The organism is Kitasatospora sp. NPDC001540, assembly GCF_042894345.1.
Taxonomy (GTDB): Bacteria; Actinomycetota; Actinomycetes; order Streptomycetales; family Streptomycetaceae; genus Kitasatospora; species Kitasatospora phosalacinea_C.
Genome location: NZ_JBIAVO010000047.1, coordinates 1 through 57,519, shown reverse-complemented (window position 1 = coordinate 57,519; position 57,519 = coordinate 1). Strand labels below are relative to the sequence as shown.

At 75.1% G+C, this 57,519-nt stretch carries 47 protein-coding genes (1 of these 47 only partly in view); 27 read left to right on the top strand and 20 right to left on the bottom strand.

The window, feature by feature from the left end:
• Together ACFY00_RS34560 and ACFY00_RS34555 are read left to right on the top strand one after the other, a co-directional pair.
• Positions 1–2,778 carry part of the coding region annotated (locus ACFY00_RS34560; RefSeq protein ID WP_388037268.1) for a type I polyketide synthase on the top strand (this coding region is incomplete at its 5' end). 350 nt of the annotated region lie to the left of the window's left edge, so 2,778 of the 3,128 annotated nt are shown.
• 42 nt (positions 2,779–2,820) lie between these two features.
• Complete coding sequence (locus ACFY00_RS34555) at positions 2,821–8,370, top strand: type I polyketide synthase (RefSeq protein ID WP_388037265.1); 5,550 nt, start codon at positions 2,821–2,823, stop codon at positions 8,368–8,370.
• Between the two features lie 85 nt (positions 8,371–8,455).
• Here the strand turns inward: ACFY00_RS34555 and ACFY00_RS34550 are convergent, their stop codons facing one another.
• Both ACFY00_RS34550 and ACFY00_RS34545 read right to left on the bottom strand, forming a co-directional pair.
• The gene (locus ACFY00_RS34550; protein WP_388037263.1) at positions 8,456–11,581 is read right to left on the bottom strand and encodes an AAA family ATPase; all 3,126 of its coding nucleotides are present in this window, start codon (positions 11,579–11,581) and stop codon (positions 8,456–8,458) included.
• Positions 11,582–12,964: 1,383 nt separating this feature from the next.
• Entirely contained in the window at positions 12,965–14,086 is a 1,122-nt protein-coding gene (locus ACFY00_RS34545) for an LLM class flavin-dependent oxidoreductase (protein ID WP_388037261.1), read from the bottom strand.
• A gap of 647 nt (positions 14,087–14,733) precedes the next feature.
• On the opposite strand from ACFY00_RS34545, the gene ACFY00_RS34540 reads away from it, so the two are divergent.
• Together ACFY00_RS34540 and ACFY00_RS34535 are read left to right on the top strand one after the other, a co-directional pair.
• Positions 14,734–15,567 (top strand): lytic polysaccharide monooxygenase, encoded by an 834-nt coding sequence (locus ACFY00_RS34540; protein ID WP_388037258.1) that lies wholly within the window; start codon positions 14,734–14,736, stop codon positions 15,565–15,567.
• 242 nt (positions 15,568–15,809) lie between these two features.
• Entirely contained in the window at positions 15,810–17,420 is a 1,611-nt protein-coding gene (locus tag ACFY00_RS34535) for an SMI1/KNR4 family protein (RefSeq protein ID WP_388037255.1), read from the top strand.
• A gap of 42 nt (positions 17,421–17,462) precedes the next feature.
• Here ACFY00_RS34535 and ACFY00_RS34530 read toward each other — a convergent pair whose 3' ends face one another.
• Entirely contained in the window at positions 17,463–18,350 is an 888-nt protein-coding gene (locus tag ACFY00_RS34530; protein WP_388037252.1) for a LysR family transcriptional regulator, read from the bottom strand.
• A 106-nt stretch (positions 18,351–18,456) separates the two neighbouring features.
• On the opposite strand from ACFY00_RS34530, the gene ACFY00_RS34525 reads away from it, so the two are divergent.
• The 6 genes from ACFY00_RS34525 (at position 18,457) to ACFY00_RS34500 (ending at position 24,034) form a co-directional block, all read left to right on the top strand.
• Complete coding sequence (locus ACFY00_RS34525; protein ID WP_388037250.1) at positions 18,457–19,224, top strand: hypothetical protein; 768 nt, start codon at positions 18,457–18,459, stop codon at positions 19,222–19,224.
• 75 nt (positions 19,225–19,299) lie between these two features.
• A complete protein-coding gene (locus ACFY00_RS34520) occupies positions 19,300–20,409 on the top strand; it encodes a PIG-L family deacetylase (protein ID WP_388037248.1) in 1,110 nt (369 codons plus the stop codon).
• Entirely contained in the window at positions 20,384–21,499 is a 1,116-nt protein-coding gene (locus ACFY00_RS34515) for an ATP-grasp domain-containing protein (protein WP_388037245.1), read from the top strand. The genes ACFY00_RS34520 and ACFY00_RS34515 overlap by 26 nt, the downstream gene beginning before the upstream one ends.
• Positions 21,496–22,254 carry a PHP domain-containing protein gene (locus tag ACFY00_RS34510; protein WP_388037243.1) on the top strand — a complete coding sequence of 253 codons (759 nt, stop codon included), beginning with the start codon at positions 21,496–21,498 and terminating at the stop codon, positions 22,252–22,254. Before ACFY00_RS34515 ends, ACFY00_RS34510 begins: the two co-directional genes overlap by 4 nt.
• On the top strand, positions 22,251–23,729 hold the full coding sequence (locus tag ACFY00_RS34505) for a glycosyltransferase (RefSeq protein WP_388037240.1): 1,479 nt from the start codon (positions 22,251–22,253) through the stop codon (positions 23,727–23,729). The genes ACFY00_RS34510 and ACFY00_RS34505 overlap by 4 nt, the downstream gene beginning before the upstream one ends.
• Positions 23,726–24,034: a hypothetical protein gene (locus tag ACFY00_RS34500; RefSeq protein WP_388037237.1), complete on the top strand. Its 309-nt coding sequence runs from the start codon at positions 23,726–23,728 to the stop codon at positions 24,032–24,034. The genes ACFY00_RS34505 and ACFY00_RS34500 overlap by 4 nt, the downstream gene beginning before the upstream one ends.
• Positions 24,035–24,076: 42 nt before the next feature.
• Here the strand turns inward: ACFY00_RS34500 and ACFY00_RS34495 are convergent, their stop codons facing one another.
• The 5 genes from ACFY00_RS34495 to ACFY00_RS34475 all read right to left on the bottom strand — a co-directional run bounded on the left by ACFY00_RS34495 (position 24,077) and on the right by ACFY00_RS34475 (position 29,036).
• Positions 24,077–25,627 carry a cytochrome P450 gene (locus ACFY00_RS34495; protein WP_388037234.1) on the bottom strand — a complete coding sequence of 517 codons (1,551 nt, stop codon included), beginning with the start codon at positions 25,625–25,627 and terminating at the stop codon, positions 24,077–24,079.
• Between the two features lie 39 nt (positions 25,628–25,666).
• The gene (locus tag ACFY00_RS34490; RefSeq protein WP_285737799.1) at positions 25,667–26,308 is read right to left on the bottom strand and encodes an ATP/GTP-binding protein; all 642 of its coding nucleotides are present in this window, start codon (positions 26,306–26,308) and stop codon (positions 25,667–25,669) included.
• Entirely contained in the window at positions 26,289–26,642 is a 354-nt protein-coding gene (locus ACFY00_RS34485) for a DUF742 domain-containing protein (protein WP_376051072.1), read from the bottom strand. The genes ACFY00_RS34490 and ACFY00_RS34485 overlap by 20 nt, the downstream gene beginning before the upstream one ends.
• A 238-nt stretch (positions 26,643–26,880) precedes the next feature.
• Entirely contained in the window at positions 26,881–27,288 is a 408-nt protein-coding gene (locus tag ACFY00_RS34480) for a roadblock/LC7 domain-containing protein (RefSeq protein ID WP_081951833.1), read from the bottom strand.
• Entirely contained in the window at positions 27,285–29,036 is a 1,752-nt protein-coding gene (locus ACFY00_RS34475) for an ATP-binding protein (protein WP_388037229.1), read from the bottom strand. Before ACFY00_RS34475 ends, ACFY00_RS34480 begins: the two co-directional genes overlap by 4 nt.
• Before the next feature lie 427 nt (positions 29,037–29,463).
• On the opposite strand from ACFY00_RS34475, the gene ACFY00_RS34470 reads away from it, so the two are divergent.
• Positions 29,464–31,023 carry a CehA/McbA family metallohydrolase gene (locus ACFY00_RS34470; protein ID WP_388037227.1) on the top strand — a complete coding sequence of 520 codons (1,560 nt, stop codon included), beginning with the start codon at positions 29,464–29,466 and terminating at the stop codon, positions 31,021–31,023.
• A gap of 118 nt (positions 31,024–31,141) precedes the next feature.
• On the opposite strand, the gene tyrS is transcribed toward ACFY00_RS34470, so the two are convergent.
• Complete coding sequence (tyrS, locus tag ACFY00_RS34465) at positions 31,142–32,551, bottom strand: tyrosine--tRNA ligase (RefSeq protein WP_388037224.1); 1,410 nt, start codon at positions 32,549–32,551, stop codon at positions 31,142–31,144.
• Positions 32,552–33,126: 575 nt separating this feature from the next.
• On the opposite strand from tyrS, the gene ACFY00_RS34460 reads away from it, so the two are divergent.
• Positions 33,127–33,795, top strand: coding sequence for a DUF5995 family protein (locus ACFY00_RS34460; RefSeq protein ID WP_388037221.1), 669 nt, complete (start codon positions 33,127–33,129; stop codon positions 33,793–33,795).
• Here ACFY00_RS34460 and ACFY00_RS34455 read toward each other — a convergent pair.
• The 3 genes from ACFY00_RS34455 to ACFY00_RS34445 form a co-directional block, all read right to left on the bottom strand.
• A complete protein-coding gene (locus ACFY00_RS34455; protein WP_388037218.1) occupies positions 33,782–34,219 on the bottom strand; it encodes a hypothetical protein in 438 nt (145 codons plus the stop codon). The two genes, ACFY00_RS34460 and ACFY00_RS34455, sit on opposite strands and share 14 nt — an antisense overlap.
• 233 nt (positions 34,220–34,452) lie before the next feature.
• Positions 34,453–35,892: a GuaB1 family IMP dehydrogenase-related protein gene (locus ACFY00_RS34450; RefSeq protein WP_388037216.1), complete on the bottom strand. Its 1,440-nt coding sequence runs from the start codon at positions 35,890–35,892 to the stop codon at positions 34,453–34,455.
• 182 nt (positions 35,893–36,074) lie between these two features.
• Positions 36,075–36,665 (bottom strand): TetR/AcrR family transcriptional regulator, encoded by a 591-nt coding sequence (locus ACFY00_RS34445; protein ID WP_388037213.1) that lies wholly within the window; start codon positions 36,663–36,665, stop codon positions 36,075–36,077.
• A gap of 144 nt (positions 36,666–36,809) precedes the next feature.
• Between ACFY00_RS34445 and ACFY00_RS34440 the strand changes: the two genes are divergently transcribed.
• Positions 36,810–37,892, top strand: coding sequence for a Gfo/Idh/MocA family protein (locus ACFY00_RS34440; protein WP_388037210.1), 1,083 nt, complete (start codon positions 36,810–36,812; stop codon positions 37,890–37,892).
• A 158-nt stretch (positions 37,893–38,050) separates the two neighbouring features.
• Here ACFY00_RS34440 and ACFY00_RS34435 read toward each other — a convergent pair whose 3' ends face one another.
• Complete coding sequence (locus ACFY00_RS34435) at positions 38,051–38,908, bottom strand: lytic transglycosylase (RefSeq protein ID WP_388037204.1); 858 nt, start codon at positions 38,906–38,908, stop codon at positions 38,051–38,053.
• A 707-nt stretch (positions 38,909–39,615) separates the two neighbouring features.
• Between ACFY00_RS34435 and ACFY00_RS34430 the strand changes: the two genes are divergently transcribed.
• The 3 genes from ACFY00_RS34430 (at position 39,616) to ACFY00_RS34420 (ending at position 42,663) form a co-directional block, all read left to right on the top strand.
• Entirely contained in the window at positions 39,616–40,557 is a 942-nt protein-coding gene (locus ACFY00_RS34430) for an AEC family transporter (protein WP_388037201.1), read from the top strand.
• 109 nt (positions 40,558–40,666) lie between these two features.
• Positions 40,667–42,166, top strand: a complete 1,500-nt coding sequence (locus tag ACFY00_RS34425) for an SDR family NAD(P)-dependent oxidoreductase (protein ID WP_388037199.1) — start codon at positions 40,667–40,669, stop codon at positions 42,164–42,166.
• Complete coding sequence (locus tag ACFY00_RS34420; RefSeq protein ID WP_388037196.1) at positions 42,163–42,663, top strand: NUDIX hydrolase; 501 nt, start codon at positions 42,163–42,165, stop codon at positions 42,661–42,663. Before ACFY00_RS34425 ends, ACFY00_RS34420 begins: the two co-directional genes overlap by 4 nt.
• Before the next feature lie 88 nt (positions 42,664–42,751).
• On the opposite strand, the gene ACFY00_RS34415 is transcribed toward ACFY00_RS34420, so the two are convergent.
• Positions 42,752–43,498 (bottom strand): DUF6348 family protein, encoded by a 747-nt coding sequence (locus tag ACFY00_RS34415; protein WP_388037194.1) that lies wholly within the window; start codon positions 43,496–43,498, stop codon positions 42,752–42,754.
• A gap of 242 nt (positions 43,499–43,740) precedes the next feature.
• Between ACFY00_RS34415 and ACFY00_RS34410 the strand changes: the two genes are divergently transcribed.
• Positions 43,741–45,399, top strand: a complete 1,659-nt coding sequence (locus ACFY00_RS34410) for a hypothetical protein (protein WP_388037191.1) — start codon at positions 43,741–43,743, stop codon at positions 45,397–45,399.
• Between the two features lie 186 nt (positions 45,400–45,585).
• Positions 45,586–46,110, top strand: a complete 525-nt coding sequence (locus tag ACFY00_RS34405) for a hypothetical protein (RefSeq protein ID WP_388037189.1) — start codon at positions 45,586–45,588, stop codon at positions 46,108–46,110.
• 212 nt (positions 46,111–46,322) lie between these two features.
• Here the strand turns inward: ACFY00_RS34405 and ACFY00_RS34400 are convergent, their stop codons facing one another.
• Positions 46,323–47,330: a patatin family protein gene (locus ACFY00_RS34400; protein WP_388037186.1), complete on the bottom strand. Its 1,008-nt coding sequence runs from the start codon at positions 47,328–47,330 to the stop codon at positions 46,323–46,325.
• 348 nt (positions 47,331–47,678) lie between these two features.
• On the opposite strand from ACFY00_RS34400, the gene ACFY00_RS34395 reads away from it, so the two are divergent.
• On the top strand, positions 47,679–48,296 hold the full coding sequence (locus ACFY00_RS34395; protein WP_388037183.1) for an O-methyltransferase: 618 nt from the start codon (positions 47,679–47,681) through the stop codon (positions 48,294–48,296).
• 104 nt (positions 48,297–48,400) lie between these two features.
• Here ACFY00_RS34395 and ACFY00_RS34390 read toward each other — a convergent pair whose 3' ends face one another.
• Positions 48,401–48,919, bottom strand: coding sequence for a MarR family winged helix-turn-helix transcriptional regulator (locus ACFY00_RS34390; protein ID WP_388037181.1), 519 nt, complete (start codon positions 48,917–48,919; stop codon positions 48,401–48,403).
• Positions 48,920–49,105: 186 nt separating this feature from the next.
• Between ACFY00_RS34390 and ACFY00_RS34385 the strand changes: the two genes are divergently transcribed.
• The 4 genes from ACFY00_RS34385 to ACFY00_RS34370 all read left to right on the top strand — a co-directional run bounded on the left by ACFY00_RS34385 (position 49,106) and on the right by ACFY00_RS34370 (position 52,558).
• Positions 49,106–49,762 (top strand): FMN-dependent NADH-azoreductase, encoded by a 657-nt coding sequence (locus tag ACFY00_RS34385; RefSeq protein ID WP_388037179.1) that lies wholly within the window; start codon positions 49,106–49,108, stop codon positions 49,760–49,762.
• Between the two features lie 75 nt (positions 49,763–49,837).
• Positions 49,838–50,626 carry an SDR family NAD(P)-dependent oxidoreductase gene (locus tag ACFY00_RS34380; protein ID WP_388037176.1) on the top strand — a complete coding sequence of 263 codons (789 nt, stop codon included), beginning with the start codon at positions 49,838–49,840 and terminating at the stop codon, positions 50,624–50,626.
• 581 nt (positions 50,627–51,207) lie between these two features.
• A complete protein-coding gene (locus ACFY00_RS34375) occupies positions 51,208–51,852 on the top strand; it encodes an ATP-dependent Clp protease proteolytic subunit (protein ID WP_388037173.1) in 645 nt (214 codons plus the stop codon).
• 469 nt (positions 51,853–52,321) lie between these two features.
• The gene (locus tag ACFY00_RS34370; protein ID WP_388037171.1) at positions 52,322–52,558 is read left to right on the top strand and encodes a hypothetical protein; all 237 of its coding nucleotides are present in this window, start codon (positions 52,322–52,324) and stop codon (positions 52,556–52,558) included.
• Positions 52,559–52,764: 206 nt separating this feature from the next.
• Here ACFY00_RS34370 and ACFY00_RS34365 read toward each other — a convergent pair whose 3' ends face one another.
• The gene (locus ACFY00_RS34365) at positions 52,765–54,024 is read right to left on the bottom strand and encodes a lipase (RefSeq protein ID WP_388037168.1); all 1,260 of its coding nucleotides are present in this window, start codon (positions 54,022–54,024) and stop codon (positions 52,765–52,767) included.
• 508 nt (positions 54,025–54,532) lie between these two features.
• Here ACFY00_RS34365 and ACFY00_RS34360 point away from each other — a divergent pair.
• Positions 54,533–54,799, top strand: coding sequence for a DUF6959 family protein (locus ACFY00_RS34360; protein ID WP_388037165.1), 267 nt, complete (start codon positions 54,533–54,535; stop codon positions 54,797–54,799).
• A 241-nt stretch (positions 54,800–55,040) separates the two neighbouring features.
• The gene (locus ACFY00_RS34355; protein ID WP_388037163.1) at positions 55,041–55,247 is read left to right on the top strand and encodes a hypothetical protein; all 207 of its coding nucleotides are present in this window, start codon (positions 55,041–55,043) and stop codon (positions 55,245–55,247) included.
• On the opposite strand, the gene ACFY00_RS34350 is transcribed toward ACFY00_RS34355, so the two are convergent.
• The 3 genes from ACFY00_RS34350 to ACFY00_RS34340 form a co-directional block, all read right to left on the bottom strand.
• Entirely contained in the window at positions 55,216–55,452 is a 237-nt protein-coding gene (locus ACFY00_RS34350) for a hypothetical protein (protein WP_388037160.1), read from the bottom strand. The two genes, ACFY00_RS34355 and ACFY00_RS34350, sit on opposite strands and share 32 nt — an antisense overlap.
• Positions 55,453–55,537: 85 nt before the next feature.
• Positions 55,538–55,744, bottom strand: a complete 207-nt coding sequence (locus tag ACFY00_RS34345; protein ID WP_388037157.1) for a DUF397 domain-containing protein — start codon at positions 55,742–55,744, stop codon at positions 55,538–55,540.
• The gene (locus ACFY00_RS34340; RefSeq protein ID WP_388037154.1) at positions 55,741–56,592 is read right to left on the bottom strand and encodes a helix-turn-helix domain-containing protein; all 852 of its coding nucleotides are present in this window, start codon (positions 56,590–56,592) and stop codon (positions 55,741–55,743) included. Before ACFY00_RS34340 ends, ACFY00_RS34345 begins: the two co-directional genes overlap by 4 nt.
• Before the next feature lie 254 nt (positions 56,593–56,846).
• Between ACFY00_RS34340 and ACFY00_RS34335 the strand changes: the two genes are divergently transcribed.
• Together ACFY00_RS34335 and ACFY00_RS34330 are read left to right on the top strand one after the other, a co-directional pair.
• The gene (locus tag ACFY00_RS34335; RefSeq protein ID WP_388037151.1) at positions 56,847–57,017 is read left to right on the top strand and encodes a hypothetical protein; all 171 of its coding nucleotides are present in this window, start codon (positions 56,847–56,849) and stop codon (positions 57,015–57,017) included.
• A 253-nt stretch (positions 57,018–57,270) separates the two neighbouring features.
• Positions 57,271–57,438 carry a hypothetical protein gene (locus ACFY00_RS34330; protein ID WP_388037149.1) on the top strand — a complete coding sequence of 56 codons (168 nt, stop codon included), beginning with the start codon at positions 57,271–57,273 and terminating at the stop codon, positions 57,436–57,438.
• Positions 57,439–57,519 lie beyond the last annotated feature (81 nt).

Genomic DNA, 57,519 nt, shown 5'->3' with positions numbered 1-57,519 from the left:
GTGTCGTTGGACGCGTTCCCGTGGCTGGTCGACCACGTGGTGTCGGGTCAGGTGCTGCTGCCGGGTACCGCGTTCGCCGATCTGGCGTTGACGGCGGGTGCGCGGGTGGGCTGCGGCCAGGTGGAGGAGTTGGTGCTGGAGGCCCCGCTGGTGTTCGGCGCGGACGTTCCGGGCCGGGTCTCCTCGGCGCGGGCCGTGCAGGTGCGGGTGGGCGCGGCCGAGGAGGACGGCGGCCGGGAGGTCGCGGTGTACTCGCGGGCGGCCGACGCGCCGTCCTCGGACGAGTGGCTGCGGCACGCGAGCGGTCGGCTCGCGGCGGCCGGGGTCGACGGGTTCACGGACCTGGCGGTGTGGCCGCCGCAGGGCGCGCAGGAGCTGGACGTCTCCGAGGTGTACCCGGTGCTGGCCGCGTCGGGGCTCCGCTACGGCCCGGTGTTCCGGGGGCTGCGGGCGGCGTGGCGGCGCGGCGAGGAGCTGTTCGCGGAGGTGTCGCTGCCGGAGGGCGCGCGGGCGGAGGGGTTCGCCGTGCATCCGGCGCTGCTCGACTCGGCGCTGCACGCGGGTGCGCTGCGCGACGCCGAGGCGGCGGACGGGCCGCCGATGGTGCCGTTCTCGTGGGGCGGGATGGCCCTGCACGCCGGGGGCGCGGGTGCGCTGCGGGTGCGGGTGCGTCCGGCCGGGGGCGGTGCGGTGAGCGTGCACTGCGCGGACGGCACCGGGTCGCCGGTGTTCTCGGCGCAGTCGCTGTCGGTGCGCCCGGCACCGCAGCCGGTGCGGGAGTCCGCGGACGATTCGCTGCTGGTCCTGAACTGGGTCCCGGCCGGGGCGGCGCCGACCGGGCGCGCGGGCCGCGGCTGGGCGGTGGTCGGCGCGGACGCCGTGGGCCTGGCGGCGGCGCTGGAGCGGTCGGGCGCGGGCGCGGTGCACGCCGATCTGCCGTCCCTGCGGGCCGCGTTGGCGGCCGGGGCGCCGTCGCCGGAGCTGGTCGTGGTGCCGTGCCTGCCCGCCGCGGGCGACGGGTCGGGCATCGCGGGGGTGCACGCGGCGGTGCACCGGATGCTGGCCCTGGTGCAGGGCTGGCTGGACGAGGAGCTGCTGGACGGTTCGCGGCTGGTCGTGGTGACCAGGGGGGCGATGGCGACCGGGCCGGACGACCCGGCGGTCACCGACCTGGCGGCCGCGGCCGTCTGGGGCCTGGTCCGCACGGCCGAGGTGGAGAACCCGGGCCGGGCGATGCTCGTCGACCTGGCCGGTGGCGAGGACGCGCAGGCGCTGGCCGCCGCGTTCGCGCTGGACGAGCACCAGGTCGCGCTGCGCGGCGACCGGGTGCTGGTGCCCCGGCTGGCCCGGGCCGCGGACGACCCGACGGCGTGGCCGGCCCCGGCGGCCGGGCCGGAGCTGTCCTCCGGAACGGTGCTGCTGACCGGCGGCACCGGCGTGCTGGGCGGCCTGATCGCCCGTCACCTGGTCACCGGGCACGGCGTCGACAGCCTGCTGCTGGTCAGCCGGCGCGGCGCCGACGGGCCGGGTGCGGCCGAACTGGCCGAGGAGCTGGCCGAATTGGGGGCCCGGGTCGTCTTCGCGGCGGCCGACGCCGCCGATCCGGCCGCGCTGGCGGGGCTGCTGGCCGCGGTGCCCGCGGACCGGCCGCTGACCGGCGTGGTGCACTGCGCGGGCGTCCTGGACGACGGCGTGCTGGGGTCGCTGACCCCGGAGCGGATGGACACCGTGCTGCGTCCGAAGGCCGACGTGGCCTGGCACCTGCACGAGTTGACGAAGGACCTGGACCTGGCGGCGTTCGTGCTGTTCTCCTCGGCGGCCGGCACCTGGGGCGCGCCGGGGCAGGCCAACTACGCCTCGTCGAACTCCTTCCTGGACGCGCTGGCCACGCACCGGCGGGCCGCCGGCCTGGCCGGGCAGTCGCTGGCCTGGGGCATGTGGGCCGAGCGCGGGATGTCCGGCGAGCTGCCGCAGACCGACCTGATCCGGATGGCCCGGGCCGGGGTGCTGGGCCTGTCGACCGAGGACGGCCTCGCCCTGTTCGACACGGCACTGGAGCTGGGCACGCCGGTCCTGGTGCCGATCAGCCTGGACCGGGGGGCGCTGCGGGCGCAGGGCGAGGAGCTGCCCGCGATCCTGAACGACCTGGCCGGTCCGCCGTCCGGGGGCGGGGCGGCCCGTCCGGCGGCGGCCGCGTCCCACGACGGTCCGGCGGTGCTCGCGGCCCGGCTGGCGGGCCTGGACGCGGGCGGTGCGCAGCGCGTGTTCGAGGACCTGGTGCGCGGCCTGGCCGCGACCGTGCTCGGGCACCAGGGGGCGGCCGCGATCGGTCCGCGCCAGCCGTTCCAGGACATGGGCTTCGACTCGCTGACCACGGTGGAGCTGCGCAACCGGCTGGCCTCGGCCAGCGGCCTGCGGCTCCCGGCGACGGTGGTCTTCGACTACCCGAACCCGGTGGAGCTGGCCGCCCACCTGCGCGAGCGCTTCGGGCCCGCCCCGGACGCGGCCGGTCCGTCCGCCGCCGATCCGGACGAACTCGCGGCGCTGCGCCGGGCGTTCGGCTCCATCCCGGTGGAGCGGCTGCGCGCGGCCGGGGTGTACGAGGCGCTGCTCGGCCTGGTCGGGCCGGACGGCGCCCCGGCGCCCGCCGCCTCCCCCGCTGCTGCTGCCGCCGTCGCCGTCGCGTCCCCGGACGACGACGAGGACGAGGACGACCTCGACGACCTGGACACCCAGAGCCTGATCGACCTCGCGCTCAGCGACGGCACCTCCCGCTGACCGCCCCCCGATCGTCCCCCTTGAAGATTGCGAGGCCCGCACGTGACCGGCTCCACCGAACGTCTGGAAGAGGCGCTGCGGGCGTCCCTCAAGGAGGCCAAGCGGCTGCGGCGGCAGAACCAGCAGTTGGCCGCCGCCGCGGCCGAGCCGCTCGCGGTGGTCGGCGTCGGCTGCCGCTACCCGGGCGGGGTCGACGGCGCCGAGGCGCTGTGGGAGCTGGTGGACGGCGGCGTCGACGCGGTCGGCGAGTTCCCGGCCGACCGCGGCTGGGACGTCGAGGCGATCTACCACCCCGAGCCCGGGCAGCCGGGCCGGACGTACGCGAAGTCCGGCGGGTTCGTGGCGGACGCGGCGAGCTTCGACGCCGGGTTCTTCGGCATCTCCCCCCGGGAGGCGCTGGCGATGGACCCGCAGCAGCGGCTGTTCCTGCAGTGCTCCTGGGAGGCGCTGGAGGACGCGGGCATCGACCCGGTCGGCCTGCGCGGCAGCGCCACCGGCGTGTTCGCGGGGTGCAGCTTCTCCGACTACGGGGTGCGCGGCGCCGACGCGGGCGACGCGGGCGGCCACCTGCTGACCAGCACCGAGCTGAGCGTGGTCTCCGGCCGGGTCTCCTACGCGCTGGGCCTGGAGGGCCCGTCGCTGACGGTGGACACCGCCTGCTCGTCCTCGCTGGTGGGCCTGCACCTGGCCGGGCAGGCGCTGCGCCGCGGCGAGTGCGCCCTGGCCCTGGTCGGCGGGGTGACGGTGATGGCGACGCCGGAGGCGTTCGTCGAGTTCTCCCGGCAGCGCGGCCTGGCCGCGGACGGGCGCTGCAAGTCGTACGCGGCGTCGGCCGACGGGGTGGGCTGGGCCGAGGGCGCCGGGGTGCTGGTGGTGGAGCGGCTGTCGGACGCGGTCCGCAACGGGCGCCGGATCCTGGGCCTGGTGCGCGGCACGGCAGTGAACTCCGACGGCGCCTCCAGCGGCTTCACCGCGCCCAACGGGCCGTCCCAGCAGCGGGTGATCCGGGCGGCGCTGGCCGACGCCGGACTGTCCGCGGCGGACGTCGACGCGGTGGACGGCCACGGCACCGGCACCCGGCTCGGCGACCCGATCGAGGCGCAGGCCCTGCTGGCCACGTACGGGCAGGAGCGGCCGGAGGACGGGCGGCCGCTGTGGCTCGGGTCGGTGAAGTCGAACATGGGGCACGCCCAGGCCGCGGCGGGGGTCGCGGGCGTGGTCAAGATGCTGCTGGCGATGCGGCACGGGGTGCTGCCGCGCAGCCTGCACAGCGACGCGCCGTCCCCGCAGGTGGACTGGGCGGCGGGCCGGGTCGAGCTGCTGCGGGAGCCGGTGCCGTGGCCCGCCGGGGAGCGGGTGCGCCGGGCGGGGGTGTCCTCGTTCGGGATCAGCGGGACCAACGCGCACGTGGTGCTGGAGGAGTTCCGGGCCGAGCAGCCCGCGCGGGAGGTCACGCCCCCGGCCGGGCCGCTGCTGTGGCCGGTGTCGGCGCACAGCGCCGAGGCGCTGCCGGTGCAGGCCGCCCGGCTGCGCGCGGCGCTGCTGCGGCCCGGCGCGGCGGCCGAGCCGCTGGACGTCGGGTTCTCGCTGGCCACCGGCCGGGCCGCGCTGGAGCACCGCGCGGTGGTGCTGGGCGCGGACCGCGGCGCACTGCTGGACGGCCTGGCGGCGCTCGCCGAGGGACGCCCGTCCCCGGCGGTGCCGGTCGGCGTGGTGCGGCCCGGCGCGGCGACGGCGTTCCTGTTCACCGGGCAGGGCGCGCAGCGGGCCGGGATGGGCGCGGGGGCGGCGGCCTTCCCGGCGTTCGCGGCCGCCTTCGACGAGGTGTGCGCCGCCCTGGACCGGCACCTGGAGCGGCCGCTGCGCGAGGTGCTCGCGGCGGGCGGCGCGGAGCTGGACGCGACGGGCCTGGCCCAGCCCGCGCTGTTCGCCGTCGAGGTGGCGCTGTTCCGCCTCGCCGAGTCCTGGGGCCTGCGCCCGGACTTCGTCGCCGGGCACTCGATCGGCGAGCTGGCCGCGGCGCACGCGGCCGGCATCTGGTCGCTGGAGGACGCCTGCGCCCTGGTCGCGGCCCGCGGCCGCCTGATGCAGGCGCTGCCGTCCGGCGGCGCGATGGTCGCGATCGCCGCCGCGGAGGCGGACGTCCGCGCCGTGCTCGTCCCCGGCGCGGACATCGCCGCCGTCAACGGGCCGCGCGCCGTGGTCGTTTCGGGCGAGGCCGAGGCCGTCGCCAAGGTCGCGGCAGGCTTCGAACGCACCAAGGCGCTGACCGTCTCGCACGCCTTCCACTCGGCGCTGATGGAGCCGGTGCTCGCCGAGTTCCGGCAGGTCGCCCGCGGCCTGGAGTACCGGCCCGCCCGGATCCCGGTGGTGTCGACCCTGACCGGCGCCCTGGTCGGGCCCGGCGAGCTCCAGGACCCGGAGTACTGGGTGCGGCACGCCCGCGAGGCGGTGCGCTTCGCCGACGCCGTCGCCGCGCTGCGCGAACAGGGCGCGACCCGCTTCGTGGAGCTGGGCCCGGACGCCGTGCTGACCGCCCTGGTCGGCCAGTGCCTGGACGCCGACCCGGCGGCCGCCGAGGTGCTGGCCGTGCCGCTGCTGCGCCGGGGCCGCCCCGAGGAGGCCACCATCGCCGCGGCCCTCGCCGCCCTGCACGCCCACGGCGCGCCGCTCGACTGGGCCGCCTACTACGCGGGCAGCGGCGCCCGCCGGGCCGAACTGCCCACGTACGGGTTCGAGCGGCGCGCGTACTGGCTGGAACGGCCCGCGAAGGACGCCCGGGCGGCGGCCGGGGCGGGGCAGGGCGCGGCCGCCCACCCGCTGCTGGGGGCGGTGGTGGAGCTGCCCGGCACCGGCGGGGTCGTGCTGACCGGCCGGATCTCCCCGTCCTCCCCGCCCTGGCTGGCCGACCACGCCGTGCACGGCGCCGTCCTGCTGCCCGGCACCGGGTTCGTCGAGCTGGCCGTCCGGGCGGGCGACGAGGTCGGCTGCCCGCTGCTGGAGGAGCTCACCCTCGAGGCCCCGCTGCCGCTGGACGCCCCCGGCGGCACCGACCTGCGGGTGACCGTCGGCGGCCCGGACGGGTCCGGGCGCCGCGCCGTCACCGTGCACTCCCGCCCGGCGGCGGACGCGGACGCGCCCTGGACCGGGCACGCGACCGGCACCCTCGCCGCCGCCCCGGCCGACCCGGCGACCGCTCCCCCGCTGCCCGCCTGGCCCCCCGCCGGGGCCACCGCCCTCGACCTCTCCGACGCCTACCCAGCCCTCGCCGCCCGGGGCTACGGCTACGGCCCGGCCTTCCGCGCCCTCACCGCCGCCTGGAGCGACGGCGACGACCTGTACGCCGAGGTCGCCCTGCCCGACCCGGCCCGGGCGGAGGCCGACGCCTACGGCCTGCACCCCGCCCTGCTGGACGCCGTCCTGCACGCCGTGGCCCACACCGGGCCGCAGACCGACGGCGGCATGGTCCCGTTCTCCTGGACGGGCGTGCGCCTGCACGCGGCGGGCGCCGCCGCGCTGCGGGTGCGGGTCTCCTTCCGCGGCCCCGACGCGGCGTCCCTCACCGCCACCGACCCGGACGGCCGGGCCGTGCTGAGCGTCGCCGAACTCGCCTTCCGCGCCCTGCCCGCCCCCGCCGACCGGGCCACCGGCGCCGACCGGCTGTTCCGCCTCGACTGGGTGCCGCTGGCCGCCCCGGCAGGCGGCGCGCCCGCCGCCTGCACCGTGCTGGGCCCCGACCGGCTCGGGCTCGGCCCGGCGCTGACGGCGGCCGGGCACACCGTGTCGACCGGGCCCGGGGCCCGGGGGCCGCTGACCCTCGTGCCGTGCTGGGCGCCGCCGCAGGAGCAGGGCCCGGCCGCCGCCCGGGCCGCCGCGCAGCGGGTGCTCGCCCTCGTCCAGGAGTGGGCCGCCGAACCGGGCCCGGCCGGGCACCGGGTCGCCGTGGTGACCCGGGGCGCGGTCGCCGCCGCCCCCGGGGAGGGCGTCACGGACCTGGTGCACGCCCCGCTGTGGGGCCTGCTGCGCACCGTCCAGCAGGAGTACCCGGGCCGCTTCGTGCTGCTGGACCTGGAGGGCGGCCCCGCGGACGCCCCGCCCGCCCTGCCGCCCGGCCTGCTCGACGCGCTGCGCGGCGACGAGCCCGGCCTCGCGGTGCGCGGCGGCGCACTGCTGGTGCCGCGGCTGGTGCGGGCCCGGCCCGAACCGGCGCCGCGGCCCGGCCTGGACCCGTCCGGCACCGTCCTGGTCACCGGCGGCACCGGTGCGCTCGGGGCCGCACTGGCCCGGCACCTGGTCACCGGCCACGGCGTCCGGCACCTGCTGCTGACCGGCCGCCGCGGCCCGGACGCCCCCGGCGCGGCCGAACTGACCGCCGAACTGGCCGGGTTGGGCGCCGAGGCGACGGTCGCCGCCTGCGATGCGGCCGACCGGGAGGCGCTGCGGCGGCTGCTCGACGCCGTTCCCGCCGACCGGCCACTGACCGGCGTGGTGCACGCCGCGGGCGTGGTCGACGACGGCGTGATCGGCTCGCTCACCCCGGAGCGGCTGGCGGCCGTGCTGCGCCCGAAGGTCGACGCGGCCTGGCACCTGCACGAGCTGACCCGCGACCGCGACCTGGCCGCGTTCGTGCTGTTCTCCTCCGTCAGCGGCACCCTCGGCGCCGCCGGGCAGGGCAGTTACGCCGCGGCCAACGCCTTCCTGGACGCGCTGGCCGCCCACCGGGCCGCCGACGGCCTGGCCGCGCACAGCCTGGCCTGGGGGCTGTGGGCGGACGCGGCGGCGGGCGGCGGCATGGGCGCCGCGCTGCGCGAGGCCGACCGGGCCCGGCTGGCCCGGGGCGGCGTGCTGGAGCTGGCCGTCGACGAGGGCCTGGGCCTGTTCGACGCGGCGGTCCGCGGCGCCGAACCGGTCCTGGTGCCGGCCCGGCTCGACCTCCCGGCGTTCGCCGCCGAGGCGGCCCGCACCGGCGAGGTGCCGCCGCCGCTGCGCGCCCTGGTCCGCGGGCCGGTGCGCCCGCGGGCGGCGGCCGGGGCCGCGGCGGGTGGCGACGGCGCGGACGGGTCGGCCCCGGCGAGCGGCGGGTGGGCGCGGATCGGCGCCCTGGTCGGGGCCGAACGGCAGGACGCCCTGGTCGAGTTGGTGCGGGGCCTCACCGCGGCGGTGCTCGGGCACGACCGCCCCGGGGCCGTCGACCCGGAGAAGGGCTTCCTGGAGCTCGGCCTCGACTCGCTGACCGCGATCGAGCTGCGCAACCGGCTGGAGGCCGTCACCGGCAACCGGCTGCCCGCCACCGTGGTCTTCGACTACCCGGCGGTCTCCGCCCTGGCGGCCCGGCTCGGCGAGGACCTGCCCCGGGCGGGCTCCGCGCTGGCCGACCACCTGGCGGCCGTCCGGGCCCTGCTGGAGTCCGGGGCCCTCACCGGCCCGGAGCGCGCCGAGGCCACCGCCGCGCTGCGCGCCCTGGCCGCCGCGGCGGCCGGCACCGACGCGGGCGCGGGCGCCCCGTTCGACCCGGCGCCCGCCGAGGACCTGGACGCGGTCACCGCCGAGGAGTTGTTCGGCATCCTCGACGAGGAGCTGGAGGCCTCCTGACCGACCGCCGCGCCACGCGGTGCGCCCCCGGCCGGACCTTGGGTCCCGGCGGCCGGGGGCGCACGGACAGGGGAGGGTGCGGGGGTCAGACGGTGAGCGAGGCCGGCAGGTCGCTGCGGCCCCGGATGCCGAGCTTCTTGTAGATCCGGGTGAGGTGCTGCTCGACGGTGCTGACGGTGATGAACAGGGCGTTGCTGATCTGCCGGTTGGTCCAGCCGAGCACGGCCAGCCGGGCCACCCGCAGCTCGGCCTCGCTCAGCGCCGCCGAGTCGGTCTGCTCGCCCTCCGGCTCGGCCGTGACGTCGGAGATCAGCGCCGAGGCCTGCAGCCTGCGGCGGGTGTCGTCGAGGTCGACGTCGGGCGCCGCGGCGGGCTGCGGCTGCTGCGGGGCGGACAGGCCGAGCAGTTTCAGCGCCCGCGCCAGTTCGAGCCGGTCCCCGCCCGCGGTGAGGCACTCCACGGCCTGGCTGGCGGGCTCCTGGTGCCCGTCCCCCGCCCCGGCCCGGGCCAGCACGAGCAGCGCGGCGCCGCGCGAGCAGGCGTCCGACTCGGCGGAGAGTTCGAGCTGCTGCCGGGCCAGCCGCAGGGCCAGCGCGGTGTCGCCCATCTTCAGGTAGGCCTCGGCCAGGTCGCTGCGCCAGGGCACCAGCACCGGCAGGTCGAGGTCCCGGCGGATCATCATCCGGCGGCAGTCGTGGATGTCGGTGATCGCGGCCAACGGCCGTTCCGCGGCCAGGTGGTAGCGGGCCCGGGCCCGCAGGTAGCGCAGGCCGCAGACGGTGTTGAAGACGGAGTCCGGGACGGGGTGGCGCAGCGTCTCCTCGACCTTGTCGAAGTCCCCGGTCGCGGTGTGCGCGGTGAGCAGGGTGGTCAGCGGGTAGCCGACCGGCACCCCCCAGCTCTGCATCCGCAGCGAGGACTCGGCCAGCGCGACCGCGGTGGGGACGTCCCCGCGCCGCAGGCTGATCCCGGACCAGACGCCGTCGATCATCGCCTGCCAGGTGACCGCGCCGTGGGCGACCGCCCGGCTGCTCAGCACCGCGCACCACTGCTCGGCGAGTTCGGCCTTGCCGCCGTGGTCGAGGGCGGTGATCGCGGTGAGCAGCGCCTCGAAGGTGAGGTCGGAGAGCCGGCAGTTGCGCAGGATCTGCTTGGCGCTGGCGTTGGCCGGGCCACCGTACGACCAGATCCCGGACAGGGTGCGGGCGGTGCCGATCCACGGGTCGAGGTCGGCGGGGTCGGCGCGGTCGGCGTCGTCGCCGCGCTGCCCGCGGGGCGGCCCGAAGTACCACTGGTGGGCGAGCATCAGCACGGCCTCGGTCTGCGGGTCGAGCGCCTCGGGGCCGCTGCGCAGCGCCTCCAGGGCCTCCTTGAACCCGGCCTCGTCGCCGTTCCACAGCGCCATCCGGGCCAGCATCGCCTGCTCGATCCGGCCCGCGTCGGAGGGGACGGCCGACGCGGAGCCCGAACCGGTGCCGGTGGCGCCGTAGGAGGCGGACGGGGCGGCGGCGGACGGGGCGGTGCTGCCGCGGGCGCCCGCGGCGGCCGCCCGGGCGGCCCGCTCCGCGCGCTCCTCCGCGGCGGCCCGGCGCAGCGCCGCCAGGTAGGACTGGGTGATCAGCGGGTTGATCCGGAAGGTGCCGCTGGCGAGCCGGCTGAGCACCTCGCGGCGCTGCTCGTGCCCGGCGGCCAGGTCGAGGGCGAGTTTCAGGCAGCGGTGGGAGAAGTCGAGCTCGTCGCCGAGCACCGCGTGGTCGGCCGCCGCGCACAGCACCGGGAACGCCCAGTCGCCGGGCGCGTCGGCCGAGGCGACCAGGTGCCGGGCGATCTCGCCGACCGGTGCCGCCCGCCGGTACTTCAGCTCGGCGACCCGCACGTGCAGGTCGGAGAGCACCTCCGGGGCGAGGCAGCCGAGGGCGGCGGCCGCGGCCGCGGGGTGGCGGAAGGCGCCGTCGGCGAGCAGTCCGGCGCCGGTCAGGGTGTCGAGGACCTCGGCCGCGGAGTCGGCCTCCAGCCCGGCGAGTTCGGCGACGGCGTCCGGGGAGCCGTACCGGTCGAGCACCGCCAGGATTCCGGCGACCATCGGCAGCAGCGGGTCGCGCCGGTCGAGGAGGAGGGAGACGGCGTGCGCGTAGCTCGCGCCCGGCAGGGCGTCGGGGTCGTCCCCGTCGAGGTCGGTGCAGTCGTCGACGAGTGCCTCGACCAACAGCGGGTTGCCGCCGCTGAGTTCGCGGATCCGGGCGGGCAGGTCGACGCGGCGGCGGCCGGAGCCGGTCCCGACGGCGTACACCACGGCCTCGGTCGAACCGCCGTCCGGGCCGCCGTCCGGGCCGCTGTCACGGCTGCTCCCGGGACGGGTGCCCTGGGCGGGAACGAGATCACCGGGGCCGCGGTCGCCGAGGCCGCGGTCACCGGGGCCGTACGGGGCGCCGGAGCCGTACGGAGCGGCGGTCTGCACGGGCTTGAGCACGGGGGCCGCCGGGGCCGGGGCGCCGCCGAGGGCGGTGTGCACCCAGGCGCGGATGGAGGACTCGGCCAGCGGGGCGAGCCGGATGTGGTGCTGCGGGTGGAGGCCGGTGCCGACCCACTGGGTGCGGGAGCCGCCGGTCGGCCGGTCGGGACCGGTGAGGACCATCAGCAGCCTGGTCGACTTGATCCGCCGTTGGAGCTGCACCAGGATCTGCAGCGAGAGCCGGTCGGCGAAGTTCAGGTCGTCGACCAGGACGACCGTGTGCCGCTCCTCCGCCAGCTCCAGCAGGACCTGGCGCACGCCGCGGACCACCGAGGCGTGGTCGATCGCGCTGTGCAGTCCCTGCCAGTCCTCCAGCCGTCGGCCGGCCGGGCCGTGGAGCGCGGCCACCTGCTGCGCCGCCTCCGCCGACAGCCTGGAGGAGGCGAGTAACTGCTCGATCACGCCGAAGGTGTACTGCTCGTCGGCGGCCCCCGTGGCGTACAGCGTCAGAGCGCCCGACTGGGCGGCCGCGTGGCCGAATTCGTGCAATAACTGGGTCTTGCCGCTGGCGATGCCGCCGCTGACCAGAACGACCTGCCCGGGCCCGGCGGCGGTGCCGGGCAACAGGTCCTTGAGGAATTCCAGGCCCTGCTCGGGTTCGAAGGACCAGGCGGCCCGTCCGTTCGCGGGGCCTGGAACAAGGCGCAGCCCGCGCTCTCGCAGGAGTCTGGAATACTCGCCCGTATTGATCGAAAGCATGATCCTACTCATTGGGTTCAGAGAGTGTCTGCCAATGGATGGGTGGGAAACCCGGTGCCGTCCGGCGCCCCCGCGCCGGTTCCCCAGGAGCGTTCCGCCGCTCGCTCCGACCCTCGGCCGGCCCTGCGGGCCCGGCGTCGACGCGGTCCCCTGTGGTCGGGGGTCCCGGCGCCGACGCGGCCCGGGTAATCGGTGGCCCGGTCCCGCCGGGCGCAGCACCGGGGCCGGGCCCGCCCCGGTCCGCGCGGGGCGCGGGAGGTGACCGGTCGTCAGCCGGTTCCCCCAAGCCCGGGCAAAGTCCCCGTGGGGTCCGACGGGGCCGCCCCGGACCGTCCGGTCGGCGCCGGGACCCCCGGCCACACCCGCCCGCCCGTCCACGCCGCCACTGCCGCCGTCGCCGCCGTCGCCGCACGACAGCCCCACGGCAGGCCGAGGACGGTGCCGCTCCGCCCCCGGTGCTGGATCGCCTCTTCCCGTCACGCTCTCCCCCGAGATACCTGCACTTGCATCTGCACCCGCATGTGCACTTGCACTTGCACTGCCGCACCGCATCGGCAGCTTATCCGTCCCGTACGGGCGAAGTGGTGCAGAACACCCGATCGACCGACGAAGCGGCCCTCGCAGTCCAGCACCCGACTGCATCGAAGCCGCGTCAACGACGTGTCGGCGACGTATCGAAGGTGTGTCGGAGCTGTGCCCGGGACCGCGCCCGGAGCCGCGCCCGGCGGGCCCGCGCAAGGGGGCGCCGGCCCGGTCGGGCCGACGGGAACGGGGAGTTCAGTCCGTCCCGCCGGCCGACCGGGCCGGCGACGGTAGTGGGGAGGGGGCCGCGCACCGGCCCGGGCGCGCCGCCCGCGGAACGTTCCACCGGGGGGCCGCGCCGGAGGCCGTCGCCGCCGCTGCGATGCACCGTTCAGGCACTGCAAGTCCCCCACTGCAGCTAGGAGTTCAGGATGAGTGGTACTCGGCGAGGCCGACGGTGCCGTTCCGTGTTCTCACTTCGGTGGGACGACTGCGGGCAGAACAGGTGCGAGGTACGGGGTTTTGCTACCGGCCGGTCGGGCCGCCGCGCGCCGAGGGCTGCGCTGGATCCCGGTTTCCCGGCCACCCGCTCCGGCAACGGAGCAGTGCCGCAGGCAGGCCCAACGTACCACTCAAGGTCATCTCTCTTCCATGCCCGTGTCGACAAATTGCGGGCCGGAAATGGACATTCGAAGGACCGCGGCCGACTTCGGGAAAAGGACGCACACGCACCCGGCGATCCCCCTCCCGGCCGCCCCCGCCCCACCCGGCGGAATTGATCAACGGGATTCCCGTCGCGGTTTCACCCCCGCCTCTCCGACTCCCTTACCGCCCCTCCCGGTTCCGCCCGCGGAAAGCCGCTCAGCCCGCCGCGCGGTCGGCGAGCAGGGCCCGCACCCTCGGGACGACCTCCTCGCCGACCCGGTACGCCTCCTCCAGGTGCGGGTAGCCGGAGAGGACGAACTCCTCGACGCCCAGCGCCCGGTACTCGGCGAGCCGGGCCGCGACCTCGTCGTGCGAACCGACCAGGGCGGTGCCCGCGCCCTCCCGGACCAGGCCGATGCCCGCCCACAGGTTCGGGGCCACCAGCAGCTCGCGGGCCGCGGCGGTGCCGCCGCCGTGCAGGGCCGTCATCCGGGCCTGGCCGGTGGAGTCCATGGCCGCGAACCGGGCCTGGCTGGCCCGGACGGCCGCCGGGTCGATGCCCGCCAGGATCCGGTCCGCCTCGGCCCAGGCCTGCCCGGCGGTGTCCCGGCTGATCACGTGCAGCCGCAGCCCGTAGCGCAGGGTGCGGCCCTGCCCGGCGGCGATCGCGCGCAGCCGCTCGATCCGCTCGCCGATCGCCGCGGGCGGTTCGCCCCACAGCAGTTGGACGTCGGCGCGGCGGGCGGCGACCTGTTCGGCGGCGGGCGAGGCGCCGCCGAAGTACAGCGGGACGGGGTGCTCGACCGCCGGGTCGACCAGCTGGGCGTCCGTCAGGTGCAGGTGCGCGCCGCGGTGGTCGACCCGCCTGCCCTCCAGCAGGTCGCGCAGCACGGCCATCACCTCGTCGGTGCGGGCGTAGCGCTCGTCGTGCGCCAAGTGGTCGCCGTAGGCCCGCTGTTCGGCCGGGTCGCCGCCGGTGACCACGTTCAGCCGCAGCCGTCCCCCGGCGAACCGCCGGAAGGCGTCGGCCTGCTGGGCGAGCAGGGTCGGGCTGGCGAACCCGGCCCGGAAGGCGACCAGGAAGCCGATCCGGCTGGTGTGCTGGGTCAGCGCGGAGGCGAGGATCCACGGGTCCGCGCAGCCGAGGCCGACCGGCGCGAGCAGCGCGCCGAACCCGGCCTGCTCGGCGGCCCGGGCCACCTGCGCCAGGTAGCCGACGTCGGCGGGCCTGCGGGTCGCGGCGCCGGTGCGGCCCTGCACGGCGGTGACGCCGCCCGGGTCGCGGCCGTCGCCGCCGGTGGGCAGGAACCAGTGGAACACGGGGGCGCGGTCGGACACGGGGGCTCCTCTTCTCCGGACGGGGAGGCCGGGGCGGGACGGGGAACGGGACGCCCGCCCGGGCGGTCGTACGGCCGGTGCGGGACGGGCCCGGCGGCGCGGACGTACCGGCGGCACCGCCTGCGGACGTACCGGCGGGCGGACGCGGGGCGCGGTGCCCGTACGGGCGGGGGGAGGGGGCGGCGGCGCTCAGCCGCGGCGACAGGCCGCGGAGCACACCCTGAGCAGGTCGATGTGACCCCGGGTGGTGAGCAGGACGCGCTGCGGCATGCGCCGGAAGCTACCACGTCCCGGCCGGTCGGGGCCGGGGGCGGTCCGCATCGTGGGCGCCGCGTCCACCGGCCGTCGGATTCGCCGACCCGGTCACCGTCACGCACATTTCGACGCAGGTCCGGTGACGTACGGTCAGATCCTCGGCGAACTGCGTCCGACCGAGACGGACATTTCGTTCAACCACTTGACCGCGACCGGTACATCGCTATCGTCTCCCTCAAGTATCCGGTCTAGACCTATGGCCGTCTCCCGACCTGTCGCACCGGTCGTACGGAGGAGTACCGCTCGTGTCCGCCCCACCGCGCCACGGCGGCCTCCGACGTGCCCGGACGGCCCGGGCGGACCTGAACCCCCACATCAGGAAGGCACCCCACATGCAGACCAAGAGGAAGGTGACCACCGTCGTCGGCGCGCTGGTCGCCCCGCTGCTCGGCCTGACCATGACCGCGGGCACCGCCAGTGCCCACGGCTGGGTCACCAACCCGGCGAGCCGCCAGGACCAGTGCGCCAACAACGTGGTCAGCTGCGGCCAGATCAAGTACGAGCCGCAGAGCGTCGAGGGCCCCAAGGGCCTGACCAGCTGCTCCGGCGGCCACGCCGAGTACGCCGAGCTCGACAACGACAACCTGGGCTGGAAGGTCACCAACGTGTCCTCCGTCCAGACCTTCACCTGGCACTTCACCGCCCGGCACTCCACCTCGAACTGGCAGTACTACATCGGCAGCAAGCTGATCGCCACGTTCCCGGGCAACAACGCCCAGCCGCCGGCCGACCTGAGCCAGACCGTGAACTTCGGCAGCTTCACCGGCCGCCAGAAGGTCCTCGCGGTGTGGAACGTCTCGGACACCGCGAACGCGTTCTACTCCTGCATCGACGTCAACATCGGCGGCACCGGCGGGACCACGGGCGGCACGACCGGCGGGACCACGGGTGGCACCACGGGCGGGACGACCGGCGGCACCACCGGCGGCACGACCGGCGGCACCACGGGCGGCACGACCGGCGGCACCACCGGCGGCACGACCGGCGGGACCACCGGCGGCACCGGCAGCTGCACCGCCGCCGCCTGGAACTCGACCGCCGCCTACAGCGGCGGCACCACCGTCTCCTACGGCGGCCACAACTGGCGCGCCAAGTGGTGGACCCAGGGCGAGCAGCCCGGCACCACCGGCCAGTGGGGCGTCTGGGACGACCTCGGCGCCTGCTGACGCGCCCCTGACCCACCCCTGAACCACCCGCGAGCCGACCGACCGGCCGACGGCCCCCTGTGGGGGAGGGCCGCCCGACCCGGCCGACCGACCCGCACCCGGCCCCCGACCACCGCCCCGGCCCCAACCCGGCAGCGGCGGCCGGGGGCCACCGCGTCCCCGCCCGCCGCCACCGTCCCCCGCCGTCCTGTCGCAGTCCGCTGGCATGATCCTCCGGACGACGCGGACACGGAGGGGCGGACATGGACCTGACGGTGGAACGGACAGCACGGCAGCTCGCGGCGGAGGTCGTCGCGGCGGCGCCGGAGGGCTGGACGGAGTACCGGCTGCGCGGGCGCGGGAGCGAGGGCGGCGGCAGTTCCATGTCCGGCGGCGGGTACGTGGTGCCGGGCCGCCCGGACGGCTTCTTCCCGGGCCTGCCTGCGCCCGTGGAGCTGCTGGCGCACCTGAACCTGCCCGCGCACCTGGCCCCGTTCCCGCGCCTGAACCCGCACCCGCACATCTCCTCGCTGTCCTCCGCGTTCCGGGAGAGCCACGGCTGGCGGGGCATCGCCCTGGAGTTCACCTGCCGCCCCTCGGGCGCCTTCGAACTGGTGGTGTTCCGGGACGACCTGGAGCCCGGGGGCGGTCCCGAGAGCGGCTGGACGCTGACCCTCGACCCCACCTTCGAACCGCCCGAACCGGGCGCGGCCGAGGGCGCGGAGCCGTCCCGGGGCCCGGTCGGCGACCCGGCCGAGGCGGTCGAGCGGCTGCGGGCCGTCCTGCGTCAGCGCGTCGAACGCTCCGGCGCGGGAACGGAGTTGCCGGCGCCCGTCACCGAGGAGCAGCTCGCCGCGGCCGAGCTCCGCCTGGGCCGACCGCTGCCCGCCGACCTGCGGGCGCTCTACCTGGAAGCCGACGGGGACGGCGGCAGCGGGGTCCTGGCCGGGTACGGTTGGCTGTCGCTCGACGGGGCCCTGGCCGAGCGCGACGAGTTCATCGGCGTGCCGGCCTGGTACGGCTGGAGCCTCGGCTGGGACAAGGTGGTGTTCGACGCCGACCCGCCGAACACGGTGCGCCGCTGCTCGGGGCACCCGGGCTGGCTCCCGTTCGCCACCGGGTTCGACGGCAACTTCCTCGCGGTGGACCTCGCCCCGGCCGCGGACGGCCGCCTCGGCCAGGTGATCGAGGTCGGCCGCGACTTCGACCGCGGTCCGCGCTACGTCGCCTCCTCCGTCACCGCCTGGCTCGGACAGGCCCTCGGCCTGCCGGACCCGCACGCCCCGCGGCGGACCGACGACGACGCGCGCGAGCCGGCGGTCCGGGCCCTGGGCGAGCGGCTGGCGCCGGACGTCCAGGAGCTCCACCTCAACGACCTCCCCTCGCCCGCCGACCTCACCCCGCTCTCCGCCGCCCCGCACCTGCGGCGCCTGCACCTCAACCGCTGCACCACCGCCGACCTGTCCCCCCTGGCCGCGCTCCCCGTCGAGGACCTGGCCGTCGACCTCGCGGCCGGGGCCGACCTCGCCCCCCTCACCGGCCACCCGCACCTCGCCTCGCTCGCCGTCGCCTCCCCGGCCCCGATCGACCTCGCCCCGCTGCGGAGCCTCCCGGCGCTGCGCTCCCTCGACCTGTCCCGCTGCCCCGTCGCCGATCCGGCGCTCCTCGCCGACCTCCCCGGTCTGCGCTACCTCGCCCTCTCCGGCGACCAGTGGGAGGCCCTGACCGCCGCGGGCCGCCTCCCCGCCCGCCTCGCCGCCGCCCGGTTCGCCGGAGCCCCGTCCTTCACCGCCGCCCTCGGCCTGCTCGCGGCCCTCGGCACCGACACCTCCACCGCGTACCGCTTCTCCGGCACGGTCGAGGGCGCCGCCTGACACCTCCCCGCCCCTCCTGGCACCTCCCGGCCCCTCCTCCCCTCACACCCCGCGCGGCAGCGCGTCCAGGAAGGTCCGGGCCGGGCCGTCCAGCGCCGGGGTGAACAGCGCCTCGCGGCGGTGCACCAGTCGGGGCGCGCGCACCGGGAGCGCCGTCGTACCCGCGCTCGCGCTCGCGGCCAGGGTGCGCGGCAGGACGGCGAGGCCGTGGCCCGCCGCGCACAGGGCGAGGAGCGCGGCCGCGTCCTGGCCCTCGTACCCGGCGGCGGCCGGGAAGGCGCCGCCGGTCAGCGCCCGCAGGTCGGCCAGCGGGGCGGCGATGCCGGAGGCGTCCAGCCAGCCCGCGTCGGCGAGCCGGGTGAGGTCGACGGAGGCCCGGCGGCGCAGCGGGTGCCCCGCCGGGAGCAGCACCGCGCACGGCTCCTCCCCCACCCCGGCCTGCCGGACCGGCCCGAGGTCGCCCAGCGCCAGCGGCCCGCCGGGGGCGGCGTACCCGTCGGTGACGCCGACCGCGCACCGCCCGGCCGCGACCTCGACGGCCACCGCCCGCCGCGCCAGCACCCGTACCCTGACCCGCACCCGCGGCTCCGCCTCCCGCACCCGGGCGAGGGCCCGCGCCACCGCGGCGTCCATGCCCGACGGGGAGACCGCGAGCAGCAGTTCGGGCCGCTCGGGCCGGGAGAGCCGCCGGACGTCGGCCCGCGCGGCGTCCATCCGCTCCAGCAGCAACCGGGCGTGCTCGATCATCCGCTCCCCGGCCGCGGTCGGCCCGACCGGCCGCCGGTGCAGCAGCGGGGCGCCCAACTCGCCCTCCAGCGCGGCGATCTGCTGCGAGACCGCGGACTGGGTGTAGCCGAGTTCGAGCGCGGCCGCGGAGAAGGAACCGAGCCGGGCCACCGTGACGAGCGTCTTGAGCAGGTGCGAGTCCACGCCCACCAGTGTGCGGGCCGCCCGGGCGGGCCGATCAGCGGCGCTGATGGGCCAGCAGGAACGCGCGTTGGACCGTCGCGGCGGGGCGCGGTCAGGATGGCTGGCCATGGAGACCGGAGACTGCACGCACACCGCCCGCATCGCCCTGGTGGGCGACCGTTCGCCGCACGTTCCGGCGCACCGGCAGGGGCCGCGGATGCTGGCCGCGCTGGCGGCGGAGGGCGGGCCGGGGGTCGAACCGTACTGGATCGGGACGGAGGAGGTGGACGCCGGGGAGCTGGCCGGGTTCGACGGGGTGTGGCTGGTGCCGGGGAGCCCGTACCGGAGCGAGGCGGGGGCGGTGGTGGCGGCCCGGACGGCCCGGGAACGGGGGGTGCCGTTCCTGGGGACGTGCGGCGGGTTCCAGCACGCGGTGCTGGAGTTCGCCCGGCACGCGTGCGGGATCGCCGGGGCGGCGCACGCCGAACAGCAGCCGGACGCCGGGGAGTTGGTGATCGTCCCGCTGTCCTGCTCGCTGTACCGGCAGGAGGGCGGGATCCGACTGGTGCCGGGTTCGGCCGCAGCCCGGCTGCTGGGCGCGGAGCGGGCCACCGCCCGCTACAACTGCGGCTACACACTCGCCCCCGGCTACCTGGAGGTGCTGCGGGCGCACGGGATGCGGTTCACCGGGCACGACCTGGACGGGGAGGTCCGGGTCGCCGAACTGCCGTCCCACCCGTTCTGGTTGGCGACGCTGTTCCAGCCGGAGCTGACCCCGGAGCACGAGGGCCCGCACCCGTTCGTCCGGGCCTTCGCCCGGGCCGCGGTGCAGGCCGCCGCCCACCGGGCCGAAGCCGCCCGCGAGCTGCGGTCCTCCCGGGGCCGCGCCGGGTGAACCGGGACCAAAGCCACGTGGCCCGGGTCTCCCGACCGTGGTCGCCGCGCCCCCGGCCGGAGCAGGATCGGTTGTATGTTCCAATCATCCTCGAGGGGGACGGGCGACGACCAGCGCCCCTCCGCCCCTGATGCCGGAGCCCCGCTCACCGGGGCCCGCCTGCTGGTCGGAGACCGGGACGCCGCCACCGCGGCGGCCACCGCCGAGGCCCTGCGCACCCGCGGCGCCGCGCACGTGCGCACCGCCGCCTCGCCGCGCGAGTTCCGCGCCGCCGAGCACGCCGACCAGGTCTGGGACCTCGCGGTGTGCGACAGCGCCTTCGCCGGTGCGGAACTGACCGCGTTCCTGGAGGACTGGCACGCGCACCACCCGGCTGCCCCGGTGATCGTCACCGAGGACCGGCCCAGCGCCGACCGCGCCGTCGCCGCCCTGCGCGGCCGGGCCGCCGACCTGGTGCCCCGGCACGACCCGGACGCCCTGGCGCGCTCCGCCGCGCACGCCCTCGCCCACCCCCCGTACGCCCCGCAGGCCGTCACCGCCGCGGCCCCGGCCCCGGCCCCGGAGCCGGTCCGGATGCTGGTGGTCGGCGCCCACCCCGACGACGTGGAGATCGCCGCGGGCGGCACCATCCACCGCCGGGCGGACGACGGCTGGGACATCACCGTACTGACCCTCTCCCCCGGCGGAGGCGGCGGCGACCCCGCCGAGCGCCGCCGCGAGGCGCACCGGGCCGCCGAGTCGATGGGCGCCCGGCTGGTGCTGGAGGACCTGCCGGACGGCTCGATCCGCGACGACAGCTCGACGGTGCGGGTGATCGAGCGGACGGTCGCCGAGACCGCCCCGGACCTCGTGCTGGTGCACTCCGACCACGACACCCACCAGGACCACCGGGCGGTGCACCGCTCCACCCGGGTCGCCTGCCGCCAGGTGCCGCGGGTGTTCTGCTACCAGTCGCCGTCCGCGACCGTCGACTACCGGCCCAACCGCTTCGTCGCGCTGCGCGAGCAGGACGTCGAGGCCAAGCTCGCCTCGATCCGCGCGCACGGCTCCCAGGCCGCCACCCGCTGGTACCTGGAGGAGGACCTGCTGCGCTCGACCGCCCGCTACTGGGGCCGCTACTCCCGCTGCCGCTACGCCGAACCGCTGGAGGTGCTCCGCGATGCCGCTCCCGTCCACACCCACTGAGACCACCCCGCCCGCTCCCGCGTCCGCCCCCGGCCCGCTGCCGGACCTGGCGGCCGCCCTCGGCCGCCCCCCGCGGGTACTGGTGACGGGCGCGGGCGGCCCGTCCGGCGTCGGCTTCCTGCGCGCCCTGACCGGCGCGGCCGAGCTGTACGCGGCGGACATCGACCCGAACGGCACCGGCCTGTACCTCGTCCCGCGCGCCCACCGGATGCTGGTGCCGCCCGGCGCCGCCCCGGGCTTCGCGGACGCGCTGCTGCGGCTGTGCCGACGGTACGCCGTCGACGTGCTGGTGCCCACCGTGGACGCCGAACTCCTGCCGCTGGCGAGCGAGTCGGCACGGTTCACCGCGGCCGGGGTACGGGTGCTGGTGCCGCCCGCCGAGGCCGTCGCCGACTGCCTGGACAAGTGGCGCCTGGCCCGGGCCTGCGCGGGCGCGGTGCACCTGCCCGAGACCCGGACGCTCGGCCCCGCAGGCGGCGCCGACTTCCCCGGCGGCTTCCCCGCGGTCGCCAAGCCCCGCACCGGCTCCGGCTCCCGGGGCGTGCGCCTCGTGGACGGCCCGGCCGCGCCGGCCGAACTGCCGCGCGACCACTCCTACCTGCTGCAGGAACTGCTGCCCGGCACCGAGTACTCGGTGGACGTGCTGACCGACGGCACCGGCCGGGTGGTCGCCGCCGTGCCGCGGGCCCGGGACCGGACCGACTCGGGCATCGTGATCGCCGGACGGGTGCTGGACGCCCCGGGACTGGCACGGCTGGCCGAGGAGACCGTCCGGACGCTCGGGCTGCGCGGCGTGCTGAACGTCCAGCTCCGCGAGGACCGCCACGGCGCGCCCGCCCTGCTGGAGGTCAACCCCCGCCCGCCGGGCGGCCTCTCGCTCACCCGGGCCGCGGGCGTCGACATGGCCCGCTGGGCCGTCGCCGGACTGCTGGGCACCGAACTGCCCGGGCGGATCGCGCACCGCGAGGTGGCCGTCGTCCGGCACTGGGAGGACGTCGTGCTGCGCCCCGACGAGCTCGGCGACCTCGCCGACACCACGGAGGCCCGCCCGGCCGACCCGGTCCGCAGCACCGAGGCCGTGGCAGCATGACCGCCCACCGACTCCCCTCCCCCACGGCCGACCTGCACACCCACACCGACTTCTCCGACGGCCGCGACCCGCTGACGGAGGTGGTCGCCGCCGCCGGGGCCGCCGGGCTGCGCACCGTCGTGGTCACCGACCACGTCCGCGCCGACTCCGCCCACCTGCCCGCGTACACGGCCGCCGTCCGGGCCGTGCGGGCCGAGGCACCCCTGCGGGTGGTGTGCGGGGTGGAGGCGAAGGTCCTGGACACCGACGGGCGGATCGACCTGCCCGCGGACCTCAGCGGCGTCGAGCACGTCGCCCTCGCCGACCACCGCTTCCCGCTGCCGGACGGCCCCGCCCACCCCGAGCGGGTCCGCGACCTGCTCTCCACCGGCGCCCTCACTCCGGCCCGGGCCCGCCGCCTGCTGCTGGCCGCCACCACCCGCGCCGTCACCCGGCTGCCCGCCGGACGCACCGCGCACCTGGCGCACCTGTTCAGCGTGCTGCCCAAGTGCGGCTTGGACGAGGCCGACCTCGACCCGGCCGAACTCGCCCCGCTGGCCCGGGCCTGCCGCGCCCGCGGCGTGGCCGTCGAACTCAACGAGAAGTGGCACTGCCCCTCCCCGCGCACCGCCGCCGCCCTCGCCGCTGCGGGCGTCCGGCTGGCTGCGGGCAGCGACGCGCACCGCGCCGCGGAGGTCGGCCGGTTCGACTGGGCCGCCGGGGCCCTCGCCGCAACTGCGGCCCACCTCGACGCCCGTGCGGGGTCCCGGCGATGAGTGCGCTCCTGCACCTGCTGGCCGTGCTGGTGGTCCTCCTCGGCGCACTGCCGCTGCTGGTCGCCGTGCTGCAGTTCCTGCTGATCGGCTTCCAGCGCTTCCGCCACCTGTACGAGGACCGCGGCGAGGCGTACCTGCCGCGCGTCGCCGTGCTCGTCCCGGCCTGGAACGAGGCCGCGGTGCTGCCCGGCTCCGTGGCGGGCCTGCTCGCCCTGGAGTACCCGTCGGACCGCCTGCGCGTCCACGTGGTCGACGACGCCTCCACCGACGCGACCCCGGCCGTGATGGCCGAGTTGGTGCGCCGCTACCCCGGACAGGTGGTGCACCTGCGGCGCGAGCACGGCGGCCAGGGCAAGGCCCACACCCTCAACCACGGGCTGGCCCGGGTCCTGGCCGACGACTGGGCCGAAGCCGTCCTGATCATGGACGCGGACGTGGTGTTCGACCGGGACGCGCTCCGGCGGATGACCCGCCACCTCGCCGACCCGCAGGTCGGCGCCGTCACCGCGTACATCAAGGAGGGCAGCGGCAAGCGGGGCAACTACCTGACCAGGTACATCGGTTACGAGTACATCACCGCACAGGCCGCCGCCCGCCGGGCGCAGAACGTGCTGGGCGCGGTCGCCTGCCTGGCGGGCGGGGCGCAGCTGCACAGCCGGGCCAACCTGGAGGACCTCGGCGGCCGGATCGACACCGACACCCTCGCCGAGGACACCGTCACCACCTTCGAGACCCAACTCGCGGGCCGCCGCGTGGTGTTCGACGGCTACGCGACGGTGCTGGCCGAGGAGCCCGGCGACCTCGCGGGCCTGTGGAAGCAGCGGCTGCGCTGGGCCCGCGGCAACCTGCAGGTCACCCGCCGCTACCGGCACGTGTGGTTCCGCGGCCGCAGCGCGAAGGGTGAACACCGGCTCGGCTCCTGGCTGTTCGGGCTGATCTGGTTCACCCTGCTGGCCACCCCGCTGCTGCTGACGCTCTGCTCGGGCGCCCTGCTGCTGCTCTACCTCACCGCCCCGACCGGCGCGGCCTGGACGCTGTTCCACTGGCTGTGGGTCACCAATCTGGTCTGCTACCTGCTGATCACCCTGATGTCCGCCCTGGTCGACCCCGGCACCTTCCGCCGCTGCTGGCGCGAGGCCCTGGTCTACCCCGGCCTGGTCGCCACCGTCATCCTGGTGGTCACCGCCCTGCCCGGCGTGTTCCTGCCGCTGCTGGCGGGCACCGGGACGCTCACCGTCCACCTGGTCATGCTGGTGGTGTACGCCTGGCTGGCGCTGTGCATGCCGGTCGCCTGGCTGGCCAAGGAACTCACCGGCACCCGGCTGCGGCGGCTCGCCCCGCCCCTGCTGCACCTGGCGGGCTACGGCTCGCTGCTCGCCGCCTGCCTGGTCGCCGCCGCGTTCCACGAACTGCGGCACGCCGAACTCGCCTGGGACAAGACCGAGAAGACCGGGAAGGTGGCGATCGGGTCATGACCCCCGAGGAGACCGGTACTGAGACCGGTGCTGGGACCGCCGAGACCGGCAGCGGCACCGGCGGTAGCGGCGGCACCGACGCCACCGTGGTCGCCGCGGCCCTCGCCGCCACCACCACTGCGGGCGCCACCGTCGCCGTCCCCGCCACCAGCGACGAGGCGGCCCGGCAACGGTCCGCCGAACTGACCGCGGCGGACCGCCGCCACGACCGGCGGCTGCTCCGGGGCGAACTGGTCGTCCTGCTGCTGATCGCGCTGATCCTGCTCGGCCTGATGGCGGTGGGCGGCCTGCCCTGGCCGTTCTGACCCCGCCACCCGCCGGCCCCGCCGCCCGGCCCCGCGGCCCGCTCAGCCCCGCAGCCGGGCCAGCAGCGTGCTCCACCACCCGCGCCGCTGCGGCGGCACCACCGGCGGCGCGGGCGGCGCGGGCGGCAGCGGCGGCCGGACGGCGGAGCGCGGACCGGGGACGGCCGCCCCCACCGGAGCGGCCGGGGCCGCGGAGGGCGTCGACACCAGCGCCCCCGCACCCACCCCCGTCGCGCCGCCAAGGCCCGCACCCGCGCCCGCGTTCACACTCGCACCCGCACTCGCACCCACGGCCCGTCGCTGCGGGTGCAGCTCACCGATCGGCGTAAAGCGGGCGGGCAGCTCGGTCAGGTGGCGCGACATCCAGTTGCCACGCCACACCAACTCGTGCTCCTCGACCGAGAGTTGCAGGTCGGGCAGCCGGGTCAGCAGGATGTCGATCCCGGACTCGGCGATCGCCCGCCCGATCTCCTGCCCGGGGCACTCGTGCGGGCCGCTGCCGAACGCCAGGTGCGAGCGGTTGCCGAACAGCGGGGTGTCCAGGTCGGGCCGGACCGCCGGGTCGGCGTTGCCCGCGGCGACGCCGAGCAGCAGCATGTCGCCCGCCTTGATCGCGCGTCCGCCGAGCTCGGTGTCACCGGTCGCCCAGCGGCCCGGCACCAGCATGAACGGCGGCGAGTCCCACAGGACTTGGTCGAGGGCGTCGGGCAGGGTCATCTGGCCGCCGGAGAGGTGGGCGCGGAAGCGGCTGTCGGTGAGGACCATCTTCAGCGTCTCGGAGATCAGGTTGATGGTGGTCTCGTTGGCGGCGAGCAGCACCGAGCGCAGGTGCTCCAGCACCTCCTCCTCGTTCAGCCCGGAGGGGTGTTCGATCAGCCAGGTGACCAGGTCCTGTCCGGGCTCGCTGCGCTTGCGCTCCACGGTGCGGCGCAGCGACTCGACCACGTACTCGTTGCTGGCGACGGCCGTCTCGGTGCCCTTGACCAGGTCGCGGGCGGCCTCGACCAGCCGCGGGCCGTACTCCTCCGGCATGCCGAGGAGTTGGGTCATCACCAGCATCGGCAGGTGCTCGGCGAACTGGGAGACCAGGTCGACCCGGCCGCTGTCGCCGAACTCGGCGATCAGCTGGTCGGAGAAGCGGGTGACGAAGCGCCGCATGCCGCGCCGGTCGAAGCGGTTCAGGCCGTCGGTGACGGCGGTGCGCAGCCGCCGGTGCTCCTCACCGTCGACGAAGGAGCAGGTCGGCTGCCAGGCGATCACCGGCAGCACCGGCGAGTCGGCGGGGACGCGGCCCTCCCGGAACTCGGTCCAGCGGCGCGAGTCCCGGGAGAACCGGGACGGGGTGCGCATCGCGGTCAGGTTGGCCGAGTAGCCGAGCACCAGCCAGGCGGGCAGGTCGCCGTGCAGCAGCACGGGGGCCACCTCGCCGTACTCGGCGCGCAGCTTCTCGTAGAAGCCGGCCGGGTCGGCCTCGGCCTCGGGGCCGAACAGCCGCGCCAGCCCGTCGCCCCGCGGCCCGCCGCCGGCGCGGTGGGCGGGACAGCCGGGCGGCGGGACGGGCCCGCCCTGGTACGCGTGGTCTTCGTACGTCACGGGGCAACTCCGGTGCAGGTGAAGTAGTTTGACGGTTCGTCAGCCGACCGGCTGGGCGGACGCGGCCGCTCCCGCGGGCTGGGCGGCGAGGTCGTACAGGTAGCGCATCAGGGCCATCAGCACGTCCCGGCTGGACTCCCGGGAGCGGGCGTCGCAGTGGACGATCGGCACGTGGTGCGGCAGGTCGAGCGCGGCGCGCAGTTCCTCGACGGGGTAGCCGGGCGACTCGGGGAAGCCGTTGAGCGCGACCACGAACGGCACCCCGCGGTCCTCCAGCCGCCCCAGCACGTCGAAGGAGACCTCCAGGCGGCGGGTGTCGACCAGCACGACCGCGCCGAGCGCGCCCTCGAACAGGCCGTTCCACAGGAACCAGAAGCGCTCCTGGCCGGGCGTGCCGAAGACGTACAGCACCAGTTCGTCGCTGATGGTGATCCGGCCGAAGTCCATCGCGACGGTGGTGGAGCTCTTGCGCTCCACCCCGGCCAGGTCGTCGATGCCGACGCCCGCCTCGGTCATGGTCTCCTCGGTGGTCAGCGGGCGGATCTCGCTGACCGCGCCGACCAGGGTGGTCTTGCCGACCCCGAAGCCGCCGACGACGACGATCTTGACGGCGGTGGCCACGGTGGCGGGGAGCAGCTCGGCCTCGCGCGGCCCGCGCGGCTCAGAGCCGTTGAAGTCCATGGATCACTGCCTCCAGCAGGGAAAGGTCGGGAAGGGCGGCCGGCGGGACGGGGGCGCGGACCTCGATCCGGCGTTCGGCGAGCAGGTCGGCGAGCAGGACGGTCACCAGGCTGTTCGGCAGCCGCAGGTAGGCGGAGATCTCGGCGACCGACAGGGGGGAGGAGCAGATCCGCAGGATCGCGGCGTGCTCGGGCTGCATGGTGGGTTCGGGCCGGGCGCGGGCGATGACCAGCGTGACCAGGTCGAACCCGGCGGTGGCGGACTTGCGGTCGCGCCCCCCGCTGATCACGTACAGCCGCTCCGGGTTGGCGTTCGCCCAGTCCTGGTTGCTCATCCCCGCACCTCGGTGTGGCCGGCGGCCGGTCGGCGCGTCGGCGGTGTTCCGGTCGTTCCCGAGCCGCCGGGCGCCGCCGCACGGGCGCTCGTGGTCGCTGCCGCTCGGACGGTCGTGGTCGCTGCCGTGCGGACGGTCGCCGCCGTGCGGACGCTCGCCGCCGCGCGGACGGTGGCGGTCGCCCGGGTGGTGCGTAACGCGGCCCGGCGCCCGGTGTCCCGGTCGGCGGCGGTGCGGGTCACGCGATCTGCTCGCTGCCGCGGACGGGGGTGGTCAGGTGCTCGCCGATCCGGGCGACCAGGTCACGCATCCGCTGGCCGACCAGCCCGGCGTCCACGCCCTCGTCGGCGAGGACCGCCAGGTAGGCCCGGGAGCCGGCCGCCATCAGGTAGAAGAACCCGCCGCCGACCTCGATCACCACCAGCCGCATCCGCCCGTCGCCGTGCGGGAACTCGTGGCCGACCGCGTTGGCCAGGCTCTGCAGCCCGGCGCAGGCGGCGGCCAGCCGGTCCGCGGTGTCGGGGTCGGTGCCGTGCTGGGCCAGCCGCAGGCCGTCGGCCGACAGGACGATGACGTGCCGGATGCACGGGACGGTCTCCGCGAGGTCCCTGAGCATCCAGTCCATGTTGGTCCGTTGCTGAATCACTTGTCGCCTTTCCCTGCTGCTTCGTCACTGGCGCGGCTGCCGCCGTCCGGTCCGGCGGTCGGCGCGGTGCCGTTGACGCCGTTGGTGAAGGCGGCCAGCCACAGGCCGGGTTGGACCGGCTCGGGGGCAGGTGTCTGCGGCACCGGCGCGGGCTGCGCGACCGGGGCCGGGGCGGCCGGGCTCGGGGCCGGCCGCGGGGTGCGGGGGGCGGCGCCCGCACCGAAGCGGGACGGTGCGGCGTGGCGGCGGCGCTGGGGCAGCCCGTTCGCGGTGCGCTCCAGCACCAGCGGGACGTCCTCCTCGTGGGGGGCGGACGGCGCGGACGGGGCGAACGGCGCGGACGGCGCGGGCACCGCGTGCGGGAACGTCCCGGCGAACGGCGCGGACGGGAAGGCCCCGGCGGCCGCGAAGCCCCCGGCGGGGGTGTGGGTCGCGGCGGCGGGGTGGGGGCGCGGCGGGGTGTCGACCGGATCGCTCCCGGCCGGGTACGCCTCGTGGTCGGGCTGCCCGGGGTGGGAGGGGAAGGCCAGCGGGGTGGTGGTGGCGATCCGGCCGATGCCGTGGGCGCGGCTGGGCGCGGGCGCGGTGGTGATGTAGACGTCGGGGACGATCAGCACGGCGCGCACGCCGCCGTACGCGGACGGGCGCAGCGAGACCTGGAAGCCGTAGGCGCGGGCGAGCCGGCCGACCACGGCGAGGCCGAGCCGGGGCGCCTCGCCGAGGCCGTTGAGGTCGATGCCGGACTCGGCCTCGGCGAGCATCCGCTCGGCCCGGGCGCGGCCCTCCTCGCCGAGGCTGAGGCCACCGTCCTCGATCTCGATCGCGATGCCGGTCTGCACCTCGACGGCGGTGAGGTGGACGGTGGTCTGCGGCGGCGAGTAGCGGGTGGCGTTGTCGAGCAGTTCGGCGAGCGCGTGGATCAGCGGTTCGACGGCGGGGCCGACCACGGCGACCTCGGAGACCGGGTGCAGTTCGACCCGGCGGAAGTCGAGGATCCGGGACATGCCGCCGCGCAGCACGCTGTACAGCGGGACGGGGTTGTTCCACTGGCGGCCGGGGCGGGCGCCGCCGAGCACCGCGATGGAGTCGGCGAGGCGGCCGATCAGCGCGTTGCCGTGGTCGATGACCAGCAGGTCGTCGAAGACCGCGGGGTCGTCGCCGTGCCGGTCCTCCATCTTGCGCAGGTCGATGGCCTGGCGGTGGACGATCGCCTGGACGCGGCGGGCGATGTTGACGAAGGCGCGCTGCGCGGACTCGCGCATCGCCTCCTCGTTGTCGACCGCGTCCAGCACGGCGCGCAGCACGGCGTAGCGGAAGTCGTGGAACTCGTCGCCCGCGTTGTTGACGTGCTGCTGCTCGTAGGAGCGGAGCACGTCGGTGATGAACTCGCCGCCCTGCATCCGGGCGACGGCCCGCGGGAGGTCCTCCTTGGCGAGTTCGAGCATGCCCTCCTGCTGCCGGGCCAGCCGGTGCCGCTGCTCGGCCTCCCGCCGGTCGGCCTCCTCGCGGGCCAGCTCCAGCGCGCGGCCCCGGCGCACCGCCTCGAACCCCGCCACCGCCACGGCCGCGGCGCCCACCAGGCCGCACCAGATGATCCCCGAGGTCGCCGCGCCCGGGTCCGCCGCGGCGGCCAGGCCGACGGCCACGCCGATCACCGCCGCGGGCAGCAGACAGAGGAGTACGGTCACGGGCAGCCGTCCTCCCGCGGACGATCCGCCTGGTGACGATCCGGCTCGAAGCATCAGCATCCTCATACGCTCGTGGGGACGGGGTGGCGGGCGGGGCCGGGCGGTGCGGCGGGGCCCGGGGCGCGAAGCAGCATAGCCGGTGCCCGATGCAATTGACGTTCCGTCAGAATTCTTTTCCCCCAGGAGAGTTGTGCCGCCATGGGGCTCCGCACCGGGCTTCGCGGGGCGGTTCCGACCGCCCAGCGCCCGACTCATAGGCTTGTCGCACCACGCGCCCCCGCAGTAGCCCCGCGTGCCGGATTCACCCGGAAGAGCGGCACTCCCGCCAAACCCCTGACCACTTCCGGTCAACAGTGCTAGTCCGACGTTCCCCCACGCCCCGTTCACGCATCCTCCGCACACCCGTGCGCCCCGGCACACCCCCGGTTCACCCCGCCGGGTAGGGACGCGGACGACCCGCCCGCACCCGCCCCGGAGGTCCGCCCCGATGCCCACCGACCCGTCCGCCGACCCGTCCGCCCGGCCCGGCCGTCGCGCCCTGCTGCGCACCGGCCTCGCCACCGGCGCCGCAGCCGCCGTCCCCGCCCTCCCGCCCTCGTCCCCCGCCCCCTCCGTCCCGGCCGACCGGGTCGTCACGCTGACCGGGTGGCTGCCCACCGGCGCGCCCGACTTCGTCCTCCTCCCGGTGGAGGTCCCGCCCGGGGTGCGGGAGATCGCGGTGTCCTACGACTACGACCGGCCCGCCGTCCCGGCCGGCACCCCCGGCAACTCCTGCGACATCGGCGTCTTCGACCAGCGCGGCACCGATCTCGGCGGGCGGGGCTTCCGCGGCTGGTCCGGCGGGTTCCGCACCTCCTTCAGCATCTCCGCGACCGCCGCCACCCCCGGCTACCTGCCCGGGCCGGTCGACCCCGGCACCTGGCACGTGGTGCTCGGCCCCTACCAGGTGGCCCCGCAGGGGCTGAACTACTCGGTGCAGGTCACCCTCCGCTTCGGCGCCCCCGGCCCGGCCTTCACCCCGCACTACCCGGCCGAGCGCGGCCGCGGCCGCGGCCGCGCCTGGTACCGGGGCGACTGCCACCTGCACACCGTGCACTCCGACGGGCGCCGCCTGCCCGAGGAGGTCGCCGCGGGCGCCCGGGCCGCCGGACTCGACTTCATCGTCTCCACCGACCACAACACCAGTTCCGCGCACGGCGTCTGGGGCCCGCTCGCCGGGGACGACCTGCTGATCGTCCTCGGCGAGGAGGTCACCACCCGCAACGGCCACTGGCTGGCCCTCGGCCTCGACCCCGGCCAGTTCGTCGACTGGCGCTACCGCTCCCGCGACGAGCAGTTCCCGCGCTTCGCCCGCCAGGTCCGCCGCAGCGGCGGCCTGGTCGTCCCCGCCCACCCCTACTGCCCGTACGTGGGCTGCCAGTGGAAGTTCGGCCACCGGGACGCCGACGCCGTCGAGGTCTGGAACGGCCCCTGGACGTACGACGACGAGTCCGCCGTCGACACCTGGGACGCCCAGCTCGCCACCGCCCTGCGCGAGGGCCGCGACTGGCTCCCCGCGATGGGCAACAGCGACGCCCACAGCGCCCCGCAACCGATCGGCAGCCCGCACAACGTCGTCCTCGCCGACGACCTCAGCCGCGCCGCGGTCCTCGACGGCCTGCGCGCCGGACGCAGCTGGCTGGCCGAGTCCGCCGCCGTGCAGCTGGAGTTCACCGCCACCGGGCACGGCCGCGGGGCGGGCATCGGCGAACGCCTGACCGTGCCCGCGGACGCCCCGGTCGACGTCGAACTGACCGTCTCCGGCGTGCCCGGCGGCACCGCCCGGCTGCTCACCGACGAGGGCCAGCTCCACCAGGAGACCCTCCCCGCCACCGGCCCCGCCACCGTCCGCTGGCGCACCACCGCCTCCCTGGCCGCCTACGTCCGCGCCGAGGTCCGCCGCCCGAAGCCCGACGGCACGCCCGGCAAGGGCAACTCCATGGGCCCCGACCTCCCCTGGGGCCCGATGGCCGCCCTCACCAACCCGATCACCCTCCACGTCCGGTAGGGCACCCGCCCGGGGAGGTCCGGGGAACGGCAGCCACGAGTCCGCCCGCACTTCCCCGCTCCCGCGCGCCGTTCCCCGGCCCCTCCCTCCTTCCTCCTCCCTTCCGCCGGAGCCCCGCTCAGCTCACCTCCACCACCTTCCGCCCGCACCGCAGGAACACCCGCCGCCGCGCCCCCGGCCGGGCCAGTTCGTGCGCGCCAAGCACGACGAGCAGCCGCTCGTCCGCCTCCGCGCGGCTCAGCGGGACCGTCCGCTGCGCCCCGTCGGTGTGCTCGACGACGAGCTTGAGGCCGCCCGCCTCGGCGACCCGGCGGACCTGGTTGAGGCTGGGCAGTTCGCCGCTGACCTTGACCAGCAGTTCGCCGAGCGTCGCCGCCCCGTGCACGGCCGGGTCGACGACGGGCAGCGGCCCCGCCTGGGAGTACCGGCGGACCGAGTACCGCGCCCGGAAGGCGTCCCGCGCGGCGAGGGCGGCGGCCTCGCCGTGGACGGTGGCGGTGACGGCGGCGGCCAGCAGGGTCTTGACGGCCATCGGGTGGCGGCGGCCGTCGTCGACCTGGGCCAGCAGCAGTTCGACCTCCTCGTCGAGGAGTTCGGTGAGCGCCCGCAGGTACCCGGGCAGCAGCCGGTCCGCGCAGGACATCAGTCGGCCGAACATCTCCTCGGCGGGGAAGCCCAGCCCGACGTAGTTGTTCCCGGACTTGCTCATCTTGGCGCCGGTGCCGTCGGTGCCCTCGATCAGGCCGGTGGCGAGCACGACCTCGGGCCGCTGCCCGGCCGCGGCCATCACCCGGCGGCACATCTGGAGGTTGAGCAACTGGTCGAGGCCGCCGAGTTCGACGTCGGCGGCCAGCTCGACCGAGTCCGTCGCCATCACCACCGAGTAGACGAGTTCGGCGAGCGTCAGCCCGCTGCCCTCGGCGAGCCGGGTGCGGAAGTCCTCGCGCTGCAGCGCGGCGGAGGCGGGCAGCCGGGAGAGCACGTCCAGGAAGCGGGGCAGCGTCATCGGCTCCAGCCACTCGCTGTTGAACCGGAACTCCGCCCGTTCGAAGTCGAAGAACGGCCCGACCTGCTGCCGGTAGGTGGCCACGTTCCGCCGCACGTCCGCCGCCGTGAGCGGCGGACGCTCGGCGCTGCGGCCGGACGGGTCGCCGATCCGGGCGGTGATGTCGCCGACCAGGAAGACCACCCGGTGGCCCATCCGTTGCAGGCGGCTGGCCAGGATCATCGGCACGGCGTGTCCGAGGTGCACCTCGGCGCCGGTCGGGTCGATGCCGAACTTGACCGTCAACGGCCGCCCCTCGGCGAGCAGTTCGGCCAACGGGCCGACACCGGGCAGCACCTCCGCGGCGCGGGCCCCGAGCAGCTCCGCCTGCCGCCCGGGCGGCAGGCCGGACAGGTCGGCCCCCCGCCGCTCCGCGAGCAGCCCGAGCAGTCGGCCGAGCTCCGGCCCCTCCCGCAACTCCCCCTCGTCCTCGATCAGTTCACGGAGCCGTGCGGTACTGCGGTCGAATGCGGTGGCGGACATGGGCATCCTCTCGGGGGTGCGTCGACGCACGGCGGCAGGGCAGGACAGGGCCGCGCGGCGCGAACGGGGGTGCGGGGGCTCGGAGGAGGCCGGACGGCAGCGGCTGCCGGCCGACCCGCGAAGGGACGGCCGCCCACGGCTCACGGCGGGTGTCGACGACCGCACCGGCAGCGGACGGCGCACCCGCACGGGGGGCACGTCAGCGCATCAGTACGTCAGCGGGGTCGTCCGGGAAGGACCGGGAGGCTCGGCCGCCCGCAGGTCGAGGGGCAGGCCGGAGGGCGGTGTGCACCGCCTCTAATATCGCTTCACCACGCGAGCCTCCGGGGACAGGGGACGGCGCGAGCGCGAACTGCGCCCGGCAGCGCCGCCGCCGCCCATGCTGCCCCACCGCCCCCACCCCGCGCACCTGCTTTTTCCCACCCCTCCCCCACCGGCGTCCTCCCCCTGCCTCCCCCGCCTTTTCCACCCGCCCGCCCCACGTGTACGCCTTGGCAGCGGCGGGCCCGCCTGCGAAGGTGACGGAGTATCAGCCCACCATCCGCTTGTCCGACCGCCCACCCCGGAGGTTCCCCATGACCGCACCCGTGCTGACGGTGGACCAGGTGGTCGAACGGATGACCCGACTCGCGGCCGAACTGCCGCCGGGGGACGGGGTCGCGGTGTTCAACACGATGTACCTGACGGTCACCCGCCTGGTCCGCGACCACCTCGCCACCGCGTACTTCGACGACCCCGCCACCATGGCCGAACTCGACGCGGTCTTCGCCGCCCGCTACCTGACCGCCGTCGACGAGGACCGCGCCGGCCGCCGCCCGGCCGCCTGCTGGCGCCCGCTGTTCGAACTGCGCGCCGCCCCGGACGTCCACCCGCTGCAGTTCGCGCTGGCCGGGATGAACGCCCACATCGAGAACGACCTCCCGCTCGCCGTCCTGGAGACCTGCCGCCTCACCGACCGCACCCCGGACCGACTGCACGCCGACTACCTGCGCATCAACACCCTGCTCGCCCAGGTCGAGGCCCAGGTCCGCACGTCCCTCCTCCCCCTCCCGATCGACGGCCCGCTGCTGCACGTCCTCTCCGTCTGGAGCATCGACCGCGCCCGCGACGCCGCCTGGGCCTCCCTCCTCGCCCTCTGGGAACTGCGCCACCTCCCACCCGCCCGCACCCTGGTCACCGACGCCCTCTCCGGCTCGGTCGGCATGGTCAGCCGTGCCCTGCTCACCCCGCTCAGCCCGAACTGACAGCCCGCCCGGGCACCGCCGCCCCGGCCGCCGCCCGGCGGCGGCCGGGAACCAGCGACTCGCACGCGTGGCAGAGGACCAGCATGATCCGCGGCCTGCTCCGGCGCAGCATGCCGACCCCGCCGCACCGCTCGCACACAGAAGCGCTGCGGCGGGCGAAGATCCCGATCACCTCGGCGAGCCGGGCGAACTCCGCGGACGTCCGGGCCGCGGGGCTGGGGGACGCCTGGAAGGCCAGCGACCCCAGTTTCTGCTTGACGGCGAGGAGCTCGTACCCGGGGAACTCCGCGACCACTGCCAGGTGACACTGCAGCACCAGCGGCCACCAGCCCGCACCCACCTCGAACTCGTACGAGGGGTCCCGCAGATGGGACCTGAGCGGCTCCAGCACGTCCGGCCGGGTCGTGGTCTCCTCGGTCGCCATTCCAGCTCCCTCCAGCGCGGCGGCAGTCCACCCGTCCGGCGGTCAGGGTGCACGGAGCACGATGGTCACCGATCCGCGCCCGGAGGGACAACGCCTTTTCGCCGACCGACCGTTCCGGGCCCACGACCGGCGCCACCGACCGGCATCACGGGGCCGGTGTCCGATGACGGGGCCACCGGCCGCGCGCACGGGAAGGGGGCCGGAGCGGTGCTCCGGCCCCCGTCGTCCCGCCGTCAGGCCCAGCTGGAGTGCAGCGGCTTGCCCTCGGCGTAGCCCGCCGCGCTCTGGACGCCGACGATCGCCTTCTGGTGGAACTCCTCCAGGTCGCCCGCGCCCGCGTAGGTGCAGGAGGAGCGGACGCCCGCGACGATCGAGTCGATCAGGTCCTCGACGCCGGGGCGGGCCGGGTCGATGAACATCCGCGAGGTGGAGATGCCCTCCTCGAACAGGCCCTTGCGGGCCCGGTCGTAGGCCGACTCGTCGGAGGTGCGGTTGCGCACGGCCCGGGCCGAGGCCATGCCGAAGCTCTCCTTGTACTGGCGGCCGTCGGCGGTGGTCTGCAGGTCGCCGGGGGACTCCAGGGTGCCCGCGAACCAGGAGCCGACCATCACGTTGGAGGCGCCCGCGGCCAGCGCCATCGCCACGTCGCGCGGGTGGCGCACGCCGCCGTCGGCCCAGACGTGCCTGCCCAGGCGGCGGGCCTCGGCGGCGCACTCCAGGACGGCGGAGAACTGCGGGCGGCCGACGCCGGTCATCATCCGGGTGGTGCACATCGCGCCGGGGCCGACGCCGACCTTGAGGATGTCCGCGCCCGCCTCGACCAGGTCGCGCACGCCGTCGGCGGAGACCACGTTGCCCGCGACGACCGGCACCTGCGGGTCGAGGCCGCGCACCGCGCGCAGCGCGCTGATCATCGACTCCTGGTGGCCGTGCGCGGTGTCGACCACCAGCACGTCCGCCCCGGCCTCCAGCAGCGACTTGGCGCGGCCGGCCACGTCGCCGTTGATGCCGACGGTGGCGGCGATCCGCAGGCGGCCGGCCGCGTCGACGGCGGGGGTGTACAGGGTGGCGCGCAGCGCGTTCTTGCGGGTCAGGATGCCGACCAGGGTGCCGTCGGCGGCGACCACCGGGGCGAGCTTGCGGTGCGCCTCGTTGAGGCGGTCGAAGGCGGCGCGCGGGTCGATGCCCTCGTCCAGCAGCAGCAGGTCGCGCGACATCACCTCGGACAGGCTGGTGAACCGGTCCACGCCCTGGCAGTCGCCCTCGGTCACCACGCCGACCGGCCTGCCGCCCTCGACCACGACCAGCGCGCCGTGCGCGCGCTTGGGCAGCAGCGAGAGCGCGTCGGCGACGGTGTCGCCGGGGGCGAGGGTCAGCGCGGTGTCGTGCACCAGGTGGCGCTGCTTGACCCAGCCGATCACCTCGGAGACGACCTCGATCGGGATGTCCTGCGGGATGGCGACCAGCCCGCCGCGGCGGGCCACCGTCTCGGCCATCCGGCGCCCGGCGATCGCGGTCATGTTCGCCACCACCAGCGGGATGGTGGTGCCGGTGCCGTCGTTCGAGGAGAGGTCGACGCCCTGCCGGGAGCCCACTGCGGAGCGGCTGGGGACCATGAAGACGTCGTCGTACGTGAGGTCGTACGCGGGCTTGAGGTCGTTCAGGAAGCGCATGAAGGGGCTCTCTGGCTGGGGAGAAACGTTACGGCGCGCCGCGGTCGAACCGCGCACACCCAACGTTCGATTCTCGTTCAATCCCCCGTTCCGAGCCAGCTCACGCCGGAATCCTGAAGATCGACACAACCGGGGCCGCCGGATTCCGGAACCCGCTCGTACGAACCTCCAAGGGGTTCCTCTCAGCCCTCCCCCGCGGGGAACAGCGCGCGCAGCGCCAGCTCCGCGACCTGCAGCAGTTGCTCGCGGTCGTGTCCGCTCGCCGCCTGCACGGCGATGCCGTCGGTGACGGTGTGCACCAGCCGGGCCAGGGCGCCCGGGTCGCAGCCGGGCGGCAGGTCGGGCGCCCGCTCGAGGCGGCGGCGCAGGGCGTCCTCCCCGGCCGCCCGCCGGGCGACCACCTCCGCGCGGACCGGCTCCGACTCCGGGCCGCAGGCGTGCACGGCGTTGACGCTCAGGCAACCGGACGGGGCGCGCTCGCCGCAGGTCAGCTCGACGGCGCCGAGCAGCGTCCGCTCGACCACGGCCCGGGCCGTCGGTTCCTCCAGGGCCTCGGCGGCGAAGGCGGCGGGCCCGGCGGCGTAGCGGTCGAGGGCCTGCCGGAACAACTGCTCCTTGTTGCCGAAGGTGGCGTAGAGGCTGTTGCGGTTGATGCCCATCGCCGCGGTCAGGTCGGACAGGGAGGTGCCCTCGTAGCCCTGCCGCCGGAACAGCTCCAGCGCCCGGTCGAGCGCGGTCCGCGGGTCGAACCCGCGCGGGCGACCGCCTGGCATGCCGCGCCTCCTCTCCGTCTCCCCACCCCGGTCGATCGGTACGTTACCCCTCCCCCGCCCCGGAACCCCTTGCCCCGGGCCGCTCCGCCCCCTAGTTTCTAACCGTTCGGTTAGAAACTGGGCGCGGACCCCTCGGGAGGACACATGATCAGGGTCGGGATCGTCGGAGCCAGCGGCTGGGCCAACGCCGCGCACCTGCCCGCGCTCGCCGGGCTGGACGAGTACGCGGTGACCGCGGTCGCCACCACCCGGCGGGCCAGCGCGGAGGCGGTGGCCGCCGCCCACGGCGTCCCGCACGCCCTCACCGACACCGCCGCGCTCGTCGCGCACCCCGAGGTGGACCTGGTGGTGGTGTCCGTCCGGGCGGCCGGGCACGCGGCCGTGATCCGGGCCGCGCTGGCCGCGGGCAAGGACGTGCTGTCCGAGTGGCCGCTGGGCGTGGACGCCGCGGAGGCCGAGGACCTCGCCCGGGCCGCGGAGGCGGCGGGCGTCCGGCACGCCGTGAACCTGCAGGGGCACTGGTCGCCGGACGCCCGGTTCCTCGCCGACCTGCTCGCCGCGGGCCGGATCGGCCGCCTGGAGGCCGCCGTCCTGGTCGCCGCGGGCGACCCGCTGGGCGGCGCCCGGATCGCCCCGGAGCTGGAGTGGTCCACCGACCCCGCCGGGGGCACCTCGCTGCTGACGGTCATGGCCGGGCACTTCCTGGCCGTCCTGCACCGGGTCGCGGGCCCGCTGGTCGAGCTCTCCGCCCGGCTGCCCGGCGCGCGCGAGCACGTCGAGGTCGTCGGCACCGGACGGACCGTCCGCAACGGGGTGCCCGCCCACCTGATGCTGCTCGGCACCCTGGAGAACGGCGCCGCCGCCTCCGTCACCGTGCACGGCGGCAGCGGCACCCCGGACGGCTTCCTGCTCCGGCTGGTCGGCTCCGCGGGCACCCTGACCGCCACCCCCGCCACCCGCACCCGCCCCGGCGGCTACCCGCACTGGACGGACTGGGAGATCCGGCTCGACGGCGAACCGCTCGAGGTGCCCGCCGCCTACCGCACCGTCCCCTTCCACCCTGCCGACGGACCGGTCGCCAACGTCGCGGCCCTCTACCGGGAGTTCGCCGCGGCCGCCGCCGCGAACCGTCCCCCGCACCCGGACTTCCGCACCGCCGCGGCCCACCACCGCCTGCTCGCCGCCGTCGAACGCTCCGCCGCGACCGGCACCCCGCAACGGCCCTGACCGCCCGCGCACCCCCTTCCCCCGCACACCCCCCTTCCCCCGCACACCCCCCTTCCCCCGCTCTCCGGGCTCCCCCGCTCTCCGGGCACGCCGCGGCCCCCTGCGGCGCGGGGTGCACCGAGGGGGCCGAGAGGCGGTTCCGCGTGGGCGGGCGGTTCCTAGTAGCCGCGCCAGTGGGAGCCGTAGCCGCGGGCGGCGGCCATGTTGTCCATGTTGCCGTAGCGGGCGTCGCAGTAGCGCGAGCTGGCGACCAGGTTATCGACGGGGTTGCGGATGTCCGTGTGGCCGGGCAGCGCGTACGCCTTGAAGGTCGGCATGATCATCTGGGTCAGGCCGATCGACGGGGTGCCGATCTTGGCGTTCGAGTCCCAGTTGTTCTGGGCGTTCGGGTTGCCGGAGGACTCGGCGATCGCGGCGGCCCGCATCGCCTTCGCGGACGGGACGTGCTTGCCGTTGGCGGCCAGCACGTCGCGGGCCTCCTCGATCCAGCCGTCCAGGTTGTTCGGGTAGGTCTTCTTCGCGGGGGCGGCGGCCTGCTCGGCGGCCTGCTTCTCCTGCTCGGCCTTGGCCTGCTGCGCCTGCTGCTCCGCGGCCTGCTGCTGGGCCTGCTGCTCGGCGGCCTGCTTCTCCTGCTCGGCCTTCGCCTGCTGCGCCTGCTGCTCCGCAGCCTGCTTCGCCTGCTGGTCGGCGGCCTGCTGGTCCTGCTGGGCCTGGGCCTGCTGCCCCTGGTCGGGCTGGGGCTGGGGCTGGGCCTGGTCCTGCTGGACGGGCTGGCGCTCCTCGCCGCGGGAGGCGGCCTGGCCGCCGTCGCGGTTGGCGTCCTGGGTGTCCGCCGTGGCGACCGCGGCTGCGTCGGCGCGGTGGGACGCCGGGTCGGCGATCGCCTGCGAGACGGGCAGCACGGTGCCGACGGCTATGGCGCCGAGCAGTCCGAGGCCGAGGACGGCGTCGGGCATGCGGTGGTGGCCCATCCGCACCTGCGGGAGTCGGCCGAGGTTGTGCTTGATGCGTCGCATGTCGAGTACCTCCGAGAGTCGTTCCAGGTCACGCCGAGCCCGGGTGGACATGCGGGATCCCCGCTCGATGCGGGTTCCTCGGCCCGGGACGGCCGGCCCGGCGGCTCCGTGCTCACCGGGGGACGCGTGCGCCGCGCTGGTCTCGCGGTCCGCTGCGCCGTGTCGGCCCCGTGAGCACTCGGATCGGCTCGGGGCACAACCACGAGACTGCCGGAGCCCCAACGGAGCGGCAAACATCCCGACATGAGCTCTCCACAACTCCTTCACATCCCGGATTCCCTTGTGCGGCAAGGGAGTTCACCCCTCCGGACCCCCCGTATTCCGGCCCGCCTGTGAAGAAGGCCACAGGGGTGCCCAACGTGCCCCCGCTCCGGGGTTCTTGGGCCCTCGGCCAGTGCTGCCAAGGCCTCCGCGCCCCCGAACGCCCTCCCCGCCCACCGCCCCCGTGTGACCCCGACCACCGCCCGCCGCTGTGACCCCGCTCTCCCCCCGGCCACGCACCGCAGCCACCCGGCCACCCGAACCGCCCCGCCCGTGACCCGGCTCACGCCCGTCCCGTGACCCGGCTCACACGCCGTCAACCCCTCCCGCCGACCCGCCGCCCGACCCCCGCCCCCTCGCCCCACCTCTCCTCTCCTGCTGTCCCCTCCCCCCTCCCCTCCGACCCGACGTTCGAGCCACCTGGTTGACTGCGGTGGGAGGTCAGGGTGGAGGCGTTGGTCGCGGCGTTCGCGCCGATCTGGGTACTGACCGCGGTCGGCTGGCTGGCCGGGCGGACGGGACTGCTGGGGGCGGACGCGGAGGCGGTGCTCGGGCGGTTCGTGTTCCACGTGGCGATGCCGGCCGCACTGTTCACCGTGGTGGCGCGCACCGACCTGGCGTCCTTCGCCGACACCTGGGTCCTGGCGTTCGCCGCCGGGACGGCGGTGGCGTCGCTGCTGGGCCTGCTGGCCGGGCGGCGTTCGAAGCGGTCCACCGCCGAGCGGACGGTGGCGGTGATGGCGGCGGGCTACGTGAACTCCGGCAACCTCGGCATCCCGGTGGCGGCGCAGGTGCTCGGCAACGCCTCGTTCGTCGCACCGGTGCTGCTGCTCCAGGTGCTGCTGGTCACACCGGTGGTGCTGGCCGTGCTGGACGCCACCACCGGCGCCGCCCGCCCCTCCCCCGTCGAGCGGCTGCGGCGCCTGGCGCTGCTGCCGCTGCGCAACCCGGTGATCCTGGGCGCGGGCCTGGGCGCGCTGTTCTCGGCGGCCGGGTGGCGGCTGCCCGGCCCGCTGGCGCACTCGGCGGAGCTGCTGGGCGGAGCCGCCGTCCCGGCCGCGCTGGTCACCCTGGGCCTGTCGCTGCACACCCCGCCGGGTGCGGCGGCGCAGCGCCCGGAGCGCGGTGAGCTGACCGTCGCGGTGCTGGTGAAGGCCTTCGGGCAGCCGCTGGCGGCGCTGGCCGTCGGCACCCTGCTGCTGCGCCTGCCGGGACCGCAGCTGCGGGCGGCGGTGCTGCTGTCGGCACTGCCGACGGCGCAGAACGTGTACGTGTACGCGCGGCTGTACGGGGCGGCGCCGGTGCTGGCGCGGTCGGCGGTGCTGGTGTCGACGGTGCTGTCGATGCTGACGCTGTCGGTCATCGCCTGGTCACTGGGCGGCGGCTGACCGGCCCGGCCCGGGGCGGGGAGTGCGGCAGGTCACAGGCTTCGCCCCGGCGGGGGGCGCTCCCGTAGAGTTCGGCGGTACGGATGGGGCGATCGAGGAAGCATCGGCAGTGACGAACCAGCAGAGCGGCCCGGGCAGCGCCCCGGTCGAGGACGACACCGACTACGGCAAGGGCATCGACCCCGAGCGCCTGGAGCTGTGCCTGGAGGTGCTCGCCGAGCTGGACGGGATCCACGTCGACCACCCGGACGCGATCCGGGTCCGGATGGCGGTCGGCGGCCTCTTCCGCACCCTGAAGCAGCGCCGCCGCCAGGAGACCCGGGCCCGCAAGACCGCGAACGACCGCGCGGTGACGGCGAAGACCGCGACGGGCGCACCGGGCCGGATCGACGACGAGACGGCGGGCGCGTTCGGGCTGAGCACCGAGACCACCACCGAGCTGGCCGGGATCCTGGAGCGCCCGCGCTCCTGCTACACCTGCAAGCAGCGGTACGTCGAGGTGGACGCGTTCTACCACCAGCTGTGCCGCGACTGCGCCGCGCTGAACCGCTCACGGCGGCACGCCCGGACCGACCTGACCGGCAGGCGGGCGCTGCTGACCGGCGGCCGCGCCAAGATCGGCATGTACATCGCGCTGTGCCTGCTGCGCGACGGCGCGCACACCACCATCACCACCCGCTTCCCGAACGACGCGATCCGCCGCTTCACCGCGATGCCGGACAGCGCCGACTGGATCCACCGCCTGAAGATCGTCGGCATCGACCTGCGCGACCCGGCGCAGGTGATGGCGCTGGCGGACGAGGTGGCCGCGGACGGGCCGCTGGACATCCTGATCAACAACGCGGCGCAGACCGTGCGCCGCTCCCCCGAGGCGTACCGCGAGCTGGTGGCGGCCGAGAGCGCGCCGCTGCCCGCGGGCGCGCTGCCCGCCTCCACGGTGATCGGCCGGTTCGGCTCGGGCGCGGTGGACGTGCCCGCCCTGCCGGGGCAGAGCCGCGGCGAGCGGCCGTCGGTGAGCGCCGAGGAGGTCACCTCGCTGGCCCTGGTGACGGGTTCGGCCTCGCCGGAGCGGATCGCGGCGGGCACCGCGATCGACGCGGGCGGCCTGGTGCCGGACCTGGCCCCCACCAACAGCTGGGTGCAGACCGTCTCCGAGGTCGGCCCGATCGAGCTGCTGGAGGTGCAACTGTGCAACTCCACCGCCCCGTTCATCCTGATCTCGCAGCTGCGCCCGGCCCTGGCCGCGTCCTCCGCGCGCCGCAAGTACGTGGTCAACGTCTCCGCGATGGAGGGCGTCTTCGAGCGCGGCTACAAGGGCTCGGGCCACCCGCACACCAACATGGCCAAGGCCGCGCTGAACATGCTGACCCGCACCAGCGCGCAGGAGATGTTCGAGACCGACGGCATCCTGATGACCGCGGTGGACACCGGCTGGATCACCGACGAGCGCCCGCACCCGGAGAAGATGCGCCTGCACGAGGAGGGCTTCCACGCCCCCCTCGACCTGGTGGACGGCGCGGCCCGGGTCTACGACCCGATCGTCCGCGGCGAGTTGGGCGAGGACCTGTACGGTTGCTTCCTGAAGGACTACCAGAAGGGCAAGTGGTGACGGACGTCCGGCAGGCCGAAGCTCCCCCGCTCGCCGCGCACCCGTTGTCGCCACTGGTCGGCGCGGGCGTGATCGTGCCGACCGGGGACGGGCGGGTGCTGATCGGACGGCGCACCACCGCCGGGGAGCCGCCGACCTGGAGCCTGCCCGGCGGCAAGGTGGACCACCCCGGGGAGTCCTTCGAGGCGGCCGCCGCACGGGAGTTGGCCGAGGAGACCGGCATCGTGCTGCCCGCCGAGCAGATGCGGGTGCTGGCGGTGCTGCTCGACCACGAGCTGGGCCGCACCCGGGTGACGGCGGCGGTGCTGGCCCCGCCGAGCCTGGCCGAGGCGCTGGTCACCGAGCCGCACGCCTGCGCCGGTTGGGAACGCGTCGCGGTGGACGCGCTCCCCGAGCCGATGTTCTACCCGTCCGCACAGGTCCTGTCAGCCTGGCTGCCGAACTACCGGGCCCCGGGCGGCACCTGGCACTACCCGGCACCCCCGCAGGCCTCCTGACGGCCCGTCAGGGCCTTCCCGGGCCCTTCCCGGGCGTTCCCGGAGTTCCCGGGCTTTCCGGCACCCTCTCGGACCCACTCCCTCGGACTCACTTCCGCCCGGCGGCCCGGAGGCCGACCTCGGCCGGGGGCCGGGCTCCGGCGCGACGCACCAGCAGGACGAAGGTCCGGGCGTAGGCGTCGCCCTCGGCGACCCGTGGCCAGTCCAGCGCGGCGAGCGCCGCGGACGCGGCGGCGTGCAGCTCGCCGTGCACCCGGACCTCGGCCGTCCGCCGACCGGCGCCGCCGCCGAAGCACACCTGGACGCCGACGAGTTGGTCCCGCCCGAGGTCCCCGCCCAGGGCCGGGGCCAGCGCGGGCAGCACGGGGTTGCGGACCAGCCAGTCCTGCACGTCGTGGAAGCGCCGACCGGTACCCCAACCGACCACGCCGCCGTGGATGGCGTGCCAGCCGGGCAGGCCGTCCGGGTCGGACGGGTCCAGGTGACCGGCGAACCGGCCGTTGTGGGCGACGAGTTCGATCAGCGCGGCGCCCGCGGTGGACGCCCACACCTCGATGCCCCGGCGCAGCGGGTCCTGGTCCCCACCCGCGGCGTCGCCGCCCCCGGCACCGGCACCGGTTCCACCGCCGGCACCGGATCCGCCGCCGAATCCGACGAGTTGGTCCGGCACGGCGGTCTCCGGGCGGTCGCGGTCGGCCAGGAACACCAGTTCCAGCCGGTCCGGGTCGCCCTCCTGCGGTTCGCCGAGCCGTACCGCCAACGCGCCGGGTCCGCGCACCTCCTCGCCCTCGACCCGCCACTGCTCCCCGTGCAGCGCGGACAGTTCGTCCGCCACCGCACCCAACACCGCCTGCGCGGAAGGCCGTTCCGCACTCCTGCCGGGCGCTCCCGGGCCGGTGCCGGACCGGCCGCGCCACCATGATCCCCATGCCATGGCGCACACCGTAACGTTGTACAGGTTCGCCCACAATGTGCCCGAGATGGATCGGTCAGGTGGTCGTTGTCGTCCACCATGTGTATCGTCGCACTGCGCGATCAGGGACTTACCGCGGGCAGCAGCTGGGGGCGGCAATGGCTGTGGAACTACCATCGGGGCTCAACCACCTCATCGGCCTCCTCGGCGTGCGCTTCCCGGGAGCCAACGAGGACGAGCTCAACCAACTGGCCGACCAGTTGGAGAAGTTCGCCGGGGCGCTGGACAGCGCCCAGATGACGGCGGACAAGGCGCTGGCCCTGCTGCACGAGGTCTACCAGGGCGATTCGGCGGACCGGCTCTCCGAGCTGTGGAGCACCATCACCAAGTACTCCAAGAAGATCACCGAGATCTGCCACACGGTGGCCAAGGTGCTGCGCGCCGCGGCCGTGGTGGTCGAGCTGGCCAAGACCCAGTCCATCACCCAACTCTTCTCCATTCAGGCCCAGTTGGCCGCCGCCTCGTCCACCGGCCCGTGGAGCGCGGCGGCGGTGCTGCGGATGGGCCGCGAGATCATGAACCAACTGCTGGAGGCGGCGGTCGGCAAGCTCGCCGAGACCATCACCCGGCCGATCGAGGACATGATCGTGAAGGCCGCGGAGAAGGTCCTGCCCACCCCGGCCAACAACTCCAACGGCCAGGGCTTCTCCATCGACCTCGCCCAACTCGCCGAGTGCGCAGCCGGGTTGCGCCGCGACGCGGACGACATCGAGACGCACGGCACCAATTTCAAGCGGATCGTGCAGAGCCTGAAGATGGGCGAATCCGGCGACAAGTTCGGCAAGTTGGTGATCGAGGCCGCCGAGAAGGTGCTGCAGACCATCGCCGAGGACGTCCTCCGGCGGATCCTCGCCTCGTTCCGCGACACCGCCGACAAGATGGACAAGATGGCGGGGAACCTCAACGAGAACGAGGACAGCAACCGCACCGTCCTGAACAGCCTCACCTCCCTCGCCGCCAACCCGCTCAGCCCGAACGCGACGACCGGCGGCACGCTCTCCCAGTTGAACGGTCCCCGCATCGGCGGCGGCGACGCCGGACTCGCCGCGTTCGCCGCACTGATGCCCAAGTTCGGCCCGACCGGCTCCCGGGTCAGCAGCGGCGGCAGCGGCGGCAGCAGCAGCGGCCGGAGCAGCGGCACCAACACCCTCGGCCTCAAGGAGCCCGTCCTGAACGGAGGTTCGCACGGCAGCGGCTCCGGCTCGGGTGCTGACTCGGGATCGGGCTCCGGCTCGGGATCCGGCTCCGCGGGCGGCCACGGCGGTGTCGGCGCCCAGGGCGGCGTCGGCGGCTTCTCCACCCGGCTCGCCGTCCCGGGCAGCGGCGCGGGCAGCACGAAGAGCAGCACCCGCCTGGAGACCCAGACCTCCGCCGAAGGGGCCGCCAACTCCGGCTCCGGGGGCGGCTCCTCGCCCTCCACCACGACCAACTCGGCGAGCCGCTCCGTCCCGCCCGGCATGATGGGCGCGATGGCCATGGGCCACGGCGGCTACGGCCCGGTCGGCGGCTCCGGCATCCGCGGCGGCCAGCGCCGCGGCAGCGGCACCCGCGTCGACGCCGAGGATCCGAACGCCACCGCCCACCCCGACGGCATCATCGCCGACGACCCCGCCGCCCTGTACCCGGCCCTCCAGTTGGGCCGGGTCTCCCCCCACCGCCAGCCCACCTCCGAGCACGACGACCGCTACGACGACGACTTCGAGCTCGACCTCGACACCGTCGACGACATGGACGGCGTCAACGGCTTCGAAGCCGCGGAGTGATCCGCCCTCGCCCGCCCTACCGCCCCACCGAGGCCGGCGCGCCCCCACCGAACCTCCCCACTCTGTGAATTGACCGTGAACCGTAAATTTTTCGCCCTGCTGGTATGGACCACGAACGAAGCAGATGGCTAGGGTCGTAGCGGCTCGCGACCGCGGCCGTTTGGACCCCAGCGACGGGACGTGACCGTGGCCGAGACTCTGCTGGCCTCCGAGTACGAGGCCGAGCGGCTGGACGCCACCGCCGCCTGGGTCACCCGCCACCGCCCGCCCGGCAGCGGCGCCCTGGCCGAACTCGGCGCCGGGGAAGGCGCACTGACCGGACGCCTGCTGCGGGCCGGGTACACCGTGCACGCCGCCGAACCCGACCCCGCGCTGCGGGCCCGGCTGTGGAGCCGACTGCGCGGCCGGGCCCGGCTGCGGCTGAGCGGGGCCGACCTCGCCGCCCCGCCACCCGTGCGCCGCCGCTTCGGCGCGGTCCTGCTGATCGACACCCTGCACGCGGGCCAGGACCTGGAACTGCTGCACGCCCTCCCCACCGACCTGCTGTTCGTCGCCCTCACCCCGTCCGCCCTCGACGGACGACTGCGCCCGTGGCTCTCCACCCAGCAGGGTTGGCTGCTGGTGGAGGAGATCGACCTCGCCGCCCCGCTCCCCGCGCAACACACCCTCGCCCCGGGCAGTCGCGGCGTCCTCCTACGCCGAGCCTGCTGACCACCCCGGGCCCCGCCGGAACCACGACCGGACCGTGCGAACCCGACGCCGACACCGGCACACCGGTGGCACCCCGGACAGGCACGCAACGGCACGCAACAGTCCCCACCCGCCCCGGGCGCTCCCCTCAGCCCGCAGCCCGCAGCCACACCGGCAGGCCCCGGCTCGCGCGCCCGCCCCTCGGACCATCCGCGCCGGGCCCGCCCGGGTGCTCAGGGCAGGCGCGCGAGCAGGTCGTCCATGGCCGCCCGCCCGGCCGCCAGCGCGGCCCGCAACAGTGCCGGGTCCCGGGCGAGGCGTCCGACCTTCGGGGTGTCCGGGCCGGGGCGGACGGAGAGCACCGCGGGGCCGTCCGCGGGCGGGGCCAGGTCGTGGCGGCCGAGCAACTCCTCGTCGGCGAGCAGCCGTTCGGCCCGCGCCAGATAGGAGTCGCGCAGCGCCGCCGGGTAGCGCCGCAGCACGGTCCGGGCGATCATCCGGGAGCCGCGCGAAGGGACGGCCGCCGCCGGGGCCACCGCCGGGGCCGTGGCCAGGGCCGTGACCGGGCCGCGCGAGCGCAGCACCAGCACGTGGGTGGCGCCCTGGGCGAGCGCGGTGCGGAACGGGACGGACTCGGCCAGCCCGGCGTCGTAGTAGTGGCTGCCGTCGAGTTCGACGGGCGGCCCGGCGAGCAGGGGGAGGGCGGCGCTGGCGCGCAGGGCCAGGCGCAGCCGGGCCGGGTCGGTGAGCAGCGGGTGGAGGTCCGTGGAGACGCCGGTGCCGGTGTGGGTGGCGAGCGGGTGCAGGGTGGTGGGGTTGGCCAGGATCGCGTCGAAGTCCATCCGGGCGACGTGCGCGTAGAGGTGCTCGACCAGGTTGTACAGGTCGACGACGGGACGGCCGCGCAGCGGGTTGCCGGGGCGGATCATCGCCCGGGCGTACTCGGCGTCGGCCCATCCCGCGAGCTGCCCGGGGTCACTGCTGAGCAGCCACGCCCCGGTCAGCGCCCCTGCGGAGGCGCCGTAGACGGCGTCGAACGCGCCGGTGAGCCCGGCCTCGTGGAGGGAGAGCGCCATGCCGCCGGAGATGATGCCGCGCATGCCGCCGCCCTCGACGGCGAGGGCGATCCGCCGGCCGTCGGTGCGCGCCCCGGGACGGCTCGCGGTGCGCCGCCGCTCGGCGAGGGCGGCCAGGACGCCGTGCCGCGCCGCGCCCGCGACCTCGAAGTCCTGCTGCTCCACGCCCTTGCTCCCGCGCTCGTGCCCGTCACCGCGAACCGTACGCCGCCACCGGATGCCGGGGCGGTCCGTCCGGAACGCCCAGAAGTGTCGCACACGAACCCGGCGCACCGTCCGGCACCGCCGCAGCAACCGCCCTGCCGCCCTCCGCGCGTTCCGCCTCCGCCTCCGCCTCCGCCGCGCCGCGCCGACGCCGACGGCAGCACCCCGCCCTGGGCACCACCGTCCTGGACACCCCGCGCTGGGCCTGTGCGCACTGGGAGCCGGAACGCCGGCGCCCTCCCGTCGCCGGCGGCGCCGCCCTTCACCATCCGCCCCCACCGTCACCCTGTGCCACGTTATGGTGACGGCATGTCCGCACTCGGCACCTCCCTCCACGCCGGCACCTCCGCCACCCCCGCCGCCGCGCTGCCCGAACTCGTCGCCCGGGCCGTCGAGTTGGCGGTCAGGGCGGGCTTCGACCAGTCCTGCCGCCCGGAGCACGGGCGGCTGCTGCAGGCCCTCGCCGCGGGCGCGGGCCCGGGCGGGCGGATCGGCGAGACCGGCACCGGCTGCGGGGTCGGACTGGGCTGGCTACTGTCCGGGCGGCGCCCCGGCGTACGGGTGGTGAGCGTCGAACGGGAGGCCGAACGCGTCGCCGCGGTAAGGAAGTTGTTCGCCGACGCACCCGACCTGGAGGTACTGCACGGCGACTGGACCGCGATCCACCCGCACGGCCCGTTCGACCTGCTGGTGCTGGACGGCGGCGGCAACGGCAAGCAGACCGCAGCCGCCGACCCGGAGCAACTGCTCACCCCCGGCGGCACCCTGGTGGTCGACGACCTGACCCCGCTCACCACCTGGCCGCCCACCTACCGGGGCAGCCCCGACACCGGCCGCACCGTCTGGTACGACCACCCCGCCCTCCTCACCACCGAGGTCCGCCTCGCCCCCGACCTCTCCACCCTGCTCGCCACCCGTCGCCCCTGACGCCCTCCGCACCCCTGGCGCCCTCACCACCCCGTCGCCCCTGGCACCCCGCCGTGCACCGCCCCTGACGTCCCGCCAGTAGCCCGACCGCTCCCGCCGCCGGGTCAGGCACCGTTCGGCGCAGGGGCGCAGGGGCCCTCGTACTCCCGGCCGTTCTCGACCCGGGTGACGGGGTCACCGACCAGCCCGGACAGCAGGGCGCGCAGGGACTGCTGGGCCCGCGGCTCCAGATCGGCCAGCAGGTGGTCCTCGATCGCCAGGACGTCCTCGCGCGCGGCGTCCAGGACACGGCGGCCGGCGTCGGTGGCCTCGACGATGCGGGCCCGCCGGTCGGCCGGGTCGGGTCGGCGGCGCACCAGTCCGGCGGCCTCCAACTCATCGATGACCAGGACGAGTTTGCTCTTGTCGACGGAGACCGCCTGGGCCAGCGCGAGCTGGCTCCTGGTCGGCGCGTCCACCACCGCCATCAGCACCGTGTAGCCCCACAGCGACAGGCCGTGCGTCCGGAGCACCGGAGCCTGCGCGGTGGCGAGGCCCTGCTTGAGTCGGGCCAGCAGCCAGTGCAGGTCGTCGCGGAGCCGACTGTCCGGCGCCGGGTCGCCGGCGGGGGTGGGGTGGGGCATGGCGGCAGAGTAACAAAACCTCGGATCATCCCGGCCGAGCACCATCCGGACCACACACCATCCCGATCGCTCACCATCAAAACTTCCTACCGTCTCCTGCTGAGATCGTCTTTATTCCAGATCATCTCGCTGTAGTCTGATTTCGGTCACAGACCGTCGCGCCTCCCCACCATCGAAAGGACCCACGTGCCGCAGTTACTGCACCTCGACGCCAGCGCCCGGAGCGACTCGTTCTCCCGGGAGCTCGGAACGGTCTTCGCCGCCCACTGGCGGGCCGCCCACCCCGACGGCGCGTACACCCACCGCGATCTCGTGGCGGAGCCGGTGCAGCCGCTCGACGAGGCGCGCGTCCGGCTGTCCGCCCTCTCCTCGCTGCACGGCGTGCGGGACCTCGCCGCCATGGACGCGGTGGCCGCGACCGTGCCGGACCTCGCCCGGGCGTGGGCCGCCACCCGGCCGCTGGTCGCGGAGCTGCTGGGGGCGGACGTGCTGGTCATCGGGGCGCCGATGTACAACTTCACCGTCCCGGCGGCGCTCAAGGCCTGGCTGGACCGGGTCACGCTGCCCTGGCTCCCGCTCGCGGGCAGGTCCGCGGTGGTCCTCGGCGCCCGGGGCGGTGCGTACGGGCCAGGCACGCCCCGGGAGCCGTTCGACTTCCAGGAGCCGTACCTGCGCGCCTACTTCAGCGCCCTCGGCCTGACCGACCTGGAGTTCGTGCACACCGAGCTGACCCACGCGCCGGTGATGCCGTTCCTCGCCGACCTCCGGGGCGCCCACGAGGCCTCCCGCGCCGCAGCGCTCGCCCGGGTCGCGGCCCTGGCCACCCGTACGCCCGCCACCTGAACCCCGCCCGCCCCCTCCCCCTCCACTCCTCCCGCCCACACACACCACCGCAAGCAACGGAAAGGACTCCGCACGATGGACACCGAACTGAAGGACCGCGTGGTCCTGGTCACCGGCGCCTCGACCGGCATCGGCGCCGCGACCGCCCGGGCGTACGGCCGGGAGGGCGCCAGGGTGGCGGTCACCTACCGGAACAGCCCGGAGAAGGCGGGCAGGGTCGTCGCCGAGATCGCGGCCGGGGGCGGGCAGGCGTTCGCCGTCCGGCTCGACCTGGAGGAGCTGGACACCGTCGAGCGGGCCGTGCAGGCGGTCGTCGAGCGGTGGGGCGGGGTCGACGTGCTGGTCGCCAACGCCGTCCGCTGGGGCGGGGACGGCCCGCCGGACCCGTCCGTGCGCTTCGAGCACGTGCCGCTGACGGAGTGGCAGGCCATGATCGGCGCGAACCTGGTCGGAGCGGTCGCCCAGGTCCGCGCCGTCCTGCCGGGCATGCGCGCCCGCGGCTGGGGACGGATCGTGCTGGTCTCCTCCAGCGTCGCGGAGGAGGGCGTGCCGGGCCCCGGCCCCTACGGCACCGCCAAGTCGGGCCTGCACGGCCTGGCCCGCAGCCTGGCCTGGGAGGCCGGACGGGACGGCGTCCTGGTCAACGTGGTGGCCCCCGGGTTCACCCTCACCGACAGCCGTCCGCCGCTCCCCGCCGCCCTCACCGACCGGCTCGCCGCCGGAACGCCCACCCGCCGCCTCTCCGACGCGGAGGACGTCGCCCGGCTGGTGGTGTTCCTCGGCTCGGGCGCCAACGGCAACCTGACCGGCGAACTGGTCCGCGACGGCTCGGCGGCGGCCCGCGCCCCGCACGCCGGCCCCTGACCCGCCCCACCCCGTCCCGCCCTCGCCCCCGGCTCCGGCCTGCGCCCGGCGGCCCCGCACGGTGGCGGTCTCGCGCCGGGCCGACAGGTCGCCGAGCCACGAGCAGACGCGGGCCGACGAGGAAAACGAAATCCCGCCGGGGGAAGGAACGACCCGGAACGGAAATGAGATTCCGCCCCGATCGCGAATTCCTCACGGGAGACGCCGTCGAGGAATTCTGGCGGGGGGGCGGAGCACCCCGGCCCCGTTCCAGTGATGTGCACAAATCGAAGAGGACTCCGGTGAGTGCGGCGACCCCTCCCGCCGGCAGCCGGGAGTCAGGAGTGCGCCCTTCCCAGCGGCGGACGGCTACAAATTCCTTGGACAGAGGCACGTATGGCGTTGCGCAATCCGCCCCCGCAGCGCCTCAAACCCATTTTCCGTATGCCGAGGGCTAATCTCCAACCCCGGTCCCCTGACGTCCCCCGTGCTAAAGTCGGCCGAAAGTCTTTGTGGCGCAAGGGGGCCGTCGTGGCCGTTTATTTCAACGGGACGGACTTTCGGCGGACCACCACTCGCCCGTCAACCCGGTTGGGGGAACAATGGTTCATCAGGATTCCGGAGAACGCTTCTCGGCGAACGGCCCCCGGGCCGACGCGGGCGCAGCTCCCTGGGGCGTCGGCGACCAGGTGTTCAGCCGACTGATGAGGGACCGCATCGTCTTCCTCGGCCAGGCCGTCGACGACGACATCGCGAACAAGCTGACGGCCCAACTTCTGATGCTGGCCGCCGAGTCCGAGGACGACATCTACCTCTACATCAACTCCCCCGGCGGTTCGATCACGGCCGGCATGGCGGTCTACGACACCATGCAGTACATCAAGAACGACGTGGTCACCATCGCCATGGGCTTCTGCGCCTCGATGGGACAGTTCCTCCTCACCGCCGGCGCGGCGGGCAAGCGCTTCGCACTGCCGCACACCAAGATCCTCATGCACCAGCCCTCCGCGGGCCTGGCCGGATCGGCCAGCGACATCCGCATCTACGCCCAGCAGTTGTTGAAGACCAAGCTGGAGATGGCCGAGCTGATCGCCGCGCACTCCGGCCAGGACGTCGACAAGATCACCAAGGACTCCGACCGCGACCGCTGGTTCACCGCGCAGGAGGCGATGGAGTACGGCCTCATCGACAAGGTCATGCAGTCGACCGCCTCCCTCCCCGGCGGTGGCGGCGGCCTCAAGCGCTGAGCCCTTCAGGCCGGGAGCCGGTCGGGTGACGGCCGGGCAGGCGGCGCGAGGGCAGAACGAGCGGGGCTCCCGGGCGGTTGAGCGAGCCGTCCGAAGTCTCAACCGTTCCGCCGGGGAGTCTCGTTGACCCCCTGTCCCGCCGCACCGGCGGACCTGCCGCACGCACCCGTCGGGTGGATCACGCCGCGGAAGGGGCCTTGGGCGTTCGGCGCGACCTCGAAGCGACGGGACCGCTTCCCGCGTCGGCAGGGACGGTCTCGGCCTGTCGGGTTCCAGGCAGCACAGAACCTGTCCGAAAGATGATCGACAGGTCGATCGGGAAGGCTCTGAACTGCGCCTTCACAGAAGCACCTTATCGCTTCCAGCCGAAATTGGTCTTGACCATTGCCTCGTCCTTCACAATCGGAGGATGCTCCTCGACGAAGCGCGAGGGCCCGGAGCCCCGCGCCCGTCACCGAGAGGGAGACCCATGTCGCTCCGCAAGATGTTCTCCGCCGTTGCCGTGGCCGGTGCAGTGGCCGGCGGCGCCCTGATCGCAGCCCCGGGCGCCCAGGCGTCCACCTACACCTACATCGGCGTGTACCCGACCGCTGCCGCCTGCAACGCGGCCGGCCAGGCGTACGTGGACAGCCAGCAGGCCGTCGTCTACTTCTGTGACACCACCACCGCGACCGGCCCGGCGCGGCTCTCCGTGGTTCTGCGCTGAACCACGGAACCCGTCCGGGCCGTCGCACGATCAGCACCCCGCGCCCTCCGGCGGGAGCGGGTGGGCACGCGCATTCACCGACGGGGCGATCGGCGAGAACGAACGACCGCTGCTCCCCGCGCCCGCAGGCACGGCCCCCCGCCCACCTCCCGGGCACCACGCCCCGCCCCCCCGCGCCCGCGGGGGGCGGGGCGGGTCGGCGGTTCTCAAGGCAGCCGACTGAACCAGCGCACGATGGCCGCCGTACCGGCGACGTTGGAGCCGAGGTGCCTGGAGCCGGCGAAGTCCGGGGTACCGAGGTCGACGACCGTCGCGTCCACTCCGTGCGACCGCAACCCGGCCTCGCAATGCTCGGTGTTGGCGTTGGCCGCCTGCTCGTCCGCGTCGGCCACGTACAGGCGGACCGGGACGCGTGGTGCCCAGTCGCACGTGCTGTCGGCCACCCGGAGTGCTCCGGCCAGGCGGCCGGTCGGGTGGCGCATCATCTCGAAGCCGTGCGGGGTGAGCAGTGCGTCGATGGTGTCGGGCGTGCCCGCGAAGAGCTGCTGGCCGGTGTGCGAACCATCGAACAGTGCCTCGATCGTCCTGTCGTACGGCGCCTGGAAGACCTCGCCCGGAGAGTCGTACAGGTGGTGCAGCCGGTTCCAAGCGACCAGAAGGTACGCCGAGTACAGCACGCTCGACTTGGGTTCGAGAGAGCCGTCGAGCAGTGCCGGCAGCTCGGCGTGCCGGAAGTCGTAGGCGCCGCTGACCGGCGCGACGGCTCGGAGCCGGAACCAGCGGTCCTCGCCGGCCTGGAGCGTCCGAGCGAGGCCCATCGCCGCCGAGGCGCCCTGGGAGAACCCGGTGACCAGGACGTCGTGGCCCAGCGTACGGCCCGTGCTCGAAACGAAGGCGCGGGCCGCCCGGAGCATGTCCAGGGAGGCGGTCGTCTCCGACGGCACGTCCATCCAGGGGTGGGGTCCCGGGCCGCTGCCCAGACCGATGTAGTCCGGGGCGACAGTTGCGAACCCGGCGGACGCGTACGCGAGGGCCGGCGAGGACACGAACCCCGCCTCGACCGTGGAGGAGGGGGCGTCGGACCGGTAACTGGTCGTGCCGTGGGTGAAGGACACCGTCCGCAACTCGTGTCCGCCGCCCCGGAACAGCGCCAACAGCCCGCTGGCCGTGACCGGCCGACCGCTGGGGTCCACGGTTCGGTACACCAGTCGGTAGGTGTCCACTCCGAACCGGACCGTGCTCGCGTCGTACTCGGCGGCGCCCAGTGCCGCGGCGACGTCCTCCTTCGTGGCCAGGACGGTCCTCTGGTCCGCGGAGACCAACCGCCCGCGATCGCCCGGGTGCACGGTGTCCGCGGACGCGACTCCCGTCGTCACGGTCGCGGCGGCCAGTCCGACCAGGGCCGCCCCCGCGTTCAGCCGACGACGCACGGTCCTCAACCTGCCTGCCTGGTACGTGGGTTCCATGTCGCCGACGCTACGTGCGGTCACCCCCGCACCGCAGTCCGGCCAGCAGGCGTACCCGTCCTGCGGCTACCCCTACCATCGGAACGTCGCGTGGAGCACGCGGTTCTTCCACCGGGGCCTGTCCGGAGCGCGGACCAGAACGGCCGCCTGTTCACCCTCGGCCGGATCGGGCAGCCCGATCGAACCCCGGCACCTCCAGCACGGGTGCGGCGACGCGTCCGCCGCCCTGACCTGATCCGCCGTCAACCCCCGGGGCGGCAAACCCTCGCCTGGTGCTGGTCGAGGTCTCCGCGTGCGCTCCGACCGTCCGCTGCCCGGACTGCGGCAACCCGCACCGGATCGTCTTCCGCGCCGGGACGGCGTCCTCGCCGTCGGCTTCGGCCACGAGTCCGCACCGAGCCCGTACTCACAGTTCCCGGAGCAGTCCCGACCCAGGCCGTTCGATGGTGATGAGGCTCCTTGGATTTGGCGCTGGCCGCGGTCCTCGTGCCTCCTGTTGGATGGTCCGGTGGAACACATAGCTGCTGAGTTGTTCACCGATCCCGGCAACAATGCCGTCGTCCGTCTGCCTCCGCGCCAGTTCCCGGGTGTGCTCGTCCAGGGCGATTCCCTGTCGGTCATCCGCGCGGAGGTGGCCGAGATCGTGGAAGCATGCGACCGGGGTGACCTCGCTGAAGCCCACGAGGTCGCTGCGCTTCTCCTCGCAGACCTCGACGGCTTGCTGGCCCGCTACAACACGGCGTTGGAGGACCACGGAATCGCCCGACCTTACTGACCGAACGGCTGCAGTCGTCACGACATCGCGGTCAGATCCGTGGAGTTCACCAGCCGTGCTCTCGGTCCTCACTTGCTTGAGCTGGTCAAAGGTGGGAAGCCGGGATCGAAGAGTGGGGGTGGGAACCTGTCGGCGGTTGGACGGCGGGCCCCGGTGCCGGAGGGTGAGTCAGATCGCTCTTCAGGGTGCCGGGGTGTTCTCCGGGCGGGACGTGCCGCTCCCAGAGGCTGGTCAGGTGTGCGTGCAGGAGGTCCCTCGCCGGAGTCACCCCGCCCCAGTACCCCCTGAGCGCGCCGCCATCCCCTCCTCCGCCCAGCTCCAGCGCATCCGCACGGCCGACGACGACAGGTTCCTCCTCATCGCCGACCTCATGAGCGGCTGCGGCCTGTGCAACGGAGAGGCAGCCGCGGTCAACCTCAAGAACCTGGTCGCCGACAACGTCTACTGAGCCGCACCGTCGCCGTGGTCGTGGTGTTCGACGTTCCCGGGACGGTTCCTCCGTCCGGCAGCGACACCGTCGCCGGGACGGTGATCCCGGCCGAGGTGACGAACGTCGACGTCGCGATCGTCTCGCCGCTGGCAAGCCAGTCCGACCAGTCCCGGACCCGGTCCAGCGTCGCGTCGGGATCCTTCAGGTTCTGGTTCGTCGCCACGGCGCCCTCCTCTCCGTCGACATGCCGAAGCCCCCGACGCCTTCTGGCGGCGGGGGCTTCGAATTCAGGCTTGTGGTACGGGAGTTCAGATCTCTCCGAACTCGCCGGCTGCGACGGCGGTCGCGAACGCCACCCAGGCGTCGTTCGAGAAGCGGAGCTGCGGGCCGCTCGGGTCCTTCGAGTCGCGGATCGCAGTGGTCGCGGTGGTCGGGACGGCGATCTCGACGCACGCGCCGGACCCACCGCTGTAGCTCGACTTCCGCCAGGTCAGCTCGTCCGTGGCCTTGCTCATGGTGTTAGCTCCTCCAACTTGGCCTTCAGCATGGCGATCGACTGCTCCGGGGAGACCGCTGTCGACCTGAGGAGATCATAAGTACGTGAGCATGCCGCAACCGCTCTTGCCGCGAGGATCAGTCGCCCAGACGCGTGACCATCGGCGTAAACGATGTCAGGACCCTCGGGGAACGATAGGATGGTCAGAGGTCCATCTAGCCCCGCGTGCGCCCCAACTGTCTTGGGGATGAACTGTATGACGATCCGTGGGTTTTCGGCTTCCAGCAACAGCCGCTCGATCTGAGCGCGCATCACATCGCGGCCGCCGACAAGCTTGTCGAGGACGTGCTCCTCCATGATGACCCAGATGTACGGCGGGTCGTCTCCGCGAAGGATCTCCTGCCGGTTCATCCGGTTCGCCAACGACTGCTCGACGTTGTCCAGGCGCGCCGCCCGGAACACCGCCTCCGCGTACGCCTCGGTCTGGAACAGCCCCGACACGACCTGAGGTTCGAACGCGAGGATCTGATTCGCCCTGCGCTCGTGCCGCACGTAGTCCTTGAACTCCGGAGGCAGGTCCGCCGACAGGACGTACGGCAGCAGGCCAGCCAGTTGACCACCCGTCTTCAAGAGCGCGTCGCAGGTCCGAGCCGTCTCCATCGGCATGATCCGGCGGGCGTTCTCGAAGAGACTCATCGCCGCCGGGCTGTAGTTGATCGCCCTACCGAGTTCGGCGGCCGACAAGCCGGCGCTCTCGCGGAACTGCTTGAGGAGCTGTCCCCAGTACAGGGCAAGCGACTCAGCAGTCGATTCGGCGTCAACTTCTCCCAGAACACCGGCCTTTACAACCCCGTTGTGAACACCCACGCGGTAGATCGTATCGGTAGGTGAGCAGCCAGCTATCCGAAAGAGCCAAAAAGCGAAGACTGCCACCCCAAACCACCAGGCGCTACAGTGTGCCCCGACCCCACCGGGCGTGGTGAGACTGAACTCCTCTGCGCGCCCGGTGGGGTCCACTGCTTTACAGCCGCGCTGTAAAGCCCCAACCCCTGGAGCCCGCCGCCCACCGCGCCGATGCTGGTACCGCAGCCAGCCATCGAACACAGGAAGCAGGTGCAGGCGTGGAGTTGGAAACTCTCGAAGAACAGGAAACCGTCGCCGACGTCCTCGAAGACGTCCTGCGCGCCGTCGGCTGCCCCATCGCGATCCACGTCAGCGGCCGAGGCTTCAGCATCGACCCGGATGGCAAGTCCCGCCTCCTCACCTGGGCCCACCAGCACGCCGCGGCGTAACCGCAGAGCCCTCCCCGGCACGACTCCCACGAGGTACCACCCCCATGTCCGAACACGGATACCCCAGCTCGACGCCGCGCCTCACCATCCGCGTTCTCACGGTGAGCACCGACGGCACCCGCACCCTCCGGTCGACCGCCTCGTCCGACGAGCCGATCCTGGCCGAGCACAGCCGATCCCCCCTCACCTGGCCTGCCTGCCGTTGCCCCCGGCACGGCGGCCGTACCGCGCGGGACGACGTCGCCTGACGGCCGTGGAGTCCTACGCCACCAGCGCCTTCGGCATCGGCGGCTACTTCAACGGCGTCCGAGCCGCCCGCGACGAAGTCCGCGCCAACCGGCGCGCCCCACAGTGGCTCCACCCGCACACCGAACCGAACCAGCACCCCGCCGTCGAACCCGGCCAACTGAGAGGGCGTTAAGTCCGTTTTTGGTAGAGGCCTCGTCGGGGCTGGATAAGCGTGCCTTGGCGGACGAGTCTGCCCAGACGGTTCCGGGTGACG

What these genes read in the sequence shown, in the direction of transcription:
- ACFY00_RS34445 (WP_388037213.1), bottom strand. Translation starts at nt 36,665, where the DNA reads ATGCCAGGCGGTCGCCCGCGCGGGTTCGACCCGCGGACCGCGCTCGAC.
- ACFY00_RS34475 (WP_388037229.1), bottom strand. Translation starts at nt 29,036, where the DNA reads ATGCTGATGCTTCGAGCCGGATCGTCACCAGGCGGATCGTCCGCGGGA.
- ACFY00_RS34390 (WP_388037181.1), bottom strand. Translation starts at nt 48,919, where the DNA reads ATGCCCCACCCCACCCCCGCCGGCGACCCGGCGCCGGACAGTCGGCTC.
- ACFY00_RS34540 (WP_388037258.1), top strand. Translation starts at nt 14,734, where the DNA reads ATGCAGACCAAGAGGAAGGTGACCACCGTCGTCGGCGCGCTGGTCGCC.
- ACFY00_RS34380 (WP_388037176.1), top strand. Translation starts at nt 49,838, where the DNA reads ATGGACACCGAACTGAAGGACCGCGTGGTCCTGGTCACCGGCGCCTCG.
- ACFY00_RS34395 (WP_388037183.1), top strand. Translation starts at nt 47,679, where the DNA reads ATGTCCGCACTCGGCACCTCCCTCCACGCCGGCACCTCCGCCACCCCC.
- ACFY00_RS34455 (WP_388037218.1), bottom strand. Translation starts at nt 34,219, where the DNA reads ATGGCGACCGAGGAGACCACGACCCGGCCGGACGTGCTGGAGCCGCTC.
- tyrS (WP_388037224.1), bottom strand. Translation starts at nt 32,551, where the DNA reads ATGTCCGCCACCGCATTCGACCGCAGTACCGCACGGCTCCGTGAACTG.
- ACFY00_RS34500 (WP_388037237.1), top strand. Translation starts at nt 23,726, where the DNA reads ATGACCCCCGAGGAGACCGGTACTGAGACCGGTGCTGGGACCGCCGAG.
- ACFY00_RS34525 (WP_388037250.1), top strand. Translation starts at nt 18,457, where the DNA reads ATGGAGACCGGAGACTGCACGCACACCGCCCGCATCGCCCTGGTGGGC.
- ACFY00_RS34535 (WP_388037255.1), top strand. Translation starts at nt 15,810, where the DNA reads ATGGACCTGACGGTGGAACGGACAGCACGGCAGCTCGCGGCGGAGGTC.
- ACFY00_RS34375 (WP_388037173.1), top strand. Translation starts at nt 51,208, where the DNA reads ATGGTTCATCAGGATTCCGGAGAACGCTTCTCGGCGAACGGCCCCCGG.
- ACFY00_RS34460 (WP_388037221.1), top strand. Translation starts at nt 33,127, where the DNA reads ATGACCGCACCCGTGCTGACGGTGGACCAGGTGGTCGAACGGATGACC.
- ACFY00_RS34485 (WP_376051072.1), bottom strand. Translation starts at nt 26,642, where the DNA reads ATGAGCAACCAGGACTGGGCGAACGCCAACCCGGAGCGGCTGTACGTG.
- ACFY00_RS34370 (WP_388037171.1), top strand. Translation starts at nt 52,322, where the DNA reads ATGTCGCTCCGCAAGATGTTCTCCGCCGTTGCCGTGGCCGGTGCAGTG.
- ACFY00_RS34435 (WP_388037204.1), bottom strand. Translation starts at nt 38,908, where the DNA reads ATGCGACGCATCAAGCACAACCTCGGCCGACTCCCGCAGGTGCGGATG.
- ACFY00_RS34345 (WP_388037157.1), bottom strand. Translation starts at nt 55,744, where the DNA reads ATGAGCAAGGCCACGGACGAGCTGACCTGGCGGAAGTCGAGCTACAGC.
- ACFY00_RS34515 (WP_388037245.1), top strand. Translation starts at nt 20,384, where the DNA reads ATGCCGCTCCCGTCCACACCCACTGAGACCACCCCGCCCGCTCCCGCG.
- ACFY00_RS34440 (WP_388037210.1), top strand. Translation starts at nt 36,810, where the DNA reads ATGATCAGGGTCGGGATCGTCGGAGCCAGCGGCTGGGCCAACGCCGCG.
- ACFY00_RS34365 (WP_388037168.1), bottom strand. Translation starts at nt 54,024, where the DNA reads ATGGAACCCACGTACCAGGCAGGCAGGTTGAGGACCGTGCGTCGTCGG.
- ACFY00_RS34510 (WP_388037243.1), top strand. Translation starts at nt 21,496, where the DNA reads ATGACCGCCCACCGACTCCCCTCCCCCACGGCCGACCTGCACACCCAC.
- ACFY00_RS34520 (WP_388037248.1), top strand. Translation starts at nt 19,300, where the DNA reads ATGTTCCAATCATCCTCGAGGGGGACGGGCGACGACCAGCGCCCCTCC.
- ACFY00_RS34470 (WP_388037227.1), top strand. Translation starts at nt 29,464, where the DNA reads ATGCCCACCGACCCGTCCGCCGACCCGTCCGCCCGGCCCGGCCGTCGC.
- ACFY00_RS34450 (WP_388037216.1), bottom strand. Translation starts at nt 35,892, where the DNA reads ATGCGCTTCCTGAACGACCTCAAGCCCGCGTACGACCTCACGTACGAC.
- ACFY00_RS34505 (WP_388037240.1), top strand. Translation starts at nt 22,251, where the DNA reads ATGAGTGCGCTCCTGCACCTGCTGGCCGTGCTGGTGGTCCTCCTCGGC.
- ACFY00_RS34550 (WP_388037263.1), bottom strand. Translation starts at nt 11,581, where the DNA reads ATGCTTTCGATCAATACGGGCGAGTATTCCAGACTCCTGCGAGAGCGC.
- ACFY00_RS34490 (WP_285737799.1), bottom strand. Translation starts at nt 26,308, where the DNA reads ATGGACTTCAACGGCTCTGAGCCGCGCGGGCCGCGCGAGGCCGAGCTG.